The sequence below is a fragment of the Stenotrophomonas ginsengisoli genome, from assembly GCF_001431485.1.
GTDB lineage: Bacteria > Pseudomonadota > Gammaproteobacteria > Xanthomonadales > Xanthomonadaceae > Stenotrophomonas > Stenotrophomonas ginsengisoli.
Genome location: NZ_LDJM01000026.1, coordinates 1 through 56642 on the forward strand (window position 1 = coordinate 1; position 56642 = coordinate 56642).

General features: G+C 66.6%; 52 protein-coding genes and 1 riboswitch (1 of these 53 running past the window's edge). Of the genes, 17 read left to right on the top strand and 35 right to left on the bottom strand.

What is annotated here, in order from left to right; translation table 11 throughout:
• The 8 genes from ABB30_RS10545 to ABB30_RS10580 all read right to left on the bottom strand — a co-directional run.
• On the bottom strand, window positions 1–833 hold an 833-nt coding region (locus ABB30_RS10545), incomplete at its 3' end, for a TPM domain-containing protein (RefSeq protein ID WP_057638355.1).
• On the bottom strand, window positions 833–1435 hold the full coding sequence (locus tag ABB30_RS10550) for a LemA family protein (protein WP_057638273.1): 603 nt from the start codon (window positions 1433–1435) through the stop codon (window positions 833–835). The genes ABB30_RS10545 and ABB30_RS10550, both read right to left, overlap by 1 nt.
• A 119-nt stretch (window positions 1436–1554) precedes the next feature.
• Window positions 1555–2304, bottom strand: coding sequence for a TerC family protein (locus ABB30_RS10555; RefSeq protein ID WP_057638274.1), 750 nt, complete (start codon window positions 2302–2304; stop codon window positions 1555–1557).
• A 42-nt stretch (window positions 2305–2346) separates the two neighbouring features.
• Window positions 2347–2727, bottom strand: a complete 381-nt coding sequence (locus tag ABB30_RS10560) for a diacylglycerol kinase (protein ID WP_057638275.1) — start codon at window positions 2725–2727, stop codon at window positions 2347–2349.
• A 59-nt stretch (window positions 2728–2786) separates the two neighbouring features.
• Window positions 2787–4094, bottom strand: a complete 1308-nt coding sequence (locus ABB30_RS10565; RefSeq protein ID WP_161808854.1) for a sensor histidine kinase — start codon at window positions 4092–4094, stop codon at window positions 2787–2789.
• 141 nt (window positions 4095–4235) lie between these two features.
• A complete protein-coding gene (locus ABB30_RS10570; RefSeq protein ID WP_057638277.1) occupies window positions 4236–4949 on the bottom strand; it encodes a response regulator transcription factor in 714 nt (237 codons plus the stop codon).
• Window positions 4950–5238: 289 nt separating this feature from the next.
• Window positions 5239–5388: a hemin uptake protein HemP gene (hemP, locus tag ABB30_RS10575; RefSeq protein WP_152980707.1), complete on the bottom strand. Its 150-nt coding sequence runs from the start codon at window positions 5386–5388 to the stop codon at window positions 5239–5241.
• Window positions 5389–5521: 133 nt separating this feature from the next.
• On the bottom strand, window positions 5522–6490 hold the full coding sequence (locus ABB30_RS10580; RefSeq protein WP_057638279.1) for an aldo/keto reductase: 969 nt from the start codon (window positions 6488–6490) through the stop codon (window positions 5522–5524).
• A 183-nt stretch (window positions 6491–6673) separates the two neighbouring features.
• Here ABB30_RS10580 and ABB30_RS10585 point away from each other — a divergent pair, with 183 nt between their 5' ends.
• The 4 genes from ABB30_RS10585 to ABB30_RS10600 all read left to right on the top strand — a co-directional run bounded on the left by ABB30_RS10585 (window position 6674) and on the right by ABB30_RS10600 (window position 11078).
• Window positions 6674–7972, top strand: coding sequence for a NupC/NupG family nucleoside CNT transporter (locus ABB30_RS10585; protein ID WP_057638280.1), 1299 nt, complete (start codon window positions 6674–6676; stop codon window positions 7970–7972).
• Between the two features lie 21 nt (window positions 7973–7993).
• On the top strand, window positions 7994–8947 hold the full coding sequence (locus ABB30_RS10590; protein ID WP_057638281.1) for a ribokinase: 954 nt from the start codon (window positions 7994–7996) through the stop codon (window positions 8945–8947).
• 137 nt (window positions 8948–9084) lie between these two features.
• Complete coding sequence (gene dusB, locus ABB30_RS10595; RefSeq protein ID WP_057638356.1) at window positions 9085–10074, top strand: tRNA dihydrouridine synthase DusB; 990 nt, start codon at window positions 9085–9087, stop codon at window positions 10072–10074.
• A gap of 182 nt (window positions 10075–10256) precedes the next feature.
• On the top strand, window positions 10257–11078 hold the full coding sequence (locus ABB30_RS10600; RefSeq protein WP_057638282.1) for a methyltransferase domain-containing protein: 822 nt from the start codon (window positions 10257–10259) through the stop codon (window positions 11076–11078).
• Here the strand turns inward: ABB30_RS10600 and ABB30_RS10605 are convergent.
• Entirely contained in the window at window positions 11072–12109 is a 1038-nt protein-coding gene (locus tag ABB30_RS10605) for a metal-dependent hydrolase (protein ID WP_057638283.1), read from the bottom strand. The two genes, ABB30_RS10600 and ABB30_RS10605, sit on opposite strands and share 7 nt — an antisense overlap.
• A gap of 151 nt (window positions 12110–12260) precedes the next feature.
• Between ABB30_RS10605 and metK the strand changes: the two genes are divergently transcribed.
• Together metK and ABB30_RS10615 are read left to right on the top strand one after the other, a co-directional pair.
• Complete coding sequence (metK, locus tag ABB30_RS10610; RefSeq protein ID WP_057638284.1) at window positions 12261–13496, top strand: methionine adenosyltransferase; 1236 nt, start codon at window positions 12261–12263, stop codon at window positions 13494–13496.
• Between the two features lie 133 nt (window positions 13497–13629).
• A complete protein-coding gene (locus ABB30_RS10615) occupies window positions 13630–14121 on the top strand; it encodes an acyl-CoA thioesterase (protein ID WP_057638285.1) in 492 nt (163 codons plus the stop codon).
• A gap of 47 nt (window positions 14122–14168) precedes the next feature.
• On the opposite strand, the gene ppc is transcribed toward ABB30_RS10615, so the two are convergent.
• A complete protein-coding gene (gene ppc, locus ABB30_RS10620; RefSeq protein ID WP_057638286.1) occupies window positions 14169–16877 on the bottom strand; it encodes a phosphoenolpyruvate carboxylase in 2709 nt (902 codons plus the stop codon).
• 127 nt (window positions 16878–17004) lie between these two features.
• Complete coding sequence (locus tag ABB30_RS10625) at window positions 17005–19500, bottom strand: alpha/beta hydrolase family protein (RefSeq protein WP_057638287.1); 2496 nt, start codon at window positions 19498–19500, stop codon at window positions 17005–17007.
• Window positions 19501–19604: 104 nt separating this feature from the next.
• Window positions 19605–19686: riboswitch (S-adenosyl-L-homocysteine riboswitch) on the top strand.
• Window positions 19687–19719: 33 nt separating this feature from the next.
• Between ABB30_RS10625 and ahcY the strand changes: the two genes are divergently transcribed.
• On the top strand, window positions 19720–21162 hold the full coding sequence (ahcY, locus tag ABB30_RS10630) for an adenosylhomocysteinase (protein WP_057638288.1): 1443 nt from the start codon (window positions 19720–19722) through the stop codon (window positions 21160–21162).
• A gap of 115 nt (window positions 21163–21277) precedes the next feature.
• Here the strand turns inward: ahcY and yecR are convergent, their stop codons facing one another.
• Window positions 21278–21643, bottom strand: coding sequence for a YecR family lipoprotein (gene yecR / locus ABB30_RS10635; protein WP_057638289.1), 366 nt, complete (start codon window positions 21641–21643; stop codon window positions 21278–21280).
• A gap of 574 nt (window positions 21644–22217) precedes the next feature.
• On the opposite strand from yecR, the gene ABB30_RS10640 reads away from it, so the two are divergent.
• A complete protein-coding gene (locus ABB30_RS10640; protein WP_057638290.1) occupies window positions 22218–22835 on the top strand; it encodes a hypothetical protein in 618 nt (205 codons plus the stop codon).
• 142 nt (window positions 22836–22977) lie between these two features.
• On the top strand, window positions 22978–23949 hold the full coding sequence (locus tag ABB30_RS10645) for an XVIPCD domain-containing protein (protein ID WP_152980703.1): 972 nt from the start codon (window positions 22978–22980) through the stop codon (window positions 23947–23949).
• A 76-nt stretch (window positions 23950–24025) separates the two neighbouring features.
• Here the strand turns inward: ABB30_RS10645 and ABB30_RS10650 are convergent, their stop codons facing one another.
• Window positions 24026–24223 (bottom strand): heavy-metal-associated domain-containing protein, encoded by a 198-nt coding sequence (locus ABB30_RS10650; protein ID WP_057638292.1) that lies wholly within the window; start codon window positions 24221–24223, stop codon window positions 24026–24028.
• A 99-nt stretch (window positions 24224–24322) separates the two neighbouring features.
• Here ABB30_RS10650 and ABB30_RS10655 point away from each other — a divergent pair, with 99 nt between their 5' ends.
• On the top strand, window positions 24323–26797 hold the full coding sequence (locus tag ABB30_RS10655) for a heavy metal translocating P-type ATPase (RefSeq protein WP_057638293.1): 2475 nt from the start codon (window positions 24323–24325) through the stop codon (window positions 26795–26797).
• Window positions 26794–27267, top strand: a complete 474-nt coding sequence (ybaK, locus tag ABB30_RS10660) for a Cys-tRNA(Pro) deacylase (RefSeq protein WP_057638294.1) — start codon at window positions 26794–26796, stop codon at window positions 27265–27267. Before ABB30_RS10655 ends, ybaK begins: the two co-directional genes overlap by 4 nt.
• A 6-nt stretch (window positions 27268–27273) precedes the next feature.
• Here the strand turns inward: ybaK and ABB30_RS10665 are convergent, their stop codons facing one another.
• Window positions 27274–27828 carry a DUF3228 family protein gene (locus tag ABB30_RS10665; RefSeq protein WP_057638295.1) on the bottom strand — a complete coding sequence of 185 codons (555 nt, stop codon included), beginning with the start codon at window positions 27826–27828 and terminating at the stop codon, window positions 27274–27276.
• Between the two features lie 128 nt (window positions 27829–27956).
• On the opposite strand from ABB30_RS10665, the gene ABB30_RS10670 reads away from it, so the two are divergent.
• The gene (locus ABB30_RS10670; RefSeq protein WP_057638296.1) at window positions 27957–28586 is read left to right on the top strand and encodes an HD domain-containing protein; all 630 of its coding nucleotides are present in this window, start codon (window positions 27957–27959) and stop codon (window positions 28584–28586) included.
• 10 nt (window positions 28587–28596) lie between these two features.
• Here ABB30_RS10670 and ABB30_RS10675 read toward each other — a convergent pair whose 3' ends face one another.
• From ABB30_RS10675 to ABB30_RS10690, 4 genes are all read right to left on the bottom strand, one after another.
• The gene (locus tag ABB30_RS10675; RefSeq protein ID WP_057638297.1) at window positions 28597–29322 is read right to left on the bottom strand and encodes a LytR/AlgR family response regulator transcription factor; all 726 of its coding nucleotides are present in this window, start codon (window positions 29320–29322) and stop codon (window positions 28597–28599) included.
• Window positions 29319–30344 (bottom strand): sensor histidine kinase, encoded by a 1026-nt coding sequence (locus ABB30_RS10680; protein WP_057638298.1) that lies wholly within the window; start codon window positions 30342–30344, stop codon window positions 29319–29321. Before ABB30_RS10680 ends, ABB30_RS10675 begins: the two co-directional genes overlap by 4 nt.
• Before the next feature lie 22 nt (window positions 30345–30366).
• Window positions 30367–31224: an alpha/beta fold hydrolase gene (locus tag ABB30_RS10685; RefSeq protein ID WP_161808855.1), complete on the bottom strand. Its 858-nt coding sequence runs from the start codon at window positions 31222–31224 to the stop codon at window positions 30367–30369.
• A 143-nt stretch (window positions 31225–31367) separates the two neighbouring features.
• Entirely contained in the window at window positions 31368–32288 is a 921-nt protein-coding gene (locus tag ABB30_RS10690) for an alpha/beta hydrolase (protein WP_083489830.1), read from the bottom strand.
• 173 nt (window positions 32289–32461) lie between these two features.
• Here ABB30_RS10690 and ABB30_RS10695 point away from each other — a divergent pair, with 173 nt between their 5' ends.
• The 3 genes from ABB30_RS10695 (at window position 32462) to ABB30_RS10705 (ending at window position 34545) form a co-directional block, all read left to right on the top strand.
• Window positions 32462–32962: a hypothetical protein gene (locus ABB30_RS10695; protein ID WP_152980704.1), complete on the top strand. Its 501-nt coding sequence runs from the start codon at window positions 32462–32464 to the stop codon at window positions 32960–32962.
• A 63-nt stretch (window positions 32963–33025) separates the two neighbouring features.
• Window positions 33026–33862 (top strand): methylenetetrahydrofolate reductase [NAD(P)H], encoded by an 837-nt coding sequence (gene metF / locus ABB30_RS10700; protein WP_057638301.1) that lies wholly within the window; start codon window positions 33026–33028, stop codon window positions 33860–33862.
• A 38-nt stretch (window positions 33863–33900) separates the two neighbouring features.
• Window positions 33901–34545, top strand: a complete 645-nt coding sequence (locus ABB30_RS10705; RefSeq protein ID WP_057638302.1) for a hypothetical protein — start codon at window positions 33901–33903, stop codon at window positions 34543–34545.
• A 23-nt stretch (window positions 34546–34568) separates the two neighbouring features.
• Here the strand turns inward: ABB30_RS10705 and ABB30_RS10710 are convergent, their stop codons facing one another.
• The 3 genes from ABB30_RS10710 to ABB30_RS10720 form a co-directional block, all read right to left on the bottom strand.
• A complete protein-coding gene (locus ABB30_RS10710) occupies window positions 34569–35531 on the bottom strand; it encodes a Nudix family hydrolase (RefSeq protein ID WP_057638303.1) in 963 nt (320 codons plus the stop codon).
• Window positions 35532–35633: 102 nt separating this feature from the next.
• A complete protein-coding gene (gene secA, locus ABB30_RS10715) occupies window positions 35634–38357 on the bottom strand; it encodes a preprotein translocase subunit SecA (RefSeq protein ID WP_057638304.1) in 2724 nt (907 codons plus the stop codon).
• A 145-nt stretch (window positions 38358–38502) separates the two neighbouring features.
• Window positions 38503–39447, bottom strand: a complete 945-nt coding sequence (locus ABB30_RS10720) for a M23 family metallopeptidase (protein WP_057638305.1) — start codon at window positions 39445–39447, stop codon at window positions 38503–38505.
• A 13-nt stretch (window positions 39448–39460) separates the two neighbouring features.
• Between ABB30_RS10720 and ABB30_RS10725 the strand changes: the two genes are divergently transcribed.
• Entirely contained in the window at window positions 39461–39910 is a 450-nt protein-coding gene (locus ABB30_RS10725; protein WP_057638358.1) for a DciA family protein, read from the top strand.
• 192 nt (window positions 39911–40102) lie between these two features.
• On the opposite strand, the gene lpxC is transcribed toward ABB30_RS10725, so the two are convergent.
• The 14 genes from lpxC to mraZ all read right to left on the bottom strand — a co-directional run bounded on the left by lpxC (window position 40103) and on the right by mraZ (window position 56033).
• Entirely contained in the window at window positions 40103–41017 is a 915-nt protein-coding gene (gene lpxC, locus ABB30_RS10730; RefSeq protein ID WP_057638306.1) for a UDP-3-O-acyl-N-acetylglucosamine deacetylase, read from the bottom strand.
• Between the two features lie 198 nt (window positions 41018–41215).
• Window positions 41216–42436, bottom strand: coding sequence for a cell division protein FtsZ (ftsZ, locus tag ABB30_RS10735; RefSeq protein ID WP_057638307.1), 1221 nt, complete (start codon window positions 42434–42436; stop codon window positions 41216–41218).
• 173 nt (window positions 42437–42609) lie between these two features.
• The gene (ftsA, locus tag ABB30_RS10740; protein WP_057638308.1) at window positions 42610–43842 is read right to left on the bottom strand and encodes a cell division protein FtsA; all 1233 of its coding nucleotides are present in this window, start codon (window positions 43840–43842) and stop codon (window positions 42610–42612) included.
• Window positions 43839–44564: a cell division protein FtsQ/DivIB gene (locus ABB30_RS10745; protein WP_083489829.1), complete on the bottom strand. Its 726-nt coding sequence runs from the start codon at window positions 44562–44564 to the stop codon at window positions 43839–43841. Before ABB30_RS10745 ends, ftsA begins: the two co-directional genes overlap by 4 nt.
• Before the next feature lie 85 nt (window positions 44565–44649).
• Window positions 44650–46086, bottom strand: a complete 1437-nt coding sequence (murC, locus tag ABB30_RS10750) for a UDP-N-acetylmuramate--L-alanine ligase (protein ID WP_057638310.1) — start codon at window positions 46084–46086, stop codon at window positions 44650–44652.
• Complete coding sequence (gene murG, locus ABB30_RS10755) at window positions 46083–47225, bottom strand: undecaprenyldiphospho-muramoylpentapeptide beta-N-acetylglucosaminyltransferase (protein WP_057638311.1); 1143 nt, start codon at window positions 47223–47225, stop codon at window positions 46083–46085. Before murG ends, murC begins: the two co-directional genes overlap by 4 nt.
• The gene (ftsW, locus tag ABB30_RS10760) at window positions 47222–48550 is read right to left on the bottom strand and encodes a putative lipid II flippase FtsW (protein ID WP_057638312.1); all 1329 of its coding nucleotides are present in this window, start codon (window positions 48548–48550) and stop codon (window positions 47222–47224) included. Before ftsW ends, murG begins: the two co-directional genes overlap by 4 nt.
• Window positions 48550–49632 (bottom strand): phospho-N-acetylmuramoyl-pentapeptide-transferase, encoded by a 1083-nt coding sequence (gene mraY / locus ABB30_RS10765; protein ID WP_057638313.1) that lies wholly within the window; start codon window positions 49630–49632, stop codon window positions 48550–48552. Before mraY ends, ftsW begins: the two co-directional genes overlap by 1 nt.
• Window positions 49622–51010, bottom strand: coding sequence for a UDP-N-acetylmuramoyl-tripeptide--D-alanyl-D-alanine ligase (locus tag ABB30_RS10770; RefSeq protein ID WP_057638314.1), 1389 nt, complete (start codon window positions 51008–51010; stop codon window positions 49622–49624). Before ABB30_RS10770 ends, mraY begins: the two co-directional genes overlap by 11 nt.
• Window positions 51007–52515, bottom strand: coding sequence for a UDP-N-acetylmuramoyl-L-alanyl-D-glutamate--2,6-diaminopimelate ligase (locus ABB30_RS10775; RefSeq protein WP_057638315.1), 1509 nt, complete (start codon window positions 52513–52515; stop codon window positions 51007–51009). Before ABB30_RS10775 ends, ABB30_RS10770 begins: the two co-directional genes overlap by 4 nt.
• Window positions 52512–54350, bottom strand: coding sequence for a peptidoglycan D,D-transpeptidase FtsI family protein (locus tag ABB30_RS10780; RefSeq protein ID WP_057638316.1), 1839 nt, complete (start codon window positions 54348–54350; stop codon window positions 52512–52514). Before ABB30_RS10780 ends, ABB30_RS10775 begins: the two co-directional genes overlap by 4 nt.
• Window positions 54347–54610 (bottom strand): cell division protein FtsL, encoded by a 264-nt coding sequence (gene ftsL / locus ABB30_RS10785; RefSeq protein ID WP_057638317.1) that lies wholly within the window; start codon window positions 54608–54610, stop codon window positions 54347–54349. The genes ABB30_RS10780 and ftsL overlap by 4 nt, the downstream gene beginning before the upstream one ends.
• Window positions 54610–55572 carry a 16S rRNA (cytosine(1402)-N(4))-methyltransferase RsmH gene (gene rsmH, locus ABB30_RS10790; protein WP_057638318.1) on the bottom strand — a complete coding sequence of 321 codons (963 nt, stop codon included), beginning with the start codon at window positions 55570–55572 and terminating at the stop codon, window positions 54610–54612. Before rsmH ends, ftsL begins: the two co-directional genes overlap by 1 nt.
• A 14-nt stretch (window positions 55573–55586) precedes the next feature.
• Window positions 55587–56033 carry a division/cell wall cluster transcriptional repressor MraZ gene (mraZ, locus tag ABB30_RS10795; protein ID WP_057638319.1) on the bottom strand — a complete coding sequence of 149 codons (447 nt, stop codon included), beginning with the start codon at window positions 56031–56033 and terminating at the stop codon, window positions 55587–55589.
• 326 nt (window positions 56034–56359) lie between these two features.
• Between mraZ and ABB30_RS10800 the strand changes: the two genes are divergently transcribed.
• Window positions 56360–56642, top strand: partial view of an NRDE family protein gene (locus ABB30_RS10800; RefSeq protein ID WP_057638320.1) — the beginning only. The gene runs 494 nt beyond the window's last position; the window shows 283 of its 777 coding nt (coding positions 1–283); it begins with the start codon at window positions 56360–56362; its stop codon lies beyond the right edge, outside the window.

The following is a 56642-nucleotide window of genomic DNA, read 5'->3' on the forward strand; positions in this document are numbered from 1 at the left end:
CCACCACCACCAAAACCACCACCGCCCATACCGCCTCCCCTGCCCCAACCGCCGCCACCCCAGCCGCCATGGCCGGCAAACAGGGCCGGCGTGGCACCAAGCAACCCCACCAGGCCGGCGACAACGGCCGCGGCCAGCGCGGCGCCCAGCCCACCCACCAGCAACAGGGCCGCCGCACCGCCGCCAATGGCGCCCAGGCCGCCGCGCAGCAGCCGTGGCAAGCGCGAGAACATGCCACCCAGCACACTGCCGGCCATCACCCCGAGAAAAATTCCCAGCATCCAGCCACCCCCACTGTCGGTGGCCGGACGATGGCTGCTGACCGGTGCCGGCAGGGCCTCGCCGTCGATCAGCCCGATCAACGCCGTGCTGGCCGCGGCAATGCCGCCGCTGTAGTCACCGGCACGGAATTGCGGCACCAGATACTCCTGGATGATGCGGTTGGCCAGGGCATCGGGAATTGCCCCTTCCAGCCCGTAACCCGGCTCGATGCGGACCCGGCGGTCATTGATCGCCACCAGCAGCAGCACACCGTCATCCACACCCTGGCGGCCGATCTTCCATTGATCAAACACCCGCCGCGCGTACTGGGCAATATCCTCATCACCGGTGCTGGGCACGATCAGGATCTGCAGCTGGCTGCCCTTGCGCTGCTGCAGGGCCAGCGCCTTGTCCACCAGGATCTGGCGGCTGCCGGCATCCAGGGTGCCGGTGGTGTCCACAACCGGCGAATCCAGCGGCGGTACCGCCACCGTCTGGGCCGCAGCCGGGAGCAGGCCCAGCCACAGCAGCAGGCACAGCGTGAAGCACCAGCGCAGCGGCTGCATGGCCATTACCGCGTTTGCGGCTCGGCACCGGGGAACTGCACCGTCGGCGCGGTGGAAATCTGGTTGACGTTGTCCACGGTGAAGTTGGGCTTGGCCTGGTGGCCGAAGATCTTGGCCGTGATCAGCTGCGGGAAGCTGCGGATGTAGGTGTTGTAGTCCTGCACCAGCTGGATGTAGCGGCCGCGCGCGGTGGTGATGCGGTTCTCGGTGCCTTCCAGCTGGACCTGCAGGTCACGGAAGGCCTGGTCGGACTTCAGGTTGGGATAGTTCTCGGCCACCACCATCAGCCGCGACAGGGCGCTGCCCAGTTCGCCCTGGGCCTGCTGGAACTGCTGCAGCGAGGCCGCATCATCGGCATTGACCTGGATCTGGCCGACCCGCGAACGTGCCTGCGTGACATCGGTGAGCACCTTCTGCTCGTGGCTGGCATAGCCCTGCACGGTGTTGACCAGGTTGGGGATCAAGTCGGCACGGCGCTGGTACTGGTTGATCACTTCCGACCAGCCGGCATTGACCGCCTCGTCCTTCTGCTGGATCGCGTTGTAGCCGCAACCGGTGATCGACACGGCCAGGACGGCCAGCAACAACAGACGGACAATGGCGCGCATGAGGCATCTCCGGGAAGTGACGGCGCCGATCATCACACGGCAAAAGTAAAGCTTCCGCATACAACAAGGGCCGGAAACTCCGGCCCTTGCGTGCATCAAACGGTTGCCGCAGCCGCAGCTTACCAGTCGCCGGCGCCGGCCACCGCATTGGCCTTGGCCCGGCGGCGCATCATCAGGTTCAAGCCTTCCACCAGGATGGAGAAGGCCATGGCCACATAGATGTAGGGCTTGGGCACATGCACATCCACGCCATCGAGCACCAGCACCAGGCCGACCATCAGGATGAAGGCCAGGGCCAGCATCTTCACGGTGGGGTTGGCATCGATGAAACGGCCCAGCGGGTTGGCCGCCAGCAGCATCACCCCGACCGCCAGCAGGATCGCGGCCACCATCACCGGGATCTGGTCGGCGATACCGACGGCGGTGATCACCGAATCCAGCGAGAAGACGATGTCGATCATCGCGATCTGCAGGATCACCAGGGCGAACACGCCGGTGGTGCGCGGGGTCGACGGATCGGCATCCTCGCCACCGGTGACCATCTCGCGGATTTCCATCAGGCCCTTCACCAGCAGGAACAACCCGCCGATGATCAGCACCAGGTCACGTATCGAGATGCCCAGGCCAGCCACATGGAACAGGTCCTTTTCCATGTGCGCCAGGAAAGCCAGCGACACCAGCAGGGCGATACGGGTCAGGCAGGCCACGGCCAGGCCCAGGCGACGGGCGAACGGGCGCCGGTGCTCGGGCAGCTTGCTGACCGCGATGGACAGGAACACCAGGTTGTCGATGCCCAGGACGATCTCCAGGGCGGTCAACATGAACAGCGTCACCCAGGCATTGGGATCTGCCAGCAACTCAAGCAGCATTACAGGCACCAGAAAGGAGTCGAGCCTGCAAGCATACGCCTGTCAGAGTAAACGCGGCCCGAGGACCAGGCCCCAGCAGGCCAGCACATTGACCATCAATACGAACACGGCAGCCGAGCCCATGTCCTTGGCCCGCCCGGCCAGCTCGTGATGCTCGTTGCCGTAACGGGCAATGATCGCCTCCAGGGCCGAATTGGCCAGCTCCATGGCCAGCACCAGCAGCAGCGAGCCCAGCAACAGTGCGCGTTCCACCCCGTTGCCGCCCAGGTACAGGCCCAGCGGCCCGAGCAGCAGCAACAGGATCACTTCCAGGCGGAAGGAGGACTCATGCCGCCAGGCCGCGCACAGCCCCTGCCAGGACCACGTGGCCGCCTTGAGCACGCGGGCCGGACCGCGCGGCAGGTTGCCTATCCCATCACTCATGCCACACCCCTTGAAAAAACAGCACGCATCACGCTGCCAATGTTGATCGAGCGCCGATCTTACACGTGCTGGCCAATCCGGGCCTGGGGCAGGAAGCGCAGGGTGGCCGTGGTGCCGCTTTCCTGCTGGCTTTGCAGCTCCACCGCCCAGCCAAAGCGCTCGCACAAGCGGCGCACGATGGACAGGCCCAGCCCGGCACCACCGCTCAGGGTCTGGTTGACCCGGTAGAACGGCTCGAAGGCCAGTGACAGCTGGTCATCACTCATGCCGATGCCGGTATCGGCAATGACCAGATCGCCGTCCTCCAGACGGATGTTGATTTCTCCCTTGGGGGTGTACTTGCAGGCATTTTCCAGCAGGTGGCCGATCACCACATGCAGGGCGCCGGGAGAAGTCTCCAGCTGCAGTGGCTGGCGGATGTCGATATGCCAGTGCAGGTCGATGGACGGGTTCTTTTCCCTGACCTTGGCCACTTCATCACGCACCACCTGCTCCACATCCACCTGCTGCAGGGCGATGCTGGTTTCAGCCTCGCGTGCCAGCAGCAGCTGCGATTCGATCACCTCTTCCATGTCCGCACCGGCGCGGGCAATCCGCTGCAGGCTGCGCAGCTGACGCGGGCCGAGGTCCGGATCGGCCATGGCCATGTCCGTGGCGACCCGGATCACCGTCAGCGGAGTGCGCAGCTCGTGGCTGGCATCACGGGTGAACTCGTGCTCGCGGCGGATATGGGCACGCACACGTCCGGCCATCGCATCGAGCACCTGGGCCAGCTGGCGCACCTCGCCCTTGAACTCATTGCCCAGATGGGCCGGGTCGAGCACCTGGCGGCCACTGATGCCCGGCTCCCAGTCCGCCGCCCAGCGGGCCAGCGCGTTGATCGGCACGATCAGGTCACGCGAGGCACGGTAGGCATACCAGGCCGCCCAGTAGCCCACCAGCAGGATCAGCAGCAGCGGCCCGGCCGCCACCCACCAGACCAGCCGCCAGGCATGCTCGCGGTCGTAGAGCAGGTACAGGCGCCCACCAGGGCCATCATCCACCCAGGCCAGCCAGCCACTGTGCTCCAGGTCGTGGAATCCCGGCTCCAGGGCGGCCAGCGGCAGCAGGCCGGTGGATCCGGCCTGACCGATCTGCCCGAGCGGCACCAGCACGCCGCGGGTGCGCCGCGTATCGGGCACGGCCACGCCAGGGTCATCCTCGTAACGTTCCCAGAAATAGGCCGCATCCTCGCGCAGCAGCTCACGGAACAGGTCGCGCTGCAGGCCGGTACCGACCAGCCATGCCCCCACCACCACGGCAAGGGTGATCAACACCACCTGCACGATGAAGACAACGCGGAGTTTGCGTGGCAGCCCGTACGACATCATCGACACCAGGTTGGGGCGGACAGTATCGGCATTGCGGCTGTGAGACATCCGTGCAGGACACGCCGGCGGCGTGGATGGAAGCAGACAGGATGGCCGCTGGAAGACCAGCGGCCATCACGGCCCGGCATGATGCATGCCTCAGCTCATCGGCTGGGCGATATCGGCGATGCGGTAGCCGGCACTCTGCACGGTATGCAGCAGCGGGCGTTCGAACGGCTTGTCGATGATCTTGCGCAGGTTGTACAGATGGCTGCGCAGGGTGTCCGAATCGGGCAGGCCATTGCCCCAGATCTCGCGTTCGATTTCCTGGCGGCTGACCACCCGCGGCGATTCGCGCATCAGGATGGTGAGCAGACGCAGGCCGATCGGCGAGAGCTGCAGCTCCGAGCCGGCGCGGGTGGCGCGCATGCTCACCGGGTCCAGCACCAGATCGGCCACCTTCAGCACCTCGGCCCCCACCTGGCGGCGCTCACGACGGATCAGCGCACGCAGGCGGGCTTCCAGTTCCTGGATGGCGAACGGCTTGGTCAGGTAGTCATCGGCGCCGAATCCCAGGCCGGTGAGCTTGTCATCCAGGGTGTCACGTGCGGTCAGCATCACCACCGGGGTGGACTTGCGCGCTTCATTGCGCAGCCGGCGGCAGACCTCGATGCCATCCAGGCGCGGCAGCATCAGGTCCAGCACGATAACGTCATAGCTGTTTTCCGCCGCCAGGCGATAGCCATCAAGGCCATCACAGGCGTAGTCGACCTCGAACCCCTTGCTTTCCAGATACTCGCCAATCATCTCGGAGATGTTGCGGTTGTCTTCGATAACCAGGACCAGTCCAGATGTTTCCTTGCTCTGTCGCATAAGCGCCTCCCAGGCTTCAGCTTTGTGAAACATGCAGGGCCAGCGGTATATATGGCGTGAAGAAACAAAACAGCCGCTGACCGCGTTCGGGCGATGCGCTGAGGCGGCAGACAAAACCCGGCAGGCCGCACTCAACTGCGGGCCCACCCTAACAACGATGGGCCCAGCCGATCCAGTGCCGACCGGGCGCCGCATCTGCCGCGCCATCACCCGGGATGCCCCTGCCCTGAGCGGAACCGGGCACGGGGCGGGCCATGTGGGCGCAGGGACGGCCGCGACGGGCGCCGCCTTATTTGGTCAGGATCAGCTTGCCGTTGCTGGTGTGGCGCAGCCGGTAAACCGACTCGCCGTGCTGGATCAGCACTTCACGTTGACCCTTGAGCAGGGCTTCGCTGGCCACCATCGGCTCTGCCGGCAGGGCGCGCAGCGAACGCTGCATCGGCAGGCTCAGGACCGGACGCAGTACGGCGCGCGTGGCAGTCAGTGCAGTCATGGCGGTGTCCGCTTGATGGAAGGTGATTTGATGATAATGATTCTCATCTTCAAATCAAGCCCGTGCCGCCGGGCGGTCTTCAGGCCAGCGGGAAGATCGCCTCGATCGCCGCCCAGTCCGCTGCCGACACCTGCTCCAGCACCTGCAGTGCGCCCAGGTTCTGCTCCAGCTGGGACACCCGGCTGGCGCCCAGGATCACACTGGACACGTGCGGGTTGCGCAGGCACCAGGCAATGGCCAGCTGCGCCGGGGCGATGCCCAGGCCATCGGCCAGGGCACTGAAGCGGCGCACCTTGTCCAGCCGGGCCGGATCGTCCAGCTGGGCTGCCTGCAACCAGGCCAGGTCCGGCTGGTCCAGGCGCGAACCGGCCGGCACCCCGGCGTTGTACTTGCCGGTCAGCATGCCGCTGGCCAGCGGCGACCAGGTGGTGGTGCCCAGGCCCTGTTCACACAACGGCGCCAGCATCTGTTCCACCCGTGCACGCTCGAGCAGGCTGTAATGCGGCTGCTCCATCGCCGGGCGCTGCCAGCCACGCGCATCGGCAATGGCGATGGCCTGGCCGATCTGCTCGGCCGACCACTGCGAGGTGCCCCAGTACAGTACCTTGCCCTGCTCGATCAGCACGTTCATCGCATGCACGGTCTCGGCAATCGGGGTCGCCTCGTCCGGGCGGTGGCAGTAGTACAGGTCCAGGTAATCCACCCGCAGCCGGCGCAGGGCGGCATGGCAGGCATCGGTGACATGCTTGCGCGACAGGCCACGCTGGGTCGGCCCCGGCTCGTTGGCCGAGCCGAAGAACACCTTGCTGGACACGCAGAAGCCATCGCGCGGCAGGCGCAGGTCGGCAATCACATCGCCCATCACCGCTTCGGCCTGGCCACGGGCATAGCCCTCGGCGTTGTCGAAGAAGTTGATCCCGTTGTCCCAGGCACAGGCGATCAGGTTGCGCGACTCGGTACGCCCGATCTGGGCACCGAAGGTGACCCAGGCGCCGAAGGACAGGGCCGACAACTGCAGGCCGGTGGAACCAAGGCGGCGGTATTGCATGGGGGTCTCCATAAGCGTGTGGCAACTGCGCGATCTGCGCAGTGTGCAGTGTAGCCGGGCAATGGCCCAACCTTGCCGATCGAGGCGGCGTGGCCCTCGCAGGCCCCGCCGGTCGTCAATTTCTTGCCGGCAAAGCCCCGCTGCTCTAGGCTTTCGCCTTTTGTGACGTCCTGGGGACATCTCATGGTCGAAGGATTGGGAAGAATCGGCTTCGGCCTGTTCGGGCTGGCAGTGCTGCTTACCATTGCCTGGCTGTTTTCAAACAACAAGCGCGCGGTGGACTGGCGTCTGATCGGCACCGGCATCGTATTGCAGATCGGCTTTGCCGCACTGGTCATCCTGGTGCCTGGCGGCCGCGACGTGTTCGACTGGCTCGGCCAGGGGTTCGTGAAGCTGCTCAGCTTCGTCAATGAAGGCTCGCGCTTCATTTTCGGCAGCCTGATGAACACCGAGCAGTACGGTTTCATCTTCGCCTTCCAGGTGCTGCCGACGATCATCTTCTTCTCGGCGCTGATGGGGGTGATGTACCACCTGGGCGTGATGCAGGCCATCGTCAAGGCCATGGCCTGGGCGATCACCAAGGTCATGCGCGTGTCCGGTGCGGAAACCACCAGCGTCTGCGCCAGCGTGTTCATCGGCCAGACCGAAGCCCCGCTGACCGTGCGCCCGTACATCTCCAAGATGACCCAGTCCGAGTTGATCACGATGATGATCGGCGGCATGGCGCACATCGCCGGTGGCGTGTTGGCGGCCTATGTGGGCCTGCTCGGTGCCGGTGATCCGGCCCAGGAAGCCTTCTACGCCAAGCACCTGCTGGCCGCCTCGATCATGGCCGCTCCGGCCACCCTGGTGATTGCCAAGCTGCTGGTGCCGGAAACCGGCACCCCGCTGACCAGCGGCAAGATCAAGATGGAAGTGGAAAAGACCGCCTCCAACCTGATCGACGCCGCGGCCGGTGGCGCCGCCGACGGCCTCAAGCTGGCCCTGAACATCGGCGCCATGCTGCTGGCCTTCATCGCCCTGATCGCCCTGATCGATGCCCCGCTGACCTGGATCGGTGACATCACCGGCCTGGCCCAGGCCCTGGGCAAGCCGACCAACCTGTCCACCATCTTCGGTTACATCCTGGCCCCGCTGGCCTGGGTCATCGGTACCCCGTGGGCCGATGCCACCACCGTGGGTTCGCTGATCGGCCAGAAGGTGGTGATCAACGAGTTCGTGGCCTACATGCAGCTGTCGGAAATCATCAAGGGCAATGTCGACGGCATCGCCCTGTCGCCGGAAGGCCGCCTGATTGCCACCTACGCGCTGTGCGGCTTTGCCAACTTCAGCTCGATCGCGATCCAGATCGGCGGCATCGGTGGCCTGGCCCCGGACCGTCGCGGCGACCTGGCCAAGTTCGGCCTGCGCGCCGTGCTCGGCGGTACCATCGCCACCCTGATGACAGCCACCATTGCCGGCGTGTTGACCCACTTCGGCTGAGCCACTTTCGAGTAAATATCAATGACCGCAGTTGTAGTTGCCGGTTCCTTCAATGTCGACCACGTCTGGCGTTGCGACACCCTGCCCGCCGGCGGGGCCACCATTGCCGGGCGTTACAGCACCGGCCCGGGCGGCAAGGGCTTCAACCAGGCCGTGGCCGCCGGCCGTGCCGGTGCCAGCACCACCTTCGTCTGCGCCCTGGGCGATGACGCCGGTGGTGCCCTGGCCCGCCAGCTGGCCGGTGCCGATGGCCTGTCCCTGGTGGCCGAAGCCAGCGCCGAGCCGACCGGCACCGCCGGCATCTATGTCGATGCCCGTGGCCGTAACTCGATCGTGATCGGTGCCGGCGCCAATGCCTCGCTGAGCATCCCCTTCGTCACTGCCAACCAGTCCCTGGTCGGCAGTGCCAAGGTGCTGCTGGCCCAGCTCGAATCGCCGATCGAGACGATCGAGGCGGCACTGGAACTGGCCCGCCAGAACGGGGTCACCACGGTGCTCAACGCAGCGCCGGCCAATGCCCCGTCCACCATCAGCCTGCTCAAGCTGGCCGATGTGCTCACCCCCAACGAAACCGAGTTCGCTGCCCTGCTCAGCCGTCATGTAGGCGAGCGCATCGAAGCCGATGACGTGGCCGCGCTGGACGGCGCAACCCTGCACGAGCTGTGCCGCAAGCTGTCCGGCAACACCGTGGTGGTGACCCTGGGCGCGGTGGGCGTGTTCGTCTCCCACGCCCCGGAACGCCTGCGTGGCGACAGCAGCGCCTATTACCGGGTGGCTGCCGAGACCGTGCAGGCGGTGGACACCACCGGTGCCGGGGACGCCTTCAACGGCGCCCTGGCCGCGTCGCTGGCCACGGTGGCCGATGTGCCGTTTGCCCAGCACGTGCGCTTTGCCAACCGCTACGCCGCCCGTTCCACCGAGAACGAAGGCGCCGCGCTGGCGATGCCCCGCTTCACCCCGGCCGATGCGGTCTGAGACCGCACTGACCCGGTGACCACAAGGCCCGCCACGTGCGGGCCTTGTGCGTTCCAGGCCCTGGTCAGCGGCGCAATCTGAACCGGATCTGCCGGCAGTGCTCGCCCGTGCAGGCCGGCGGCTGCGACAATACGCCGATGCAGATCGGCCCCTACACCATTGCCCCCAACGTCGTCCTCGCGCCCATGGCCGGGGTCACCGACAAGCCCTTCCGCCAGCTGTGCAAGCAGCTCGGCGCTGGCCTGGCCGCCTCGGAGATGACCATCTCCGATCCGCGTTTCTGGAACACCCGCAAGTCCATCCACCGCATGGACCATGCCGGCGAGCCGGCCCCGATCAGCGTGCAGATCGCCGGCACCCAGCCGCAGCAGCTGGCCGAAGCGGCGCGCTACAACGTGGACAACGGCGCCCAGATCATCGACATCAACATGGGCTGCCCGGCCAAGAAGGTCTGCAATGCCTGGGCCGGCTCGGCCCTGATGCGCGATGAGCAGCTGGTGGCGCAGATCCTGGAAGCGGTGGTCGGTGCGGTCGAGGTGCCGGTGACGCTGAAGATCCGTACCGGCTGGTGCGCCGAAGTGCGCAATGCCCCGACCATCGCGCACATCGCCGAGCAGTCCGGCATTGCCGCGCTGGCCATCCACGGCCGCACCCGCAACCAGCACTACACCGGGGAAGCGGAGTACGACACCATCGCCGCGATCAAGGCCCGGCTGTCGATCCCGGTGCTGGCCAACGGCGACATCGACTCCCCGCAGAAGGCGGCCTTTGTGCTCAAGCACACCGGTGCCGATGCGGTGATGGTCGGGCGTGCCGCGCAGGGGCGTCCGTGGATCTTCCGCGAGATCGCCCACTACCTGGCCACCGGCGAGCTGCTGCCGCCGCCGGACCTGACCGAAGTGCGCGACATCCTGACCGGCCACCTGCAGCACCTGCACCAGTTCTACGGCGAGCAGCAGGGCGTGCGCATCGCGCGCAAGCACCTGGGCTGGTATGCCAAGGACCGCCCGGAAAACGCCGCCTTCCGTGCGGTGGTCAACCGCGCCGAGACCCCGGACGAGCAGCTGCGCCTGACCGCCGACTACTTCGATGCCCTGATCGCCGGCCAAACGCTGCCGGCCGCCTGATTCCTTATCGCCAGCGGCGATAAGCACAGCACCAGCGGCCATATGCCGGCGCACCCCGCGCCAGCCCCTGTCCCGGCTGGATTGGCCCGGCCACGGCAACACTGCATCCCGTTGCCGTGCCACCGCCGTAACCGGCCACTGCGCACACTGCCGGTCATCCAAGCCTAGTTGTAGTGCTGTAGATGACCGACAACGATTTCCCCTACCTGCACGGGTTCTCCGACACCGAACAGGCCCGCCTGCGCAAGCAGGCCCGTTTGTTCGAGCCGACCCTGTTTGCCGACATCGACTTCACCGCCAGCCGCCACCTGCTGGAGGTCGGCTGCGGAGTGGCCGCGCAGAGCGAGATCCTGCTGCGGCGCTTCCCGGACCTGCGCATCACCGGGGTGGACCTCAATGCCCGCCAGCTGGAGAGCGCCCGCGCCCACATGGCCGGCCTGCCCTGGCTGGAACAACGCTGGGAAGCCCACCAGGCCGATGCCGCCAACCTGCCGTTCGAGCCGCGCAGCTTCGATGGCGCCTTCCTGTGCTGGATCCTGGAGCACGTGCCCTCCCCGGCCCAGGTGCTGGGCGAAGTACGCCGGGTGCTGACCCCGGGCGCGCCGGTGTACATCAGCGAGGTGATGAACGCTTCCTTCCTGGTGGACCCGTACTCGCCCAACCTGTGGCGTTACTGGATGGCCTTCAACGATTTCCAGATCGACAGCCATGGCGACCCGTTCGTCGGTGCCAAGCTGGGCAACCTGCTGCTGGCCGGTGGCTTCCGTGACGTCACCACCCAGGTCAAGACCATCCACCTGGACAACCGCGACCCGGCCCGACGCAAGGCCATGTTCGCCGACTGGGAAGAGCTGCTGCTCTCGGCCGCCGACCAGCTGATTGCCGCCGGCAAGGTCGATGCGGCCACGGTGGAGGGCATGCGCGCCGAATTTGCCCAGGTCCAGCGCGACCCGGATGCGGTGTTCTTCTACTCCTTCGTCCAGGCCCGGGCGGTGGTCTACTGAGCCACCGCCGGGTGCCAGATCCGGCACCACATCGCCGCCAGCCGGGCCCCGGCCTCGGCGCGGCGTTCGGCACGGGCGTAATCCGGGCGCAGCTGCTCGGTCTGGATTGCCTGCCACTGGCCATCGGCCTGGCGGGCGACGGCAAAGTTGAAGGTGTAATCCGGATCCATGCCCATGCGCAGGTCACTCAGGACCAGCCGCTCGCCCTCCACCCGCGCGCGCATGAAGCCGCCATTGAACCAGGCCAGACGCTGCACCGCCGGCAGCGCGGCATTGGCCGCCAGCGCCGCGTCATCGGAAAGATGGAAGACAAACTGCATCGGGCCCTGATCGGCCACCAGCGAGCGCTCACCCACCCAGTAGCCGCCCTCGCCCACCGCAATCACCCGCCACAGCAGGGTGTTGAACGGCTGCGCAGCGGCCATCAAGCGGTGCGGCGCGGCCCCCAGCGCGACCAGGTCGGTACGGGCCTGCTGCTCCACCCGGTATTTGGCCAGCAGCGACCAGCCCAGGTAGGTCGAGCTCAACGCCAGCCCGGCCAGCAGCGCGCGCTGCGCCACCGGCCTCTGCCGTGCCCACCAGGCCCAGGCACAGGCGATGAGCAGCGGCACGGTATACAGCGGATCGATGATGAATACCCCGCCCCAGACCGAGGGGGGCACGCTCAGTGGCCACCAGACCTGGGTGCCGTACACGGTGAAGGCATCCAGCATCGGGTGGGTGACCAGGGCCAGCACGATGGCCCACCACCAGCGCAGCGGCGCCTGCGCCACCCGGCCGTGGCCCAGGCGCTTGTACAGCCACCAGATCAGGGTGCCGGCCAGCGGCAGGGTGAACAGCGAGTGGCTCCAGCTGCGGTGCTCGGTCATCCGCGCCACCGGGTCATCGGTCAGCGCCATCAGCACGAAGGTGTCCAGGTCCGGCAGGGTGCCCAGCGCGGCACCGGCCAGCAGGGCCGCGCGGCGGTGGCCGGGCGGTGCGATCGCGGCCGCCACGGCGCCGCCAAGAACAATCTGCGAGAGTGAATCCATCGGCCGATGCTAGCAGGCAAAGAAAACATGGTCTTAGCACCGGTCACGCTTAACTGGGGGCAACAACGTCGATTTGCCTATGCACATCCGGGCGTTGCCGTGTATCATTCGCGCCCATCTTTCCATCCGAATCAAGGGATATAGCCAAAAAATGTCCAGCTACCTGTTCACTTCCGAATCGGTGTCCGAAGGCCATCCGGACAAGATTGCCGACCAGATCTCCGATGCGGTGCTGGATGCGATCCTGACCCAGGACAAGCGCGCCCGTGTGGCCTGCGAAACCCTGGTCAAGACCGGTGCTGCCATCGTCGCCGGCGAGGTCACCACCTCGGCCTGGGTCGACATCGAAGAGCTGACCCGCAACGTCATCAATTCGATTGGCTATGACAATTCCAACGTCGGTTTCGACGGCCACACCTGCGCCATCATCAACATGCTGGGCAAGCAGTCTCCGGACATCGCTGCCGGCGTGGACGGTACCGACAAGAAGGCCAAGAAGCCGGAAGAACAGGGCGCTGGTGACCAGGGCCTGATGTTCGGCTATGCCTGCAACGAAGCCCCGGAATACATGCCGGCCCCGATCTACTACTCGCACCGTCTGGTCGAGCAGCAGGCCAAGGTCCGCAAGAAGAAGAACTCGCCGCTGCCGTGGCTGCGTCCGGACGCCAAGAGCCAGGTCACCCTGCGCTACGGCCAGGACGGCAAGATCGAAGGCCTGGACGCTGTCGTCCTGTCCACCCAGCACGACCCGGGTGTGAAGCAGAAGGACCTGATCGAAGCGGTGCGCGAGGAAATCCTCAAGCCGGTCCTGCCCAAGGCATGGCTGGAAAAGCTGCCCAAGAACAAGGTCCACATCAACCCGACCGGCATCTTCGTGATCGGCGGCCCGGTGGGCGACTGCGGCCTGACCGGCCGCAAGATCATCGTCGACACCTACGGCGGCATGGCCCGTCACGGTGGTGGTGCGTTCTCGGGCAAGGATCCGTCCAAGGTGGATCGTTCGGCCGCCTACGCTGCGCGTTACGTGGCCAAGAACGTGGTCGCCGCCGGCCTGGCCGACAAGTGCGAAGTGCAGGTCTCCTACGCCATCGGCGTGGCCGAGCCGACCTCGATCTCGGTCACCACCTTCGGCACCGGCAAGATCGCTGATGCGCAGATCGAGAAGCTGATCCGCGCCCACTTCGACCTGCGTCCGTACGGCATCATCCAGATGCTGGACCTGATCCACCCGATGTACCAGCAGACCGCTGCCTACGGCCACTTCGGCCGCAAGCCGAAGGCCTTCTCGTATGTCGATGGTGAAGGCAACACGGTTGAAGCGACCGCCTTCTCCTGGGAGAAGACCGACCGCGCCGAAGCCCTGCGCAAGGCTGCCAAGCTGAAGTAAGCGTACGCGGTCAGGCAATTCCAACAAGGCCCCGCCCCGTGCGGGGCCTTGTTGTTTGCCGCGCCCTGCGGGTGGACAGGAAAAAAGCGCGCCCACGGTGTAGCCTGAGCCGCCCAGCACACTGATCCAACGCATGAACGAGCCGCAGTCCCACCAGTTGAGCATGACCGTGCTGATGACCCCGGACATGGCCAACTTCTCCGGCAAGGTCCACGGCGGAGCCGTGCTGCGCCTGCTCGACCAGGTGGCCTATGCCTGTGCCAGCCGCTATGCCGGCCGCTATGTGGTGACCCTGTCGGTGGACCAGGTGACCTTCCGCGAGCCGATCGCGGTGGGCGAGCTGGTCACCTTCCTGGCTTCGGTCAACTACACCGGCACCTCGTCAATGGAAGTGGGCATCAAGGTGGTGGCCGAGGACATCATTGGCCAGAGTGTGCGCCACGCCAACAGCTGCTTCTTCACCATGGTGGCGGTGGACGAACACGGCAAGCCGACCCCGGTGCCCGCCCTGCAGCCGGCCAATGCCGATGAACGCCGACGCCATGCCGCCGCGCAGATCCGGCGCCAGCTGCGCCAGGAAATGGAGCAGCGCCACCACCAGCTGCTGGCCGCCAGCATCCCCTGATGCATGACGCCGCAGGCAGCGGCTGGCCATGCTCGGCCAGCGCCGCCTCAACCGGTGTTCTGCAGGCCCTGGGCCACGCCGTTGACGCAGGCCTTCAAGGCCCGCAACAGCGGGTCATCATCGTGGCTGCCGGCTTCGCGCCAGCGCCGCAGCAGGTCCACCTGGAGCACGCTCATCGGGTCGATGTAAGGGTTGCGCAGGCGGATGGACAGCTCCAGCCGCGGGTCCTGGGCCAGCAGGCTGGTGTTGCCGGTGAGCCGGCCCAGCCAGTGCAGGGTCAAGGCGTGCTCGCCGCGCAGCAGCGGGAAGAACACCCCGTGCAGCGGCCCGGACAGGGCCGAGAAGCTCTCGGCGATGGTGATGTCGCCCTTGCTCATCACCATCGCCACGTCATCCAGGAAGGCCTTGAAGAAGGGCCACTGCTGGGCCATCTGGCGCAACGCCGGTTCGTGCCCGGCATTGACCAGCGCCTGCAGGCCACTGCCCACCCCGTACCAGCCGGGAATGCCGGCCCTGGCCTGGCTCCAGGCAAACACCCACGGAATGGCGCGCAGGTTGGACAGCCCGGCATCGCTGCCCAGCCGGCGTGCCGGGCGCGAGCCCAGGGTCATGCGCTCGATCACGTCCACCGGGGTGGCCTGGCGGAACCAGGTCATGAACTCGCGGTGCCCGACCAGCGCGCGGTAGGCCTGGCTGCTGTGGGCCGCCAGCAGGTCCATCACCGGCTTCCACGCCTCCTCGCGCGGGTCGGCCGGGCGCGGGCGCAGGCTGGCCCGCAGCACGGCCCCGGCGGTCTGCTCCAGCGAGCGCAGGGCCAGCGCGCGGATACCGTACTTGCGGTGGATCACCTCGCCCTGCTCGGTGACCCGCAGGTGGCCGTCGATGCTGCCACGCGGCGCGGCCTGCACCGCATGGGTGGTCTTGCCACCACCGCGGCTGACCGAACCACCCCGCCCATGGAAGAAGCCCAGGGCGATGCCGGCCTGGTGCGCGGCCTGCACCATCTCCACCTGGGCGCGCTGCAGGCCCCAGCGCGAGGCGACGATGCCGCCGTCCTTGCCGCTGTCCGAATAGCCCAGCATCACCGTCTGCCGGTTGCCGCGGGCGGCCAGGTGGGCGCGGTACACCGGGCAGGCAAACAGGTCACGCAGGGTGGCCGTGGCATGGGCCAGGTCGTCGATGGTTTCAAACAGCGGCACCACGTCCAGCGCCACCTGCCCCTGCCCGTCCAGCAAGCCGCCGCGACGGGCCAGGGCCAGCACCGCCAGCACATCGGCGCGGCTGTGGGCCATGGAGATGATGTAGTTGCCCAGGGCGCCGTCCCCATGGCTGGCGCGGGCCGCGGCCAGGGTCGCAAACACCGCCTGCAGACGCTGCCCTTCGCCACCGCAGGCCGCCGGCAGCACCTGCTCCCCGGCCGCCAACGGTGCCAGCAGTGCAGCGCGCGCGGTGGCATCTGCAGCCTCGGCCAGGGCCGGCAGATCCTCGGCCAGGGCGGCATCGTGCACCCGGGATTCCTGGCGTACATCCAGCCGGGCCAGATGGAAGCCGAAGGTGCGCACCCGCCACAGCAGGCGGCGCAGGGCGAACGCCCCGGCCTGCTCGCCACGGTTGGCCAGCAGGCTGTCCAGCATCAGCTGCAGGTCATCGATCAGCGCCTGCGGGCCGGCATAGGCCGCCTCGCCACCACTGCCGGTCTGGCGCAGGCGCTGCGCCACCAGGCCCAACAGCTGGCGGTAGGGCATGTCGGCATGACGCGGGCTGGCCTGCACCTGCGGCAGGCGCTGGCGGTAATCGGCCAGACGCTGCAGCACCGCGGCGGCAACGCCGACCCGCTCGCTGGACTGGCTCAGCACACTGCCCAGGCGTTCGATCTCCTCCACATACAGGCCCAGCACCGCATCGCGCTGGGCGGCAAAGGTGGCGGCGATGGTGCCGGCATCCACATTCGGGTTGCCGTCCATGTCGCCCCCTACCCAGGTGCCGAAGCGCAACAGCGCCGGCAGCTCCAGGCTGGCGCCGTAGGTCTGCACGATGGCCTGGTCCAGGGTCTCGTAGAACACCGGCACCACCCGGTACAACACCCGGGTCAGGTAATAGCCCACGTGCTCGCGCTCGCCCTCCACGGTGGGCCGCACCGGGGCACTGTCACTGGTCTGCCAGCTGGAGGTCAGGGCCATGCGCAAGCGCGCATGGTCGGCCGCACGCTCACCCGGGGTACGCCCGCCATCCAGGCCGTTGACCAGCGCCCCGACCATGATCTGTTCCTTGTCCAGCAGCACCCGCCGCACCGATTCGGTGGGATGGGCGGTGAACACCGGCTCGATGTCGATGCGCGGCAGCCAGGCCGCCAGTTCCTCGAGGCCCACGCCCTGTTCCTTGAGCCGGGACAGGGCATCGTGCAGGCCATCGGGTTGCGGCCGGGCACTGCCGGCACGCTGGTAATCACGCCGGCGGCGGATGCGGTGCACCCGCTCGGCAATGTTGACCACCTGGAAATAGGTGGCAAACGCGCGCACCAGGCTCTCGGCCTGTTCCGGTGCCAGCCCGGCCAGTGGCTGGGCCAGCTGGGCCAGCGGCTGGCCGCTTTCGCGGCGCTCGATGGCGTGGGTGCGTACCTGCTCCACCTCGGCCAGGAAATTGTCGCTGACCTGTTCGGCCAGCATCTGCCCGACCAGGCTGCCGAGCTGGCGCACGTCATCGCGCAACGGCAGGTCGGCGGTGGCAAAACGGATGTGGCTGCGTTGCTCGTTCATGGCGGACACTGCGCAGGGAACCTGACCCAAGCCTAGCGCATGCCGGCGTCCGGATTTTGCAGCGCAGCACGAAAAGTATCAGGGCGCCGCCTCAGCGCAGCGCCCTGATGACCGGACAGGGCGCAGCTCAGCGGCCGCGCTTGCCGCCCTGCTCCACCTTGCCCACATGCTGCTCCAGCCAGGTTTCGGTTTCGCTGAGCATGTGCAGGATCGACTCGCGCGCACGGTAGGCATGCGACTCGTTGGGCAACATCACCAGCCGCGACGTGCCGCCCAGGCCCTTGACCGCGGCAAACATGCGCTCGGACTGGATCGGGAAGGTGCCGGAGTTGTTGTCCTGCTCGCCGTGGATGAACAGGATCGGGTCCTTGATGTCCTGCGCGTAATTGAACGGCGACATCTGCAGGTAGGTGTCCTGGGCCTGCCAGTAGTTGCGCTCCTCGGCCTGGAAACCGAACGGGGTCAGGGTGCGGTTGTAGGCCCCGCTGCGGGCGATGCCGGCGGCAAACAGGCGGGTATGGGCCAGCAGGTTGGCAGTCATGAAGGCGCCGTAGGAATGCCCGCCCACCGCGATCTTGCCGCGCTGCCCCACGCCCCGGCGCTCGATCTCGGCCACCGCGGCTTCGGCCGAGGCCACCAGCTGGGCAATGTAGGTGTCATTGGGCTCGGCATCGCCCTCGCCGATGATCGGCATGGACGGGTTGTTGAGCACCACCCAGCCCTTGGCCAGCATCGCCTGCGGGCCCCAGTAGCTGGGCGCATTGAAGCGGTACGGCGAGCCGGTGACCTGGCTGGCCGCTTCGGCCGATTTGAACTCGCCCGGATAGGCCCACAGCAATACCGGGCGCGGCCCGTCCTTCTTGGCGTCATAGCCCGGCGGCAGCAGCAGCTCGGCGGTCAGCTGCACGCCATCGGCGCGTGCGTAACGGATCTGCTCCTTGCGCACCCCGGCCAGGGCCGGCACCGGATGGGCGATGTCGGTGAGCTGGCGCTCGCTGCCGGTGGACAGGTCACGCACGAAGATGTTGCCCGGCCGGTCCGGGGTTTCGCGGCTGATCAGCAGCTGCCCGCCGTTGTCATCGAGCACCGCCATCGGCATCACGTATTCCCCCTCGCCGGACTGGTACAGGCGGGTGGCCTTGGCGCTGGACAGCTCGAAGCGGTCCACGAAGGGGCGGTCGCCGGCTTCCGAGGCGCCGGCACCGACCAGGAAGATGGCGCTGCCGTCAGCGCTGAACTGGAGCAGGCGCTGGCCGTTGGCCGCACTGGTGAGCAGCGGCGTGCCCGGGTCGTTGTAACGGTCCTGCGAGGAGCGGTCACTGAGCAGCTTGGGCGCGACTTGCGGGTTGTCCGGGGCAATCTGCCAGCGCTTGGACCAGCGGGTCTTGAACCAGCGTTCGTTGAGCAGGGCCACCTCGCCATTGCCCCAGCTGATGCCGGCATAGCGGCTGCCCAGCTGGGCCAGGGTGGCCGGCTGCGCATCGAACGGTGCGGCCAGGGTCAGCACGGCATCACGCACGGACGCCTCCACATTGGGGTCGCCACCGTCCTGGGCCTCGGCCCAGACCAGGGTGGCCGGGGCATCGGCGCGCCAGCTGACCATGCGCGGGCCGGTGGCCACCGCGTCGTTGCCGGTGGGCAGGCCCTCCACCAACGGCAGGCTGGCCACCCTGTGGACAAAGTTGCCCTGGCGGTCGAGCACCTCGATCACCCGCGGAAAGGCATTGACCGGCACCACGTAGGAATACGGGCGCTGCACCTTCTGCGTCAGCAGGTAGGCGCCATCCGGCGACAGCCCCAGGCCCAGGTAGATACCGGGTGCGCCGATGGTCTGCAGCTTGCCGCCCAAGGTGATGATGGCCGGCTGCACCTGGGTGTAGTAGTCGAACTGCTCGGCATCGGCCTGGCTGGACAGCAGGTCCTGGTAAGTGCGGATCGCCCGCACCTGGCCGCTGCTGCTGGTGTTCTGGATGGACGGGCCGGTGGGCGTGGCATCAGCCGGCGGCGGCGCCCCCCGCCCGGACGGCTGCAGGCGCAGCAGCAGGCCGCTGCTGTCCGGCAGCCACTGGTAGCCATCGCCGAGCACGGTGTTCAGGCCGGACTGCAGGCGGTGGGCCTGGGCCCGCTCCACATCCACCAGCCACAGCTCGTTGGCCCCGGCCTGGCTGTCGATATGGTTGAAGGCCACGTAGCGCTGGTCCGGCGACCAGCCCAGCGAGGCCACGGCCAGGTTGGCCGGCAGGCCGCTGATGGCCCGCTCGCTGCCATCGGCAATGGACTTCAGGCTCAGGCTGTTGCCGAAGCTGAAACGGCTGTCGGAGAAGGTGCGCGGATGGATGCGCAGGCCGGCCAGCTTCAGTTCCGGCTGGGCCACCACGGCAATGGACGGCAGCGCCGGGCTGCCCATCTGCACGGCCAGGTCGCCCTTGGGCGACAGGCTCAGGCTGGGCGCGCGCGGGGCGTCGACGATGGCCTGCAGGGCGGCGCTGGGCAGCTGGTAGCCGGACGTGGCCTGCTGCGCTGCCGGTTGGGCCTGGGCCAGGGCCAGCGGCGGCACCGACAGCAGCAGGGCCGAAGCCAGCAGGACAAGGGCCGGCAGGCGGCGGAGACGCGGATGGCTCATGGCAAAGGCTCACAAGGAAATGACCTGCCGACCTTAACAAGCGCGCCGCCAGCGCTCACCTGCCGTTGGTTGGGCACCGCCCGGCACGGCTATAATTGGCCACCGCTTCCGAGGGGCGCTGCGACCGGTTAACCAACATCGGCCAGGCTCGGGCGGCCTGTACGGTTCCAACGGCGCCCGGCGAACGCGAGTTTCCTCGCACACACCGGAGCTGTATCCATGACTGACCGCATCTTCTCCCAGGATGGCGACTACAAGATCGCCGACATCTCGCTGGCCGACTGGGGCCGCAAGGAACTGGACATCGCCGAGCACGAAATGCCGGGCCTGATGTCCATCCGCCGCAAGCACGCCACCACCAAGCCGCTCAATGGCGTGCGCGTGACCGGCTCGCTGCACATGACCATCCAGACCGCGGTGCTGATCGAGACCCTGAAGGACATCGGCGCGAACGTGCGCTGGGCCTCGTGCAACATCTTCTCCACCCAGGACCACGCCGCTGCGGCTATTGCCGCCACCGGCACCCCGGTGTTCGCCTGGAAGGGCGAAACCCTGGAAGAGTACTGGGACTGCACCCTGGACGCGCTGACCTTCACCCTGGCCGACGGCACCCTGACCGGCCCGGAGCTGGTGGTGGACGACGGCGGCGACGTCACCCTGCTGATCCACAAGGGTTACGAGCTGGAACAGGGCGATGAGAGCTGGGTCAACTCGGCGTCCGGTTCGCACGAAGAGCAGATCATCAAGAACCTGCTCAAGCGCGTTGCCGTCGAGCGTCCGGGTTACTGGACCCGCGTGGTTTCCGACTGGAAGGGCGTTTCCGAAGAAACCACCACCGGTGTGCACCGCCTGTACCAGATTGCCGAAGCCGGCAAGCTGCTGGTCCCGGCGATCAACGTCAACGACTCGGTCACCAAGAGCAAGTTCGACAACCTGTACGGCTGCCGCGAATCGCTGGCCGATGGCCTGAAGCGCGCGCTGGACGTGATGCTGGCCGGCAAGGTGGCCGTGGTCTGCGGTTACGGCGACGTCGGCAAGGGCTCGGCCGCTTCGCTGCGCGCTTATGGCGCCCGCGTCATCGTCACCGAGATCGACCCGATCTGCGCCCTGCAGGCGGCGATGGAAGGCTATGAAGTGAACACGGTCGAATCGACCCTGGGCACCGCCGACATCTATGTCACCACCACCGGCAACCGCGACATCATCCGCGTCGAGCACCTGACCAAGATGAAGGACCAGGCCATCGTCTGCAACATCGGCCACTTCGACAACGAGATCCAGGTCGATGCGATGAAGGCCCTGCCGGGCCTGGTGCACACCAACATCAAGCCGCAGGTGGACAAGTACACCTTCGCCAACGGCAACAGCATCTTCCTGCTGGCCGAAGGCCGCCTGGTCAACCTGGGCTGCGCCACTGGCCACCCGAGCTTTGTGATGTCCAACTCGTTTGCCAACCAGACCCTGGCGCAGATCGACCTGTGGGCCAACAAGGACACCTACGAGCCGAAGGTCTACATCCTGCCCAAGCAGCTGGACGAAGAAGTCGCCCGCCTGCACCTGGAAAAGATCGGCGTGGTGCTGACCAAGCTGTCCAACGAGCAGGCCGACTACCTCGGCGTGCCGGTGGAAGGCCCGTACAAGCCGGACCACTACCGCTACTGATCGGCCCCGCGCCGTTCACCGCGATGTGATGCACAAAGGGCGCCGCAAGGCGCCCTTTGTTTTTGCAAATCGAGACAGTACAGAGCCATCCAGATTGCAGGCCGCCGCCGCGGACTCAGCCGTTGGGCGCCACCGGTGCCTGCACGGGTTGGTACGGCTGTGCCACGGCATCGCCCATGCACTGATAGGTCTGAGCCTGTTGCCACTGCGTGCACTGTCCATCGGCAGCAGAAGCGGTGCATTGACGCGACACCTGCACCGACGCATCAGTCAGTGCATAACCGAGCTGCTCACAGCGCCGCGTCGCCAGCCGATTGGCATTGTCTCCGACACGCGGTGCTGGCACGTCCTGGCCCACCACTTGGGACAGCGTCACCCGCCCCGAATCGCGATCCTGAGCAACCGTATAACTGGCAGAAGCACTGGCCGAGGCCAAGAGTACGGAGACAGCCAGCAGCACTACCTGTTTGTGCATGTTCATCGTCTACTCCTTCTGGATTGTTTACCGATCATGCGGGCTGCGCAAAGGAAAATTCAAGCTTGGCAGCCCTCCGACGATGCAGCGGCATATCTGACCAACGTACCAGTCACACACCCGCAACCGGATACAAAACCGGCAGCTTCATCAAGCCGTTCATCGCGTTACGGCGCGCAAAAATACGCCGCAAGGCGCCCTTTGTTTTTGCGCGCGTCCCGTGCTGGCGGTCACACAACACCCGCTGGCTGCCTGCCTATACTCGATCTTGTCGCCACCAGGACGTGGCTTGTCCCAGCCATGCTGCCGGCGTCGCACACACGGCAGCCAGTGCATACCGGCGTATATGGCCGGGCACGCAATGGAGCAGCAGCCAATGCAAAGGAAGGCCATCCACATGCAGCAACACAACCACGCAAACGCCGCTGCCTGCATCCTCGGCCCGCTGCCATCGCAGCCTGAGCCGACTTGGCGTGGCCAATCCTGCGGCCAGCGATCATCAGCCTGCTGCCTACCATCACTTCGCAGCACTGCGCCGATTGAGCGCCTCGGCACTCGCCATCATTTCAGGAGCCAGGCAATGAATGCCCTCAAACATCACCTCACCGCTTTCGGTCTGATATTGGCACTGCCCTTGCTGGCCGGCTGCCAGCCCAAGCCTCAAGCAAAGCCCGAGGTATTGCTGTCCAAGCCGATCCGGCTGGATATACCCGACCAGGAAGTGGTGCTTGAGTTCGAGGCATCGCCGCAGAATGTCATTGCATACCAGAGCTACATCATCGCCATTGAGGCCAACAACTCGATCAACAAACCGTTCCCGTTCTACTCCGATACCCCACCGCCCGCCTTGTACGTCAAGGCGGAAAAAAAAATCGATGGACATTGGCAGGTTATCGATGTGCCAGACACATATGTAGTCCTCTCACGCCTACCTGAGACCTACAAGCCCTTTTACAAAAAACTTCCTGCGTGGCATAGCCAGGAAGCTTTCTCGAACTACCTTCGACCCAATGCGGGGGGAACAGAAAACATCCGCATGATACTGGGAAACTTCCCGGAAAACGAATGGACTGAAGGCGGCCGATATAGAATCAATGGCCATTACCGGGTCACCATTAAAACAAAGCAGGAACGGCCGGACTTCGAAGGAATGCAATCCGAAGTCAGCATAAGGCAGCAATACATCAATGGAAAATAACAAGCAAGGAAGATGAAATGGCAAATGACAAGTACACACTATCGATCCACATAGCAGCACCAGGAATCCGGCCATTCAAAACAGACGATCACCCCTTCTAATCGAGGGAACAAAAACACAACAAACATCCTTGTCCGGGCATATGTTCTACAGCCTGCAGAGAAATGACGAGGAACCAGACAGCTTTGGATTCGCACCCGAAACCTCTGGCCAGCTGTGGGGAAAAGGCGAAAGAAAAACTGAAGACATCTATACCTACCTCAATCCCGCCTATACACGGACACTGGAGATAACTGCGGAGCAGTACGCAAAACTGCACGCATTCGGCAGAAATCCCGCGGCATTCGGGTTTGATCTTTATTACCAGGACGTACGCAACAACTGCGTTGATTTCACTTGGGCGGGATTGAACCACGCCGGCCTGCAGCGCACCGCCAGCATTGACCTGGCCAATACCATGGGCCCGTCCTTGGCTGGCATCGTCGCGCAGCATGCACCAGACGTACGCAAGCGCACCGACCAGTTTGTCGATGACAAAGAGAGCTTCCGCCCGATGCGCAATAGAGATGCGGTGGACAGCATTGCGCCCCCTTTCCCCGACAGCCCGCTGAACAAGACCGAGAGAAATCCGACACCCGAGCGCAACCTGGGACAGTGGCTGCTCAGCGAGGCGCAAACCCGCCCGCAGGACGCCCGTGACCCACACCACCGCGATCATGGCCTGGATCAAAACATCCGCACGGCGGTGGCGCGCACTGAAGCCGAACACGGCCGGCCATGGGACAGCAACAGCGAGGCCCTGTGCGGCCTGCTGATGGTCGCCGCCTGCAAGGCCGGCTTCACCGAAAAAGACACCCTGTCAGTACAACTGAGCCAGGCCAACAGCACGCAGGCCGCAGGCGAACTGGCATTTCTAGAGCGCAGCGGCAGCCACGCCTCCCCGGACCCTTATGCCAACCGCATCAGTGTGCCCACCGCTGCGGTGGCCCATGCCGACATCGACACCCTGTATGAGCGTGCCGATCAGCAGCGCGAACAGGCACTTGCCAGCGCGCAGGAACAGCAGACTCAGCAGGTCCAGGCACAGGCGGCATCAGGTCCATCACTGGGTTGAGCCAGCGCTACTCGCGTTGCCCAGCCAAACAACAAGGCGCCTCACGGCGCCTTGTGGGTGATGCATGTAGGCCGGCTCAGCCCTTCAGCGTGGCCGGAAAGCCCGCCTCGTCCAGGGCGGCGATCACCTGTTCGGCGCTGGCCGTGGTCTGCACGCTGGCGGTGCGGCCATCCAGTTCGGCCTGGACCTGGGCAGTGGCATCCAGCGCGGTGATGACGGCAGTGACGCTGCGTACGCAGCCGCCGCAGTGCATGTCGGGAATGTGCAGGTGCATGGAAAACTCCGTTTTGCGATGGTCAAGCGCCGCGGCGGCCCCGGGCGGGCAGCGGCGCGGTAAGGTGTGGCCATTGTCTCACCCTGTCTCTGCCTTGCCATGGTTGCCCCTGCCCCCGCTCAAGCCCGTTTCACCCTGCCCATTGCCGGCATGACCTGTGCTTCCTGCGTGGCCCGCCTGGAGCGGGTGCTGGGCAAGGTCGCCGGGGTGCAGCAGGCCAGCGTCAACCTGGCCACCGGCCAGGCCAGCCTGCACACCGATGGCAGCACCGCCATCGCCAGCCTGGTGCAGGCCGTGGAAAAGGCCGGTTTCCAGGTGCCCGACAGCCAGGTCGAACTGGCGGTGGAGGGCATGACCTGCGCGTCCTGCGTGGGCCGGGTCGAGCGCGTGCTGGGCAAGCAGCCGGGGGTGGCGAAGGCCAGCGTCAACCTGGCCACCGGCCGCGCCACGGTCAGCGGCCATGGCCTGGATGCCGGCGCCCTGGCCCAGGCCCTGAGCCGGGCCAGTTTCCCCGCCCAGCCCCTGAGTGATGCCGAACAACAGCGCGAGCAGCGCCAGGCCAGCCAGCAGCAGGAACTGCACGATCTGCGCCGCGATGTGCTGATCGCCGCAGTGCTGGCCGTGCCGGTGTTTGTACTGGAAATGGGCGGACACCTGTTCCCGCCCCTGCACCACTGGCTGCATGTGACAGTTGGCCAGCAACCGTTGTGGTGGCTGCAGGCACTGCTGACCACCGCGGTGCTGGCCGGGCCGGGGCGGCGTTTCTACGTCCACGGCCTGCCGGCGCTGCTGCGTGGCGGTCCTGACATGAATTCGCTGGTCGCCGTCGGCACCCTGGCCGCTTGGGGCTATTCGCTGGTCGCCCTGATCGCTCCGGCGGCGCTGCCGGCCGGCAGCGTGCATGTGTATTTCGAATCGGCCGCGGTGATCGTGGCCCTGGTGCTGGCCGGGCGCTGGCTGGAGGCGCGCGCTCGCGGCCAGACCTCGGCCGCCATCGCCCGCTTGGTCAAACTGCAGCCCGAGCAGGCCCGGGTACGCCGCGCAGACGGCAGCGAGCAGTGCATCAGCGTGGCCCAGCTGCAACCCGGCGACATCCTGCTGCTGCGCCCGGGAGAGCGCATCGCCGCCGATGGCACGGTGATCGAAGGCCACAGCGCGGTGGATGAATCCATGCTCAGTGGCGAGCCGCTGCCGGTGGACAAGCAGCCGGGCGATGCGGTCAGCGCCGGCACCATCAACACCACCGGCGCGCTGGCGGTACAGGTGCAGGCAGTGGCCGGCGATACCAGCCTGGCGCGGATCATCCGCCTGGTCGAACAGGCCCAGGGCGGCAAGCTGCCGATCCAGGCGCGGGTGGACCAGGTGACCCGCTGGTTCGTGCCGGCGGTGATGCTGCTGGCCGTGCTGGCCTTTGCCGCCTGGTGGCTGCTGGCCGGGCGCCTGGACCTGGCCGTGGTCAATGCGATTGCGGTGCTGATCATTGCCTGCCCCTGCGCCATGGGCCTGGCCACGCCCACTTCGATCCTGGTGGCCACCGGCCGCGGCGCCGAACTGGGCATCCTGCTGCGCCGTGGCCAGGCGCTGCAGCAACTGGCCCAGGTCCGCATGGTGGCCATGGACAAGACCGGCACCCTGACCATCGGCGAGCCGGTGCTGACCGACTTCCACCCGCGCCCGGGTTTTGATCCGGAATACGTGGCCGCGATGGTGGCCGCTGCCGAAAGTGTTTCCGAACACCCCAGCGCGCAGGCCATCGTGGCTGCCGCGCGTGCCCAGGGCCTGCGCCTGCCGGCCGCCACGCAATTCAGCGCCGCGCCCGGCCTGGGCATCAGCGCGCGGGTGGATGACAGCAGCGTACTTGTGGGCTCGGCCGATCATCTGGCTGCGGCCGGCATCGATACCCAGCCGCTGGCTGCGGTGGCCGCGCGCCTGGCCGAGCAGGGCCGCAGCCCCCTGTATGCGGCCATCGACGGCGAGCTGGCCGCCATCCTGGCCGTGGCCGACAGCATCAAGCCCAGCACCCCGGACGCGCTGGCCGCATTGCACCGGCTGGGCCTGCCGCTGGCCATGGTCTCCGGCGACAACACCATCACGGCCAGGGCCATTGCCGCCGAACTGGGCATCGACGTGGTCCACGCCCAGGTACTGCCGGCGCAGAAGGTGGACGTGGTCAAGGCCCTGCAGGCCAGCCACGGTGCGGTGGCCTTCGTCGGTGACGGCATCAACGATGCCCCGGCCCTGGCCGCGGCCGATGTCGGCATTGCCGTGGGCACCGGCACCGACATTGCGATCGAGGCCGGCGACGTGGTGCTGGTCGGCGGCAGCCTGCAGGGCGTGGCCAGCGCCATTGCCCTGGGCCGGGCCACCCTGCGCAACATCGGCCAGAACCTGTTCTGGGCCTTTGCCTACAACGCGGCCTTGATCCCGGTGGCCGCCGGCGTGCTGGTGCCTTTCGGCGGCCCGGCGCTGTCACCGATGCTGGCCGCCGCTGCGATGGCACTGTCCTCGGTATTTGTGGTGTCCAACGCGCTGCGCCTTCGCCGCTTCCAGCCTCCCCGCGGAGAGGCCGCATGACCCCGGCAATCAACCTGCTGCGCAAGGCCGGCATCGCCCACCAGGTGCTCAGCTACAGCCACGAACCCGGCGCGGCCTCCTATGGGCTGGAAGCAGTGGACAAGCTCGGCCTGGATGCGCACAGCGTGTTCAAGACCCTGCTCGCGGCCAGCGAGAAGAACGAACTGCTGGTGGCCATCGTGCCGGTGGCCGGGCAACTGGATCTCAAGGCGCTGGCGGCGGCGGCCGGCTGCAAGAAATGCGAGATGGCCGGCATCGATGCCGCCCAGCGCGCCACCGGTTACCTGGTCGGCGGGATCAGCCCGCTGGGGCAGAAAAAGCGCCTGCGCAGCTTCATCGACAGCAGCGCTCAGGCCTTGCCGGCCATCCATGTCAGTGCCGGCCGGCGCGGGCTGGAAGTCTCGCTGGCCGGCGTTGATCTGGCCGGGCTGATAAATGCCAGCTGGGCCGCAATCGGCAAGCCGGCCTGAAGCGCCTCAGCGCCAGTTGGCGTTGTGCTCCCAGAAATCCACCGCACGCGCATAGGCATCGCGGTCGATGGCCACGCCCGAGCCCCCCTCTTCCACCCCCAGCGCATTGCGCAGCATGGTGATCGGTGCCATCGGCACTTCCTCGGGTTCGGCCGTATAGATGCAGCCGACCACGCCCCAGTCCGCGTCAATCGGCGAGCCTTCCTTGGCCAATTGCTGCGCGCTGTACAGGATCACCACCAGGTAGTTGGCCACCGGCGGCTGCACCCCTTCAAACCAGCGCACCAGCACCGGCAGCTCGGCCTTGTTGCGTGCCTCGTAAGCACTGCGCAGCAGGTGACGGTTGTCCTCGGTGATCGGCACGGTCAGGCAGCGGGTGCTGGTCCAGTTTTCAACGATATGCAGCTTGCAGAACGGCGCATAGCCATCGAGCACCTTGTACGGCGCGTTGGCATTGAGATGGGCGATGAACTGCGCCGCGCTCACGTCCTGGATGGTGTTCGGCCGCGGCGTGCGCGGGAACAGGCGTGGGCGGGCGAATTCGGTCATCACAATCGACATGGCAGGCACTTGGGTACGTCAGGGGCCGCCAGCCTACCCGATTGGCCGCAGCCAGCCATCACTCGTATCTCATCGCCTGCGACGCCGATCCCCCACAATGGGCGCAACACAACGACAAGGAGACAGCCATGGGGGCTGTAAGCGCACGTTTCCCGGCGGCGGTGGAATATGCCCGCCAGGCCCACGACGGCCAGACCCGCAAGGGCACCACGATTGCCTATCTTTCCCACCTGCTGGCCGTGGCTGCCCTCGTGCTGGAACACGGCGGCGACGAGGACCAGGCCATCGCCGGCCTGTTGCATGACGCGGTGGAAGACGGTGGTGAGCACCATCAGGCACAGATCGCCGAACAGTTCGGCCCACGGGTGGCGCGCATCGTGGCCAGCTGCACCGACGGCACGGCCGAGAGCAAGGCGGCGGTCCCGGTGCAGGCCGAGCAGCGCCTGGCCAGCTGGCGCGCACGCAAACAGGCCTATCTGCAGCACCTGGGCGATGCCGATGCCGACGTGCTGCTGGTCAGCGGCTGCGACAAGCTGCACAACGCCCGCGCCATCGTCAGCGACCAGGAAAACCCGGCGGTGGGCAATGCCGTGTTCGCCCGCTTCAACGCCGGCCGCGACGACACGCTGGCCTATTACCACAGCCTGGCCGGGGTCTTCGCTGCCCGGCAAAGCCCCGTGGCCGCAGCACTGGCCGCAACCGTGGCCCGCATGCATGCACTGGCCGGGCAGGACACGGCACGCCCCTTGGGCCATTGAGGCCGCGACGTTACAACGCGAGCCGCTCGCGCAGCTCGCGAGCCTGCCGGCGTGATACCTCCACCGTACTGCCATCGGCCAGACCCAACGCGTAACCCTCGGCGATGCCCAGCTCGACGCTGCGCACCTGGCCCAGGTTGACCAGGGTGTTGCGGTTGACGCGGAAAAACAGCGCCTGCGGCAGGCGCGCTTCCAGTGCACTCAGGCTGCGCGCCAGCAGCAGGCTCTGGCCATCGAACCAGACCCGGGCGTAATTGCCATCCACCACCACCCGGCTGATCCGCCGCACTTCGACAAAACAGCAGCGCTCGCCCTCACGCAGGAACACCCGCGCATCCGGTGCCAGGCGCTCTTCGCCGCACGCTGGCAACAACATCGCACGGGCGTGCTCCACCTTGGCCAGCGCCTGGGCCAGGCGCTGTGGCTGCACCGGCTTGAGCAGGTAATCCAGCGCATTGGCGGCAAAGGCCTGCACCGCGTACTGGTCATAGGCCGTGGTGAACACCACCGCCGGCACCGGGGCCAGCCCGTCGAGGACCTCAAACCCACTGCCCGAGGGCAGCTGGATGTCCAGCAGCACCAGATCCGGCTGGGTCTGGGCAATGAGCGTGCGCGCGGCCGGCACGTCATCGGCTAGGCCCACGCATTCCACACCGGGATGGGCGGAGAGCAGGTGCTGCAGCTCGTGCCGGGCCAGGCGGGCGTCATCCACAATCACCACCCGCAAACCACTCATGCCGGCAACTCCAGCCAGGCCAGTACACCATCATCGGTCTGCTGCAAGCCGTGCCTGCCGCCCAACGGAGCCAGCGCATGGGCCAGATAGGCGGTGCCGACACCGTAGCCGGACGACCCCTGACCGATACGCCCCGGGCTGCTCACTGCAACCCGCATGCCACCTGTTTCCAGCGGCATGGCCTGCAGCACGAGCCGTCCACCACCGGGCGTGACGGCAATACCGTGCTTGATCGCATTTTCCAGCAGCAGCTGCACCGCCATCGGCGGCACCGGTGTCTCCAGCACGTCCGGTTCGATCTGCCGCTGGACCTGCAAGCGTGCCTCGTGATGGATGCCCTCCATGGCCAGATACGCATCCACCACCGCCAGTTCCTCGCGCAGCGGTACCGTGCCGCGATCACCATGATCCAATGCGTGGCGTAGCAGCAGCGACAGGTCATCGACCTGCTGGCGGGCACGCTCCGGGTCCAGCAGGATCAGCGCGCGCAGGTTGTTCAGGGCATTGAACAGGAAATGCGGATTGAGCCGGGCCCGCAGGGCATCGTGCTGCAGCTGGGCCGCCTGCGCCTCGGCCTGCAACTGCGCCAGGCGGCTGCGCCGGGCCTGGACGATGGCCTGCCAGCCAAACCAGCCGGCACACCACAGGCCCAGCACGATGGCGGTATTGGCCCAGTACACCAGCAGGTAGGCCGGTGCACTGCCGCCTGCCGGCAGATCCAGCCATGTGGCGGCCAGCCGCAGCAGCCCATGCATCACCAGCTGCGCCAGCGCGGCACCGCCGAGCACGGCCACCATCACCCGGGCAAACAGCCGGCCGGCAGGCAGTGACAGCCATTGATGCCTGCGGGCGCGCCAGCGGATCGCGCTGCTGATGGCATACAGCACCAGCGGCAAGCCCACGCTCAGCAGCAACGCCAGCGCATTGGACTGCCAGGCCAGGCTGGCCAGCAGCAGGTTGAGCAGCCCGTAGACGCCCCAGGGCAGCAGGTTCAACAGGGCAAAGCGGGGATCAACGCGCATGCGGGCACCGGCAGCCAGGGTCTCAAGGATGCGCGATCAGGAACTGGCGGATTTCCCCTTGCAGCCAGGCCTGCGCATCCCACATCAGGAAATGGTAGCCGTGCCCGGCCATGGCGATGCGCTTGTCGGGCAAGCCGGCATACTGGGCCTGGAAGATCGCCTCGGTGCTGGCCTGGGTGGCGCCATATTGCCCATAGGCCTCCCAGGCCCCCAGCACCAGCACCGGCGGCGTCACCTGCGCCAGCTGCGGGCGCAGGTCGGTGGTCATCAGTGCATGCATGGCCGCTGCCGTGGTCTGGCGGTCACTGTCAGCCGACCATTGGCGCAGCAGCGCGTTTCGCTCTTCCCCCTTGCTCATGCCGTTCAGTGCCATCACGGACTGTTGGCGGTAGGCGGCCTCGTCCAGGGAAAGCATCTGCTGGCGCATGGCATCGGCCATCGGCCGGCTGGACTCCACCGTCGCGGCAGGATTGGCGGCGGCCGGGAAGAACGGCAGTGAATCGACCACGATCACCGCGGCAACCTTGTCCGGGCGCGCAGCGGCCAGCTTCAAGGCGAAAAAACCGCCCAGACTGTGCCCGGCCAGCACCGGCGCCGGGGCCATGCGCTGGTCAATGTAATCGGTCAGCCGCTGCTCGATGGCCGCAACAAAATCAGCCTGTACCTCCGCCTGCGCCGGCTGCCCGGCAAAGCCCGGCAACTGCACCAGATGACACTGCAGCGGCACGTCCTGCAGGGCCAGGCAGGTGTCACGCCAGCTCTCGATGCCGCTGTTCAAGCCGGGCACCATCAACACCTGACGCCCCTGGCCGATCACCTCCACCTGCAGCCCCTGGAAGGTATCGGCCACCGCCAATGGCCCTGCCAGCAGCATTCCCATCCCGATCAAACGGCCCGCCAATTGCCTTCCCATGCCATCACCCATCTGTTGTTGAGAACAGCCAGCATCGCCGCAACGCGCGTGTCCGTGGCCAACAACATGAGCAACGGCGGCGCGGGGCGGCCAGCGGTCGCCGCTGAGGCTCAAACGGCAAGCAGGGGCGCCAACACCGCCGCCGTACCCTGCGGGTCGTCCTGCATGTAGCAATGGTCACCGGCAATGTGGTGCACACGGACACACCGGTTGCGACGCTGCCAACGTGCGGCGGCCTTCAATGCGAAGGGATAGGTCTGCCGCCCCATCAGCACATCCACCGGCACATCAATACTTTCGAGCAATGGCCACAGCCGCCGCGGCAGGCTGCCGAAGATGTTGCCCTCGATCGCCGGTGGGCATTTGAGCTGCACCGAGCCATCGGCCTGCAGCGCCAGCGCATGCTGCACATAGGCCCACAGGGAGGCTTCGCTCCAGCCCTGGAAGATGCCGCGGTTGCGCAGGTAATCGGCTGCGGCCTCGGCGCTGGGCCACGACTGGCGGCGGGCAGCCACCCGCCGCGCCATCGGGTGGCGCTGGTACAGGCCCAGGGTTTCGCCCAGGCGGCCGGTGGCATGCATCAAGGGCGGCATCACCACCGGGTCCAGCAACAGCCCGCGCTGGAACACCGGCATATCGGCCTGTGCCTGCATTCCCAGCATCATCGCGCTGATCACCCCACCCAGGCTGTGGCCGCCAGCGATCACCGGTACCCCGGGGTAATCGGCGGCATGGGCCTGCCAGGCGGCCCGGGCCAGCTCGGCACTGCGGTTCCAGCCGACAAACGGCCAGACACCATCGCTGTCGCCATGGCCGTGCAGGTCACTGATGAACAGGTCGACCTGGCCACGCAGCTGTTGCAGCAGTGGCCAGTAGGTCAGGCCGCACATGCCGGTGCCATGGATGAAATGCAGCATCGGCCGGCCGCTGGGCCGGCTGCGCCAACCACGCAGGGTAAAGCCTTCCGGGGCTTGCCAGGACCAGGGCTGCAGCGCAGCGCAGACACCCACATCATCAAGCAGAAGCGTCATCTGGCCCACTTTACACAGCCCATTGGCTTGCGGCGACGCTGCAGGGAAATACGGACTTCCATCACACTTGTCAATGCATTAACGCGCATTTCATTGATGCCAGACATTACCCCCTTCTATAGTCGGCCAATCCCCTGCCGGGGTGGCAGGACACATTGATCACGGAGGCTCACATGCGTCATTTCATCCTCGTCCCCCTGCTGGGTATTGCCAGCACCCTCAGCGTCCTGCCGGCACAGGCAGACGACGGCCCCAGCCGCCGCGAGCAGGCCGCTCAGGCCAGGGCCGAGCTGGATAGCAAGTTCACCAACGAATTCGTCCGCAGCAATATTGTCGTAGGCAGAACGACAATGGATCAGGTGCGCAGCCTGTACGGTGAGGCAACCAGCTCATCCATCTCTTCCGGTCACGAGAGCTGGCACTATGACAAGGATCAGATGCAGCACGCTGGCAAGCGTGGCTTCGGCAAGCTGGCTGACCGCGTATGGAGTGCTGGGCGCTTGGTGGGCATGGTCCCCGGCATGGGGGCTGCAGATCGTGTCGGTGACGCCGGCTTAGCCGGCTCCGTCGCCGCTGACCATGCGGAGACACTGACCTCGAGCGACAAGAAATACCAGCACTTCGCCGTCGTCTTCGACAATAACGGCAAGGTGATGGAGTACTCACTGAATTAAGAACACAACCATCGCGATAAAGCGATATAGTCAGCACATCTTTTCGATGTGCTGACTGCCGCGATGACCGCCCTGAGCTTTGAGTTCTACCCACCCAAGACCGACGACCAACGTGCGCAGCTGGACCGGGCGGTGCGCAAGCTCAAGGGCTTTGCGCCGACCCATGCCTCGTGCACCTTCGGCGCCGGTGGCTCGACGCTGAGCTATACCTCCGAGACGGTGCGCCGGCTGCGCCAGGACCATGGCCTGGATGCCGCACCGCATCTGTCCTGCGTGGGCGGCACGCGTGAGGAAATCCGCGAGCTGCTCAAGCTCTACCGCGCCCTGGGCTGCACCCGCATTGTCACCCTGCGCGGCGACCTGCCCTCGGGCATGGGCCATGCCGGCGACCTGCGCCATGCCATCGAGCTGGTGGAATTCATCCGCGCCGAGCACGACGACCATTTCCGCATCGAGGTGGCCGCCTATCCGGAAACCCACCCGCAGGCCAGCTGCGCCCTGGCCGACCTGCGCCACTTCCGCGACAAGGTCGCTGCCGGTGCCGATGCGGCGATTACCCAGTACTTCTACAACGCCGACGCCTACTTCCACTTTGTTGACCAGGTGCGGGCGCTGGGGGTGCAAGTACCGATCATTCCCGGGATCATGCCGATCAGCAATTTCAGCCAGCTGCGGCGTTTTTCCGAGCAGTGCGGGGCCGAGATCCCGCGCTGGATTGCCCGCCGCATGGCCGCCTATGGCGATGACGCCGAATCGATCCGCAGCTTCGGTGCCGATGTGGTGGCTGCCCTGTGCCAGCGCCTGATCGAGGCCGGGGTGCCGGGCATGCATTTCTACACCCTCAACCTGGCCAAGCCGACCTCGGCGGTGTTGTCGCGCATCAATCCAAGTGCCGGTTGAGACTGTCGCGTTCACGGCAGCGGCGCTACCCTTGGCCGATGTCGATGCGCCCGTTCCTGCTGTGCTGCCTGACCCTGCCGTTGCTGTCCGGCGGCAGTGGTGAAGCCCGGGCGCAGAGCATCCAGCGCTGCAGCAATGCCGATGGGGTGAGCGTGTTCACCGACAAGCCCTGCGAGCTGCTGCAGGCCCGGCCACGCATCCAGCCCGGTGCCAGCGTCCAGTCCGCCGGCAACACCGGCATTGATGCCCAGCGGCAATGTCCGCAGCGCTTGAGCCAGCTGGTGGACCAGATCCAGCAGGCCATCAGCAGCGGCGACAGCAACCGCCTGGCCGCGGTGTACTGGTGGGGCAACCTGGGCAACCAGGCCGCTTCGCGCCAGCTCGAACGGCTCGAGGCGATGGTGCAGCGGCCACTGGTGGACATCGCCCCGGTGTATCCGGCCTCGCGTGCGCTGGCGGTCACCGTGGCTCCGGCCGAGGTCGCCGTCGCTCCCACCAGCCTGCCCGCCGGCACCTCCGCCCCATCCACCGCCGAGCCGGTACTGATCAGCAGCCCGCCGCCAACGCTGCGGCCACGCCCGTATGCGCTGCGCATCGTGCAGACCCTGGGCAATGGCAGTACCCCGGCCAGCAATGTGCTGCAGCTGCGCCGTCAGTACGGCTGCTTCTGGGTCAACTTCTAAGCACGCCCCGCGCCGCGAACGGCTTACTGGTGCACCACCCGCCCCGGCCACAGCCCGGCCATGGCGGCGATGCCCTGGGCGCCGTGGTCACGCGCGATGCCCAGGTCGGCACGGCCCAGGCCACCGCGGGCGTAGATGGGCAGGCTGCACTGCGCCCGCAGCGCGGCAAAGCCATCCCAGCCCAGCAGCGGGCTGCCCGGGCGGCTGGCAGTCGGCCGTAGCGGCCCGAGCACGGCAAAATCACAGCCCAGCGCCTGCGCCGCCTGCAGCTGCTCCAGGCTGTAGCACGACGCTGCCAACGGCCCGGCCAGTTGCGGGCGTTGGCCCAGCTCGGCGAGCTGGCCGCTGCCCAGGTGCAGGCCCACCCCCAGCTCGCTGGCCAGGGCCAGATCACGATGGATCAGCAGTTCGGCGCGCTGGCCGAAACGGGCGACGGCCTGGCGCAGGGCATCCTCGCGCCGCGGGTCGGCCGCCGGCAGACGCAGCTGCACCCGCTGCACGCCGCCCTCGATGGCCTGCTCCAGTGCCGCCAACCAGGCCGGCACGTCATCGCCCAGCGCCGGGGTGACCAGGTAGTGATCGGCTTGCGACAGGGCGGCCACCACCGGCAGGTCGGCCGGTGGCATCGAGTAGCGGTGCAGCTTTTCCGGAGCCACCCAGGTGATGGCCTGGCCTTCGTGGCCACGCGGGCGGCCCTGCACCGCGGTGATGTGGCGCACTTCCAGCACCAGGGTCTTGTCCGGGTAACGCTGCGGCACCTGGATGATGCACTCACCGACGCTGACCTGGACCCCCAGCTCCTCGCGCAGTTCGCGCACCAACGCCTGCTCGGAGGTTTCCCCGGCTTCACGCTTGCCGCCGGGAAACTCCCACAGGCCGACCAGGTCACGGTTGCCTTCACGGCGGTTGAGCAGATAGCGGCCACGGCTGTCGGTAATGACGCCGGCCACCACGTGGATGTGGCGCAAGGCAGGTTGATCAGGCATGTGGCCAGCTTGCCGCAGCCGTTGATGCAGCGCAATAACGCAGCCACGCCATGCGCCAATGAAAAACCCCGCCGGAAGGCGGGGTTTTTCAGCGCGCCGGGCTCAGCTCAGCTGGCCGTGGCAGTGCTTGAACTTCTTGCCACTGCCGCAGGGGCAGGGATCGTTGCGGCCAACCTGCGGGTCCTCGCCGGCAGCCAGTGCGGCCTGGGCCACTTCGGCCGCTTCCACGTCGGCGCCCATGCCGCCGTTGTCGGCGTGCTGGAACTGCGACAGCTGCATGCGCGCTTCGGCCTGCTGGCGCTCCAGCGCTTCCATCGCCGCCACTTCTTCCTCGGTGCGCACGCGGATGCGGCCCACCATGCTGATGACGTCGGTCTTGACCCGCTCCAGCATCTGGCTGAACAGCTCGAAGGCTTCCTTCTTGTACTCCTGCTTGGGCTGCTTCTGCGCATAACCGCGCAGGTAGATGCCCTGGCGCAGGTAGTCCATGCGGGCCAGATGTTCCTTCCAGGCCTGGTCGACCACGGTCAGCATGATGTGCTTTTCCAGCGCGCGCATGGTCTCGGCACCCACCGCCGCTTCCTTGGCTGCAAAGTGCTCGGCCACGGCCTTCTGCACCGCATCGGCAATACCTTCGCCATCGATCTCGGCGGTGTTGGCCACCAGTGCGGCCACGTCCATCTGCACGCCCATTTCCGCTTCCAGCGCGGCGCTCAGGCCGGCCAGGTCCCACTGCTCGTCCACCGACTCGGGCGGCACGAAGCGTTCGACCAGGCCATAGACCACATCCGAACGGATGCCTTCCAGGGTGTCGGCAATGGATTCGGCTTCCAGCAGCTCATCGCGCTGGCCGTAGATCACCTTGCGCTGGTCGTTGTTGACGTCGTCAAAGTCCAGCAGGTTCTTGCGGATGTCGAAGTTGTGCGACTCGACCTTGCGCTGGGCCTTTTCGATCTGCTTGGAGACCATCGCGCTTTCGATGACCTCGTCTTCCTTCATGCCCATCATGCGCATGGCCTTCTGCACCCAGTCAGAGGCGAAGATGCGCATCAGGTTGTCTTCCAGCGACAGGTAGAAGCGCGAGGAACCCGGGTCACCCTGACGGCCGGAACGGCCACGCAGCTGGTTGTCGATACGGCGGCTTTCGTGACGCTCGGTACCGATGATGTGCAGGCCACCGGCGGCCTTTACCGCTTCATGGCGCTCGCGCCAGGCAGCCTTGGCGGCGGCCTTCTGCTCGTCACTGGCCTCTTCGCCCAGTGCGTGCAGCTCGGCTTCCAGCGAGCCACCGAGCACGATGTCGGTACCACGGCCGGCCATGTTGGTGGCGATGGTCACCGCCGACGGCAGGCCGGCGTTGGCCACGATCTGGGCCTCGCGCTCGTGCTGCTTGGCGTTGAGCACCTCATGGGCAACACCGGCCTCGGTCAGGTGCTGGGACAGCATTTCCGACACTTCGATCGAGGTGGTACCCACCAGCACCGGCTGCTGGCGGCTGGCACAGTCCTTGATGTCTTCCAGCACCGCATTGAACTTGCCCTTGCGGTTGAGGAAGACCTGGTCGGGATGGTCCTTGCGCAGGGTCGGGCGGTTGGTCGGGATCACCGTCACTTCCAGGCCGTAGATGCTCTGGAATTCATAGGCTTCGGTGTCGGCGGTACCGGTCATGCCGGCCAGCTTGCCGTACATGCGGAACAGGTTCTGGAAGGTCACCGAGGCCAGGGTCTGGTTCTCGCGCTGGACCGGTACCCCTTCCTTGGCTTCCACCGCCTGGTGCAGGCCATCGGACCAGCGGCGGCCGGCCAGGGTACGGCCGGTGAATTCGTCAACGATGATCACTTCGCCATCGCGCACGATGTAATCCACGTCGCGCTGGTAGATGGCATGCGCGCGCAGGGCGGCATTGAGGTGGTGGACCACGGTCAGGTTCTGCGCCGCGTACAGGCCACCGTCGGCGTCATCGGCAATGATGCCGGCTTCGCGCAGCAGCTCTTCGGCATGCTCCATGCCCTCTTCGGACAGGTAGACCTGCTTGCCCTTCTCATCCACCCAGAAGTCACCCTCGCCGTCCTCGGTCTCCTGACGGGTCAGGCTGGGGACGATGCGGTTGACGCGGATGTACAGCTCCGGCGATTCATCAGCCGGGCCGGAGATGATCAGCGGGGTACGTGCCTCGTCGATCAGGATCGAGTCGACTTCGTCGACGATGGCGTAATGCAGGCCCTTCTGGTGACGGTCACGCAGGGCCAGCGCCATGTTGTCGCGCAAGTAGTCAAAACCGAATTCGTTGTTGGTGCCGTAGGTGATGTCGGCGCCATAGGCCTGCGCCTTGTCGGCATGGGCCATGCCCGGATACACCACGCCCACGCTCAGGCCCAGCCAGTTGTACAGCTTGCCCATCTGGGCGGCGTCGCGGCGGGCCAGGTAGTCATTGACGGTGACCACATGCACGCCCTTGCCTTCCAGCGCGTTGAGGTAGACCGGCAGCGTGGCCACCAGGGTCTTGCCTTCACCGGTGCGCATTTCGGCGATCTTGCCCATGTGCAGGACCATGCCGCCGATCAGCTGCACGTCGTAGTGGCGCATGCCCATCACGCGGCGGCTGGCCTCGCGGCAGACCGCGAAGGCTTCCGGCAGCAGCTTGTCCAGCGACTCGCCGGCAGCAATGCGCTCACGCAGTGCGGGGGTCTTGGCCTGGAGTTCGGTATCGGAAAGCTTTTCCAGCTCCGGCTCCAAGGCATTGATCTTGGCGACGATACGGTTGAGCTGGCGCAACAGGCGGTCGTTACGGCTGCCAAAAACGCGGGTGAGCAGACTGTTGATCATTGAAGGAACCGGTTGGAAAAAGGTGCCGGGAGATGGCGGCCGCAAAACTGGCCACCACCATAAACGAAACAGGGCGCAATGCGCCCCGTTCGTGGCAAGGCCCCATTGTAACTGGGGCCGGGCCAAAGATTTTCAAGCCGGGCAATCAGCCGCGGCGCACCGGGGTGTTGCCACCGCTGCCCAGGAACTTGCGCGGATTGACCGCCACGCCATTTTCCCAGACCTCGAAATGGACATGGGCACCGGTGGAACGACCGGTCGAACCGGCCTTGGCCACTTCCTGGCCCGCACGCACTAGGTCACCCACCCGCACGCTCAGGCGCGAGTTGTGCGCATAGCGGGTGATGTAGCCGTTGCCATGGTCGATGTCCACGACATTGCCGTAGGCACCGTTGACCCCGGAAAACTTGACCACGCCGTCGGCCACGCTCAGTACCGGGTCGCCGACGCGGGCACTGAAGTCCAGGCCCTTGTGGTTGCCACGGCCACGGCCGAACGGGTCGTTGCGGCCGCCGAAACCGGAAGTCACATAGCTGTTGTGGATGGGCAGGCGCGAGGGAATCGCATCGCGCTGCAGCTGCTGGTCAAACAGCAGCGATTCGAGCACGCCCAGCTGCTTGCCGGCCTGGTCGAAGCTGCCCGACAGGGTCTGTAACTCGGCATTGACCTCGTCAATGCGCACGTCCTGGACCGGGCCGGTTTCTTCATCACCACCGACGCCGGGCGTTTCCTGGAAGTCGAACTCGCCATCGGCCAGTTCGCCCATCTGGGTCAGACGCTCACCCAGGGCATTGAGGCGGGTGGCCTGGGCCTGCAATTCGGCCATGCGCGCGGCCAGGGCATTGACCTCGGACTGGGCCTGGCTGCGGGCCTGCTCCAGTTCCTGCTCCTGCGAGGCCAGGCGCGACTGCAGTACGGCATCGCCGGCCACGCCGGTAGCCGCACCGACACCCAGGCCGACCAGCGCACCCAGCGCCAGGGTGGCCCCCAGCACGATGGCCGGGCGCTCATCGAACAGTCCCAGCACACGCGTTAATACGCCGCTGTGCTTGCCTGCCCGAGTTTTGATTACGATCTTTGGTGACGTCATTGAGTACTTCTTCATGTCTGAGCCGAAATCCGATGCCCGCCCCGCTGCAGCGCCCGTCAGGGCCCTGGATGCGGCGATGTCGAGCAGAACCGGAAATCCGTTGCGTCGCGCCTTGTGGCTGGACGAACTGGACAACACCCTGCGTCAACACCTGCCCCAGACGCTGGCCAGCCAATGCAGGCTTGCCAATGTGGACGGCGAACACCTCGTTTTTCTCGTCCAATCCCCGTTGTGGCATGCCCGTTTGCGGCTTGCCGAAACTACGCTGATCGACGCGGCCCGCTCCATCGGGCTGAAGGTCACCAAGGTGACCATCAAGACAGCAAGCATTGCCCTGCGCCCCCCGGCGCAAACACAACACAATGGTCCAGCTGCCGTAACCAGCACCACACACAACGGCCTGCGTGATGCTCTGGCTGCACTTTCCGATGTCCTGACCCCGACATCCGGCAAAGGCAGCTGAAGGAACCGGATGCTGCCGGGTTCCACAGCGGCTGATGTGAAGAAAACATCCACAACAACCGGGCCGAACGCATCCTAGCGGTCGGTCCGGGGGCAAATGTTAGGTATTTGTTATTTTTCGGGCAAGTTCAGGTCACGATCCGGGCGATATTCACCAAATCGTGACGTATGTACACACATGCCCAATACAGGTTCAGGCGTACGCCGGTGCCCCGTAGACCACCACCGGCTGCTGGTCGGCCGACTGCGGGAAGCTGGCCCATTCCCAGGCCGTGGCATCGGCCATCAGGGCACGTGCCAACTTGTTGTTGAGCGCATGACCGGACTTGTAGCCCTCGTAGGCACCCAGGATCTGGCCACCGGACAGGTACAGGTCGCCGATCGCATCGAGGATCTTGTGACGGACGAACTCGTCGGCAAAACGCAGGCCGTCCTCGTTGAGGACGCGGAATTCGTCCAGCACGATCGCATTGTCCATCGAGCCACCCAGGCCGAGGTTGCGCTCACGCATGTATTCCAGGTCACGCATGAAACCAAAGGTCCGCGCGCGCGCGATTTCCTTGATGTAGGCCGCGGTGGAGAACTCCAGCTCGGCGCGTGACTGCTTGGCCGGAATGGCCGGGTGGTCAAAAGCAATGGTGAAACCCAGCTTGAAACCGTCATACGGGCTGAAACGGGCAACCTTGTCGCCTTCGGTCACTTCCACGGTCTTGAGCACGCGGATGAAACGCTTGGGCGCGGCCTGTTCGCTGATCCCGGCCGACTGCAGCAGGAACACGAACGGGCCGGAGGAACCGTCCATGATCGGCAGCTCGGCCGAGGACAGTTCAATGATGCAGTTGTCCACGCCCAGGCCAGCCAGAGCGGACATCAGGTGTTCTACGGTCTGGATCTTGGCGTTTTCACAGGTCAGGCCGGTGCACAGGGTGACCTCGGTGACCAACTCGGCCTTGGCCGGCACTTCCACCACCGGATCCAGGTCCACGCGACGGAACACGATGCCACTGTCCACGGGGGCCGGGCGCAGGGTCATGTAGACCTTGTCACCGCTGTGCAGGCCCACACCGGTGGCGCGGATCGTATTGGTCAAGGTGCGTTGGGGGATCATCGGGACGGGGTCCGTGCTTGCAGGGGGCGAAATGGCAAGGCCGTAGCCTGGCGACCGCCAAGAATAACATGCACCCCCACCCCACTCTTGCTGAACGGGAAACGCAGGGGCAGCCCGTCACCACGCCGATCCTGGCGTGATGACGGGACGCTGGACATGGCTTGCAGACCGGGGAGGACAAGCCCCGGCTCAGGCCACTCAGTCTGCCTGACGGCGCAGGAAGGCCGGGATGTCCAGGTAGTCCGGCGGCAGGTCGGCAGCACCGCTGGCAGCCGGTGCGCTGGCACTGGCGGTATCGGTGCTGGCACGACGCAGGCCGGTGGCCAGCGAATTGGCATTGCTGCGGCCGTTGTTGGCATCGGCATCGATGTCACCGTATTCAGGTGCACCGGTGGTGGCGTTGCGCACCAGCTTGATCTGGCCACGCTCGCTGCCACGCGGCACGCTCTTGGCCACGACCTGGTTCAGGCCGGTGGCCACCACGGTGACGCGCACTTCGTCCTGCATGTCCGGGTCGAGCACGGTGCCCAGCACCACGGTCGCATCTTCGGAAGCAAAGCCGTCGATGGTGCGGCCGATCTCGTCGAACTCGCTCATGGTGAAGTCCGGGCCGGCGGTGATGTTGACCAGGATGCCGTTGGCACCGGCCAGGTTCACATCGTCCAGCAGCGGGTTCTGGATGGCGGCTTCGGCAGCGGCCTGGGCGCGGTCATCGCCACGGGCGGTACCGGTGCCCATCATGGCCAGGCCCATTTCGCTCATCACGGTGCGCACGTCGGCAAAGTCGACGTTGATCAGGCCCGGACGCACGATCAGGTCGGCGATGCCCTGCACCGCGCCCTGCAGCACGTCATTGGCGGCGCGGAAGGCCTGGATCATGGTGGCGTTGCGGCCCAGCACGGTGATCAGCTTTTCGTTGGGAATGGTGATCAGCGAATCGACGTGCTGGCTCAGTTCCTCGATGCCCTTCAGCGCGACCTGCATGCGGCGACGGCCTTCGAACGGGAACGGCTTGGTCACCACGGCCACGGTCAGGATGCCCATTTCCTTGGCCAGCTGGGCCACCACCGGCGCAGCACCGGTACCGGTACCACCGCCCATGCCGGCGGTGATGAACACCATGTCCGCACCCTGCAGGGCGTCCATGATGCGCTCGCGGTCTTCCAGCGCGGCCTGGCGGCCGACTTCCGGGTTGGCACCGGCGCCCAGGCCCTTGGTCACGTTCTCACCCAGCTTCAGCTGGGTCTTGGCACCGCACTTGCTGATGGCCTGGGAATCGGTGTTGGCGATGATGAACTCCACGCCTTCCACGCTGCCGTTGACCATGTGCGCCACGGCATTGCCGCCGCCGCCGCCCACGCCAACCACCTTGATCACCGCATTGGGTGCCATCTTTTCGATCAGTTCGAAATGCGCCATGTCTTTGTCCTCGATATGAAGCCTTGGTCGGTGTCATTGCTTGCAGACTTCCTGTCTGCCGGCAATGGCCTCACCGCGGCCATGTTCAGTTGTATTTGGTCGCCCGGATGGGCGGACCGTGCACTGCCTGGGTATTGCAGGTACTGCCTTTGCCTTGCCTACCGCGGGCCTGATCAGAAGTTCTCCAACCAGGATTTCAATTTCTTCAGCACCGAGCCGGCACGCCCGGCCGGCAACGACGGCCGGCGCGGGTGTTCGAGCTGGCTGCCCATCAGCAGCAGGCCGACCGCGGTGGAATACACCGGGTTGCCGACCACCTCGCCCAGCCCGGTGACGTGCTGCGGGATGCCGATGCGCACCGGCATCTGCAGCATTTCCTCGGCCAGCTCGACCACGCCTTCCATCTTCGAGGCGCCGCCGGTCAGCACCACGCCGGCGCGCACCAGTTCCTCGAAGCCGGAACGGCGCAGCTCGGCCTGGACCATTTCAAAGATTTCCTCGTAACGCCCCTGCACCGCCTGGGCCAGCGAATGGCGCGGCATGCGGCGCGGCGGGCGATCGCCGACGCTGGGCACCTGGATGCTTTCCTCGGCGGTGGCCAGCTGGGCCAGCGCACAGGCATAACGCACCTTGATCTGCTCCGCTTCCGGGGTCGGCGTGCGCAGCATGTGGGCAATGTCGTTGGTGACATGGTCACCGGCAATCGGCAGCGAGGCCGAGTGGCACAGCGCCCCCTGCACATACACCGAGATGTCGGTGGTGCCGGCGCCCATGTCCACCAGCACCACGCCCAGCTCGCGCTCGTCAGCGGTGAGCACGGCCACGCTGGAGGCCAGCGAGGACAGCACCAGGTCATCGACCTGCAGGCCGCAGCGCTGCACGCACTTGGTGATGTTCTGCGCCGCCGACTGCGCGCAGGTGACCAGATGGGCATGCACTTCCAGTCGCACGCCGGTCATGCCGACCGGGTTGCGGATGCCTTCCTGCGAATCATCCAGCACGTATTCGCGCGGGATCGCATGCAGGATCTTCTGGTCAGCCGGGATGGCCACCGCCTTGGCCGCATCCAGCACCCGGTCCAGGTCAGCCCAGGTGACCTCGCCATCGCGGATCGGCTGCAGGCCCTGCGAATTGCGGCACTGCACGTGGTTGCCGGATATGGAGGCATACACCGAGCGGATCTCGCAGCCGGCCATCAGGTCGGCTTCCTCGACCGCACGCTTGATCGACTCCACGGTCGATTCGATGTCCACCACCACGCCGCGCTTGAGGCCGCGCGATTCATGCGAGCCGATGCCGATCACCTCGATCGGATTGCCCGGCGAGTACTCACCCACCAGGGCCACCACCTTGGAGGTGCCGATATCCAGGCCGACGATCAGCGATTTGTCACCCTTGCGATTCATGTCCTGTCCTGCTTCACGGAGGCTTTGGCCTCACCCCAGCTCAGGGTGAAACCATTGGTGTAACGAAGGTCGGCGCGCACGATCGGCGCCTTCTGCGCGGCCACCAGCTGGGGCAGCACGCGGGCAAAACGTTGCAGGCGGCTGCGCGCATCGTGCCGGCCCAGGACCACGTCGATGTCGCCGGCCAGGCGCAGCTCCCAGCTGCCACGGGCATCCATGCGCACCCGCTGCAGCGGCTGCCCGCTGCGTGCAAACAGCTCGCTGGCAAAGGCATGCAGTTCCAGCACCTGCTCGGTCTGGGCATCCGGGCCGCCCAGATCCGGCAGCGCGCTCACATCCAGCCCTTCGGGAATGGCAATCAGCTTGCCCTGCACCGAGAGCAGGCGGTCATCGCCCCAGCGGGCCAGCGGCTGGTGTTCGACCAGGGTCACTTCCAGCACGTCCGGCCACAGCTTGTGGACCTTGGCCGATTCGACCCAGGGCAAGGCTTCCAATTCGTCCTGGGCCGCCTGCAGGTCAACGGCGAAATAGCCGACCTGGGCATACGGCATGAGGATGGTCTGCACCTGCTCGGCGCTGACCTGGGCCATCGGCGCATGCACGCGCAGGCGGGCCAGCGGCCAACGGTCGGCACCGATCCAGCCACCGAGCACGCCCACCACCGGCAGGGCCACCATGGCCAGGGCGATCAACCACAGCATCAGGCGCAACACCACGTTCATCGCCCACCCTCCGGCGCGCGCGCGCACACGCTGGCCGCAGCGCAGGGCGGCGGGCAGCGATACGGGAAGCGGGACGATGCGCAGGTCACGGCGTGCCGGCCTCGCTGAAGCCTTCGCTGATGATCAACGGGGCAATACCGCCGATGTCGCCGGCCCCCATCAACAGCAGCAGGTCATCGTCCTGGAGGACATCAGGCAGCACCGACAGCAGGTCGGCGGTATGGCCAACCACGACCGGCTCGCTGCGGCCACGGGCACGGATGGCACGGGCCAGCGACTTGGCATCGGCACCGGGAATCGGCGCCTCACCGGCCGGATAGACCTCGCACAGCACCAGTGCATCCACATCGGACAGCACCGCGGCGAAGGCATCGAACTGGTCACGGGTACGGCTGTAACGGTGCGGCTGGAAGGCCACGACCAGACGCTTGTCCGGCCAGCCACCACGGGCGGCGGCAAACACGGCGGCAAGCTCGCGCGGATGGTGGCCGTAGTCATCGACCACGCGCACGCTGGCGCCCTTGGCCGTGCTGACCTGGCCCAGATCGTTGAAGCGGCGGCCCACGCCCTGGAACTTCTCCAGCGCCGCGCCGATCGCCGCAGGGCTCACGCCCAGCTGCCAGCCCACGGCCGCAGCGGCCAGGGCATTGAGCACGTTGTGGCGGCCCGGCAGGGCCAGGGTCACCGCAGTGCGGCTGCCTTCGGGCAGGCACAGGGTGAAATGCATGCGCCCGCCGTCCTGGACGATGTCCTCGGCGCGCACGTCGGCATGGTCCACGGTGCCGTAGCTCATCACATGACGCGGGGTCTGCGCGGCCAGCGCGGCCACTTCCGGGTCATCCAGGCAGAGCACGGCCAGGCCGTAGAACGGCAGGCGCTGCAGGAATTCGGCGAATGCCGCCTGCACCCGGGAGAAGTCGTTGCCGTAGTTTTCCAGGTGGTCGGCATCGATGTTGGTGATGATGGCCACCAGCGGATTCAGGCGCAGGAAGCTGCCATCGCTTTCATCGGCCTCGGCCACCAGCCACTGGCCCGAACCGAGCTTGGCATTGGCACCGGCAGCCAGCAGCTGGCCACCGATGACGAAGGTCGGGTCCAGCTCGCCTTCGCTCAGCACCGCCGCGGTCAGCGAGGTGGTGGTGGTCTTGCCGTGGGTACCGGCCACGGCGATGCCGCGGCGGAAGCGCATCAGCTCGGCCAGCATCGCCGCACGCGGCATGATTGGAATGCGCTGGCTGCGCGCCTCCATCAGCTCCGGGTTGTCCGGCTTGATCGCACTGGAGACCACCACGCAGTCGGTGCCCAGCACGTTGGCAGCGGAGTGCCCACGCATGATGCGCGCGCCCAGGCCAGCCAGACGGCGGGTCGCCGCGTTGTCACTGTTGTCCGAACCGGACACTTCATAGCCCAGGGTCAGCATGACTTCGGCAATGCCGCTCATGCCGGTACCGCCGATGCCGACGAAGTGCACGCGCGGGAAGGCGCGGACCAGGTCCTGGGTGTCGTGGAGGCGGCGGCTCATGCCTGCACCCCGGAGTTCGGCGCGCGGTTGCCCTTGGCCGTTTGCATGGTTGATTCCTCGAGAATGATGTCGGCGATACGCGCGGCGGCATCGACGCGGGCCAGGCCTCGGGCGGCCTGTGCCATCGCCAGACGGCGCGGTGCATCGTCATGGAGTTGCTGCAGCAACGGCTGCAGCGTGGCCGCCAGGCGCTCGTCCTGCTTCAACAGGACGGCCGCCTGGTGCTCGACCAGGTATTGGGCATTGCGGGTCTGGTGGTCATCCACCGCTGCGGCAAACGGCACCAGCACCGAGGGCACGCCGACGGCGCACAGCTCGGCCAGGGTCGAAGCACCGGCACGGCAGACCACCAGGTCGGCCCAGGCAAAGGCTTCGGCCATATCGGCAATGAACGGGCTGACTTGAGCTTGCACACCGGCCTGGGCATAGGCCGCCACGGCCTCGGCATGCAGCTTGTCCCCGCTCTGGTGGCGGATGTCGAAGCTGGCCTGGCCGGCCAGGGCGGCCACTGCCTGCGGCACGGCCTGGTTCAGGGCACGCGCGCCCTGGCTGCCACCCACCACCAGCACCCGCAGCGGGCCGCTGCGTCCGGCCAGACGCTGGGCCGGCTCGGCAATGGCGGCGATCTGCTCACGCACCGGGTTGCCGACCAGCTCTTCGCCAGCCGGGAAGCTGCCCGGGAAGCCGACCAGCAGGCGGCGGCAGAAGCGCGACAGGATCCGGTTGGTCATGCCCGGGGCACGGTTCTGTTCGTGCACGATCAGCGGCACCCCGAGCAGACGCCCGGCCAGGCCACCGGGGCCGGAAGCAAAGCCACCAAAGGCCACCACCGCACGCGGGTTGCGCTTGCGCAGGGCAAAGCCAGCCGCCCGCACCGCACGCATGATCCGGAACGGTGCGGCCAGCAGGGCCAGCTTGCCCTTGCCACGCACACCGGCGATGGGCAGGGTGTCGATGGCAATGTCGTGCGGCGGCACCAGACGGGTTTCCATCGCGCCTTCGGCACCGAGCCAGGTCACCGGCACGCCACGCGCACGCAGTTCGCTGGCCACGGCCAGGCCCGGGAAGATATGTCCGCCGGTGCCCCCGGCCATGATCACCACCGGACGTGCGGTGGCCTGTACTACCGGCTCGGTCATCGCAGGTCTCCAAAGGTGGGTTCAACACGGGATTGCAGGCGGCTGGTACCGCGCACGGCAGCATGCTGCTGGGCACGGGCGGCCACTTCGGTGGCACGCAGCGGCGCGGCGGCCGGCACCGGCTCCTCGTCCTCGTCTGCGGCAGCGGGCGCGGCATCATCCAGGCCACCGGCGATGCGCCAGGACTGGCGGCGCACCGCACGCTGGTACTCCCAGGACACGCGCAACAGCACGCCCACGGCCACGCAGGTCATCATCACACTGGAGCCGCCGGCCGAAATCAGCGGCAGGGTCAGGCCCTTGGTCGGCAACATGCCCAGATTGACCCCGATCGAAATGAAGGCCTGCATGCCCAGCCACAGGGCCACGCCGTAGGCGACATAGCCGGAGAAGTGGCGACGCTGCTCCACGCACTGCATGCCCAGCCACAGGGCGCGACCGATCAGCAGCGACAGCAGCGCGATCACCACGCAGACGCCGGCAAAGCCGGTCTCCTCGGCCAGTACCGAGAAGATGAAGTCGGTGTGGGCCTCGGGCAGGTAGTTCAATTTCTGGATCGATGCGCCCAGCCCCACCCCGGTCCACTCGCCGCGACCGATGGCCATCAGCGCATTGGTCAGTTGGTAGCCGGAGCCGAGCTGATCGGCCCACGGATCGACGAAGGAAGTGATGCGGCGCAGGCGGTAGGGTTCAAACACCGCCACCCCGACCAGCAGCGCACCGCCGAACAGGGCCGGCATGGCCATCTTGGGCAGGTTGCCGCCGCCCAGCACCAGCAGGGCCACGGTGATGCCACACAGCAGCACCGAGGAACCGAAGTCCGGCTGCAGCAGCAGCATGGCCACCAGGGCCACAACCACGCCCAGCGGCTTGAACAGCGCCGTCCAGGTGGCATTGACCTCGTCGGAAAAACGCACCAGGTAGCTGGACAGCCAGATGATGTAGAGCACCTTGACCGCTTCCACCGCCTGGAAGTTCAGCAGGCCCAGGCGCAACCAGCGGCGTGCACCGTTCACGCTGTGGCCCAGCCCCGGCAGCATCACCAGGGCCAGCAGCACGAAGCAGCCGATCAGCAGCCACTTGTTGTATTCCTCGACCTTGCGCAGCTCCAGCTGCATCACGCCCAGCGCCAGCACCGTACCCAGCGCCAGGTGGAACAGGTGGCGCTTGAGGTAGTAGGTCGGATCACCGGCCAGGGCCACCGAGGCCGAGGCCACCATGATCACACCGATCGTCGCCAACGCCAGGGCAGCACCGAGCAACCAGCGGTCATATGCACCGCCGATGGCTTCCAGCCGGGTTGCCTGGGGCGACATGTCGTTCATCAACGCACCTTCAGCGTCGCCAGGCCGATCAACACCAGCACCACCGAGATGATCCAGAAGCGCACGATCACGCGCGGCTCGGGCCAGCCCTTCAGTTCGAAGTGGTGGTGGATCGGGGCCATGCGGAACACGCGCTTGCCGGTCAGCTTGAAGCTGGCGACCTGGATCATCACCGACAGGGTCTCGATGACGAAGATGCCGCCCATCACCACCAGCACCAGCTCCTGGCGCACGATCACCGCCATGGTGCCCAGCACCGCACCCAGGGCCAGGGCGCCGACATCGCCCATGAACACCATGGCCGGATAGGTGTTGAACCACAGAAAGCCCAGGCCCGCGCCGGCAATGGCCGCGCAGATGATCACCAGTTCACCGGCACCGGGAATGGCCGGAATCTGCAGGTAACGGGCAAATTCGGCATGGCCGGAGGCATAGGCGAACACGCCCAGGGCGCCGGCCACCAGCACGGTGGGCATGATCGCCAGGCCATCCAGGCCATCGGTCAGGTTGACCGCATTGGAGAAGCCGACGATCCAGAAGTAGGCAATCACCACGAAGGCGATGCCGGCCATCGGCAAGGCGATGGACTTGAACATCGGGATGTAGAAATTCAGCGTGGCCGGGGCATCGGCGGTCTGCCACAGGACCAGGCCGGCGGCCAGGCCGAAGATGGACTGCAGCAGGTACTTCCAGCGCGACTTCAGGCCATTGGGGTCACGTTTGGCGATCTTGATCCAGTCGTCGTACCAACCGATGCCGCCAAAGCACACCATCACCGCCAGCACAATCCAGATGTAGCGGTTGCCCAGGTCCGCCCAGAGCAAGGTGGCCACGGCGATGGCCAGCAGGATCAGGCCGCCGCCCATGGTCGGGGTGCCGGCCTTGGAGAAGTGGGTCTTGGGGCCATCGGTACGGATCGGCTGGCCCTTGAACTGGGCCAGGCGGGCAATCGCCCACGGGCCCAGCCACAGGCACAGGCCCAGCGCGGTCAGCGCCGCCAGGATGCCGCGGAAGGTGATGTAGTTGAACAACCGGAACAGGTCGTTGAACTGCTGCAGCCATTGGGCCAACTCAAACAACATGATGCTTTTCCTCGCCGCGCTGGAGCAGCGCGGTCACAATCTTGTCCATGGCGCTGCCGCGTGAGCCCTTGACCAGGCAACGCGCCGCAGCGGGAAGTTCGTCGGCCAGTGCCGCGGCCAGTTCGGCGTGGCTGGCAAAGTGGCGGCCACCCTCACCGAAGGCGGCAGAGGCCGCATCGGCCAGCTCGCCCAGGGTCCAGACCCGGGCCAGGCCGGCACTGCGCGCCTGCTCGCCGGCAGCGGCGTGCAGGGCACGCGCCTGCGGGCCCAGCTCACGCATGTCACCGAGCACCAGCCAGCCCTGGCCATCGGCCGCGGCCAGCGCGGCAATGGCGGCGGCCAGCGAACCGGGGTTGGCGTTGTAGCTGTCATCGATCAGGGTGGCGCCATTGCCCAGGGTGTGGGCGACCTGGCGGCCGGCCACCGGCCGGGCCAGGGCCAGGCCGTCAGCGACCTGGGCCAGCTCGATGCCGGCAGCCAGGGCCAGCGCGGCCGCGGCCAGCGCATTGCCGACGTTGTGGCGGCCGGCCAGGGCCAGCTGCACAGCGGCCACGCCCTGCGGGGTCACCAGTTCAAAGCGCGAGCCGTCCGCGTCCAGCACGATGCCGCGGGCGCTGACCTCGGCCGGCAGGTCCAGGCCGAAGCGCAGCACGCGGCAACCGGCCGGCACGCAGGCCTGTTCAAACCACGCACCGAAGGCATCGTCGGCATTGATCACCGCCACCCCGTTGGCCGGCAGGGCGCGGTAGATCGCGCCCTTGGTCTGGGCCACACCGAGCAGGCTGCCCATGCGTTCCAGATGGGCGGCGGCAATGTTGTTGACCAGCGCGTAGGTCGGCCGGGCGATATCGGTCAGGTAGGCAATGTCGCCCGGCTTGCCGGCGCCCATTTCGTAGACGGCCCAATGCGCATCTTCCGGCGCATCGAGCACGGCCAGCGGCAGGCCGATCTCGTTGTTGCGGTTGCCCGGGGTGGCATACACGCTCTTGCCCTGCACCTGCGCGGCATGGGCGAGCACGGCGCTGAGCAGGGTCTTGACCGAGGTCTTGCCGTTGGAACCGGTGATGGCGAACACCTCGGTGTCGCGCCCGGCCTGGATGCCGGCGGCAATCCGAGCCAAGGCCAGTTCGCTGTTGTCCACCACCAGTTGCGGCAGGTCGATGTCCAGCACGCGCTCGACCAACAGCGCCGCCGCACCGGCCGCCTGCGCGGCCTGGGCAAAGTCGTGGCCATCAAAACGTTCGCCACGCAGGGCGACATACAGGCTGCCCGGGACAATGGCACGGGTGTCGTTGGACAGGCCATCGATGGCCACATCCTCACCGTGCAGGGTGCCCTGCGCCCAGTGGCCCAGCATCGACAGCGGCGTACGCCTCATTGCCCTTCTCCGTCGTTGTTGGATCCATCGTTGTTGCCAAAGTGCAGGTCCAGGCACTGCTGGGCGACCTGGCTGTCATCAAAGGGATGCTTGACCCCGTTGATGTCCTGATAGGGTTCGTGGCCCTTGCCGGCAATCAGCACCACATCACCGGCAGCCGCGCCGGCAATCGCGCCGTCGATGGCCAAGGCACGGTCGCGCTGCACGCTCACCGCCTCGCGGCGGGCAAAGCCGGCCAGGATGTCGGCAACGATGGCGTCCCCATCCTCGGTGCGCGGGTTGTCGTCGGTGACGATCACCTTGTCGGCATGTTCCTCGGCAATGGCCGCCATCTGCGGACGCTTGCCGGTATCGCGGTCACCGCCGCAGCCGAACACGCAGGCCAGCAGGCCATCGACATGGTCTTCCAGCGAACTGAGCGCCTGCAGCAGGGCATCCGGGGTGTGGGCGTAATCGACCACCACGGTCGGCTGGCCGCTCTGGCCACCGAGCTTGTTCATGCGCCCGGCAATCGGGCGCAGCTTGCCGAGCAGGGCGGCGATGTCGGTCACACCGTTGCCCTGGGCCAGCAGCACACCGGCCACGGCCAGCAGGTTGTCGACATTGAAGCGGCCCAGCAGCGGCGAATCGACCTGTGCCTGCTCGCCATCGGCGGCCAGGGTGAAATGCAGGCCGGCGCCATCCAGTTCGATCGCACTGGCCTGCAGCCGGGCAGCAGCCACACCACGCGAGCTGACCCCGATCACCGCCACGGCCGGATCAATCACCGCCAGCAGGGCCGGGGCGTAGGCATCGTCCAGGTTGACCACGGCAGCCTTCAGCCCGGCGCGCTGGAACAGGCGGGCCTTGGCCGCGCCATAGGCTTCCATGGTGCCGTGGTAATCCAGATGGTCGCGGGTGAGGTTGGTGAACACCGCAATGTCGTAGTGCACCGCGTCCACCCGGCCCTGGTCCAGCGCATGCGAGCTGACCTCCATGGCCGTGGCCATGGCACCGTCATCGCGCAACCGGGCCAGCACCTGGTGCATCTGCAGCACCAGCGGGGTGGTGAAACCGGTCGGTACCACCTGCCCGTACAGGCCGACACCCAGGGTGCCGATCGAGCCGGAGCGGATGCCCTGCAGCTGCCAGGCCTGGCCCAGCAACTGCACGGTGGAGGTTTTGCCGTTGGTGCCGGTGACCCCGACCATGGTCATCGCGCGCGAGGGCTGACCATGGAACTGGTCGGCCATCTGGCCCATGCGGGCACGCAGGCCAGGCACGGCAATGGCATCGGCCGGCACGTCAATGCCGTCAGGCGCCGGGGAGTCATACAGGATCGCCGCGGCACCGTTGGCCCGCGCCTGTTCAACAAAGTTCAACCCGTGCGCACCGAAGCCGGCGACACAGACAAAGCCATCGCCCGGGCGTACGTCACGGCTGTCCAGCACCAGGCCGGAAACCTCGTGCCCGGCGGCAGCGGCAATGTCCGGCAGCAGGGTCGACAGCGGCAGGCGGCGGCTCACAGCACACCTCCGGCCGGCAGTGCCTGCGGCATGGCCGCGTCCAGCTCGGCGCCGGCATCGGGAATCAGGGTCGGATCGGGCGCAGCCGGCAGCACGCTGGCGCTGTGGCCAAGCTTGCCGCTGGCCTGTGCGGCCAGCCAGGCATCGATGTTGTCCGGCGGCACGTCCATCAGACGCAGCGCCCCTTCCATCACGTGGTGGAACACCGGCGCTGCCACCAGTCCGCCGTAATAGGCGCTGCCCTGGGGATCATTGATCACAATCACGGTTGCAAATCGGGGGTTGGTCGCCGGCACCAGGCCGGCAAACAGGGAATTGTAATGGCCGCGCACGTATCCGCCCGGACCGGCTTTACGTGCCGTTCCGGTTTTGCCGGCCACGTGGTAACCGAGGATGCCGGCCTGCTTGGCACCGCCCTGGGTGACCACGGTCTGCATCATTTCCACCACCTGGTCGGCCACCTGCTCGTCCACCACCTGGCGCACGGTGCGCTCGTCCGCACTCTGGCCACGGATGAAGGTCGGGCTGACCAGCTGGCCGCCATTGCCCAGGGTGGCAAAGGCCTGGGCGATCTGCAGCGGGGTCACACTCAGGCCGTAGCCGTAGGACATGGTGCTCTTGGTGCTGCCAGACCAGTTGGGCGAACCCGGGGTGGGCACCACGCCGGCCGACTCACCGGGAAAACCACTGCCCGGGGCCTGGCCGTAACCGAAGCTGCGCACGGTGTCGTAGAAGGTACGGTCCGGCATCAGCGCGGCCATCTTGGCCGAGCCGATGTTGGAGGAACGGGTGATCACCCCGGTGGTGGTCAGCACGCCGTTGTTGCGCGGCACGTCGCGGATCGTATAGCGGCCCAGCGACATGTAGCCCGGGTTGGTGTCGAACACGCTGTTGGCGGTGACCACACCGGACTGCAGGGCCGAGGCCACGGTCAGCGGCTTCATCGTCGAGCCCGGCTCGACCAGGTCGGTCACCGCCCGGTTGCGACGGGTGTCCGGGCTGGAGCTGCCCACCGCATTGGGGTTGTAGGTGGGCAGGTTGGCCATGGCCAGCACTTCGCCGGTGGCCACGTCCATCACCACCACCGAACCGCCGGCGGCCTTGTGCTGGTTGACCGCATTGCGCAGCTCGCGCATGGCCAAAAACTGGATGCGGCGGTCGATGCTCAGGGTCAGGTCACGGCCAGGCTCGGCCGCACGCACCAGGTCGATGCTCTCCACGATCGCGCCCTTGCGGTCGCGGATCACCTTCTTGGCACCGGGCTGGCCGCTGAGCCATTCGTCAAAGGCCAGTTCCAGCCCTTCCTGGCCCTGGTCATCGATGTTGGTGTAGCCCAGCACGTGGGCCAGCGCCTCGCCCTGCGGGTAGTAACGGCGGAACTCGCGCTGGGAGAACACACCGGGAATCTTCAGGTCCAGCACGCGCTGCGCCTCGTCCGGGTTGATCCGGCGGCGCACGTACATGAATTCCTTGTCAGCCTTCTGCGCCAGGCGCTGGGTCAGCTCCTCGTGGGAGACGGCCAGGGCCTGGGACAGCTCACCGATGCGATCGGGATGGGCCAGCAGCTCCTTCGGGTTGACCCAGATCGAGGCCACCGGGGTGGACACCGCCACCGGCTCGCCATTGCGGTCTGTGATCATCCCGCGCGAGGTCGGGATCGGCACCTCACGCAGGAAGCGCGCCTCGCCCTGGCGCTGGTAGAAGGCGTTGTTGACCAGCTGCACATAGGCCGCACGCGCGACCAGGCTGAATGCGCACAGGCCCAAAACCGAACCAACCAGCAGCAGTCGCCCGCGCTGGTTGAAGACCCGCCCCTTGTGCTTGCGCATGTTCATTGGCGCACCACCACGATGTCGGCCGGCTCGGGAAATTTCATCCCGATCCGGCTGCGCGCCAGTTGATCCACCCGCCCGGCCTGGGTCAGGGTCGCCTGCTCCAGCTGCAGGCGGCCGAACTCGATGTTCAGCTCGTCGCGCTGGTGTTCCAGCCGCGACAGCTCGACAAACAACTGGCGGTGCTGGTGACGCTTGTGCACAACCGCCACCGCCGAAGCGATGGTGGCCACCAGCAGGATCACCAGCAACAGACGGGCCATCAGCGTGCCCCCACCTTCTGCGCCACGCGCAGCACGGCGCTGCGCGCACGCGGGTTCACGTTCAACTCGTCATCATCGGCCTTGATCGCACCGCCCACCAGCTCCAGGGTCGGGCTGAAGCTGACCTCGGTCGGCATGCGGCGGTTGCCCGGCGGGGCCTTGGCCAGCTTGTTGAAGTACTGCTTGACGATGCGGTCTTCCAGCGAATGGAAGCTGATGATGGCCAGGCGGCCTTCCGGCTTGAGCAGCGACACCGCCGCATCCAGCGCCAGCTCCAGATCGGCCAGCTCACGGTTGATGTGGATGCGGATGGCCTGGAAGCTGCGGGTGGCCGGGTTGGACTTGTCCTTGCCGCGCGGCACCACCTTGTTGATCAGTTCGGCCAGCTGCGCGGTGCGGGTCAGCGGGGTCTTCTCGCGCTCGGCCACGATCGCCCGGGCAATCTTGCGGCTGGCGCGTTCCTCGCCATAGGTCCACAGCACGTCGGCAATTTCACGCTCATCGGCGATGGCCAGCCACTGCGCCGCACTGAGCCCGGAATCCGGGTCCATGCGCATGTCCAGCGGGCCATCCTTGCCGAAGGAGAAACCACGTTCGGCCACATCCAGCTGCGGCGAGGACACGCCCAGATCCAGCAGGATGCCGTCCACACCGTCGCCGGTTGCCGACCACTGCGCCATCTGCGCGAACGAGCCACGGAAGATCGCCACCCGGCCATCGGGGGCGAAGTCGCGCTGCGCCACGGCAATGGCTTCCGGATCCTTGTCCATCACCAACAAACGCCCGTCCGGACCGAGCTGTTCGAGCACGCCACGGGAATGCCCGCCGCGTCCGAACGTGCCGTCCAGATAGGTTCCGTTTTCGATCACCCTCAGGCCATTGAGGACCTGGGCGTAGAGCACCGGCAGATGTTGCGCCGGCGGCTGCGCCGAAGGGTGACCGGTGTGCGGCTGCTCACGCATCCCGGCCCCCTGGTTCACAGTCTCAGGTCGAGCAGGTCATCGCCCAGGTCGCCGTCATCCAGCGTCTGGTCGATCAGCGCGCGATGCGCCTGCTCGCTCCACAGTTCAAATTTGTCGCCCATTCCCATCAGCACCGCTTTCTTCTCGATGCCCACCGCACTGCGGTGGCTGGGGGGCAGCGTGATACGACCATTGCCGTCCAGCTCCAGGTGGGCCGCCGAACCCACCAGCTTCTGCTGCAGGGTGCGCACGGTCTTGCTCATGTTGGGGCGGGCCAGCAGGTCATCGCGCACCTTCTCCCACGCATCGGGGCGGTACAGCCACAGGCAGCCGCGCTCGAAGGGGTTGTAGGTCAGGACCAGACGGTTGCCACACGCCGACGCCACAAGCTCACGCTGGACGGTGGGAACCGTCATGCGCCCCTTGTCGTCAACAGTGATGGCGGTCTCACCCTGGAACACGATTGCTCTGCCTGCCTGTGTTTTTTCAATGAATTATTGAACCACGAAAACCCACAAAAAACCCGGAATTCCCGCTGTTGCCCACCTTAGCAGCGCCCCTCCCCTTGTCAACAACTTTTCCAAGGGCAAATCACTTTCCCGATCAATGGTTTGCAACAATCTTTAGAGACTTGTTCAAGGCTTATCCACAAGTTGCTGTTTCCGCAGCCCTTTCCAAATTTCACAGAAGTTCAGGCCCATGCACGGCGCGTGAAGACCAACCTGCGCCAGCCACTTCGGCCCGGACGCCTCTGGCCGGGCCATGCGCAAACGGCGACACTGCCGCGATGTGCGTACTGGCAATGGCCTGGCAGGCCCACCCGCGATGGCGCTTGCTGTTGATCGGCAACCGCGATGAATTCCACCCACGCCCCACCGCGGCAGCCGCGTCGTGGACAGATGCCCCGTTGCTGGGCGGGCGCGACCTGCGCGCCGGCGGCAGCTGGCTGGCCACCGATGGCCACGGCCGGCTGGCGGTGCTGACCAATGTGCGCGACCCGCAGGCCGCCCAGACCGGGCCCTCGCGTGGCGCCCTGGTGGCCGGCTTCCTGCAGCAGGGCGCCAGCGCGG

Coding starts and splice junctions, on each gene's coding strand:
- ABB30_RS10590 (WP_057638281.1), top strand. CDS start 7,994: ATGACCGCAGTTGTAGTTGCCGGTTCCTTCAATGTCGACCACGTCTGG.
- hemP (WP_152980707.1), bottom strand. CDS start 5,388: ATGCAGCGTTCGCTGCGCGCCCTGCCGGCAGAGCCGATGGTGGCCAGC.
- ABB30_RS10720 (WP_057638305.1), bottom strand. CDS start 39,447: ATGACGTCACCAAAGATCGTAATCAAAACTCGGGCAGGCAAGCACAGC.
- ABB30_RS10560 (WP_057638275.1), bottom strand. CDS start 2,727: ATGAGTGATGGGATAGGCAACCTGCCGCGCGGTCCGGCCCGCGTGCTC.
- ABB30_RS10665 (WP_057638295.1), bottom strand. CDS start 27,828: ATGTCGATTGTGATGACCGAATTCGCCCGCCCACGCCTGTTCCCGCGC.
- yecR (WP_057638289.1), bottom strand. CDS start 21,643: ATGAACATGCACAAACAGGTAGTGCTGCTGGCTGTCTCCGTACTCTTG.
- ABB30_RS10645 (WP_152980703.1), top strand. CDS start 22,978: ATGTTCTACAGCCTGCAGAGAAATGACGAGGAACCAGACAGCTTTGGA.
- ABB30_RS10705 (WP_057638302.1), top strand. CDS start 33,901: ATGTCGATGCGCCCGTTCCTGCTGTGCTGCCTGACCCTGCCGTTGCTG.
- ftsL (WP_057638317.1), bottom strand. CDS start 54,610: ATGGCCCGTCTGTTGCTGGTGATCCTGCTGGTGGCCACCATCGCTTCG.
- ABB30_RS10675 (WP_057638297.1), bottom strand. CDS start 29,322: ATGAGTGGTTTGCGGGTGGTGATTGTGGATGACGCCCGCCTGGCCCGG.
- ABB30_RS10770 (WP_057638314.1), bottom strand. CDS start 51,010: ATGAGGCGTACGCCGCTGTCGATGCTGGGCCACTGGGCGCAGGGCACC.
- ABB30_RS10690 (WP_083489830.1), bottom strand. CDS start 32,288: ATGACGCTTCTGCTTGATGATGTGGGTGTCTGCGCTGCGCTGCAGCCC.
- ABB30_RS10780 (WP_057638316.1), bottom strand. CDS start 54,350: ATGAACATGCGCAAGCACAAGGGGCGGGTCTTCAACCAGCGCGGGCGA.
- metF (WP_057638301.1), top strand. CDS start 33,026: ATGACCGCCCTGAGCTTTGAGTTCTACCCACCCAAGACCGACGACCAA.
- dusB (WP_057638356.1), top strand. CDS start 9,085: ATGCAGATCGGCCCCTACACCATTGCCCCCAACGTCGTCCTCGCGCCC.
- ABB30_RS10725 (WP_057638358.1), top strand. CDS start 39,461: ATGTCTGAGCCGAAATCCGATGCCCGCCCCGCTGCAGCGCCCGTCAGG.
- ABB30_RS10710 (WP_057638303.1), bottom strand. CDS start 35,531: ATGCCTGATCAACCTGCCTTGCGCCACATCCACGTGGTGGCCGGCGTC.
- ftsA (WP_057638308.1), bottom strand. CDS start 43,842: ATGAATCGCAAGGGTGACAAATCGCTGATCGTCGGCCTGGATATCGGC.
- ABB30_RS10605 (WP_057638283.1), bottom strand. CDS start 12,109: ATGGATTCACTCTCGCAGATTGTTCTTGGCGGCGCCGTGGCGGCCGCG.
- ABB30_RS10600 (WP_057638282.1), top strand. CDS start 10,257: ATGACCGACAACGATTTCCCCTACCTGCACGGGTTCTCCGACACCGAA.
- ybaK (WP_057638294.1), top strand. CDS start 26,794: ATGACCCCGGCAATCAACCTGCTGCGCAAGGCCGGCATCGCCCACCAG.
- ABB30_RS10550 (WP_057638273.1), bottom strand. CDS start 1,435: ATGCGCGCCATTGTCCGTCTGTTGTTGCTGGCCGTCCTGGCCGTGTCG.
- ppc (WP_057638286.1), bottom strand. CDS start 16,877: ATGAACGAGCAACGCAGCCACATCCGTTTTGCCACCGCCGACCTGCCG.
- ABB30_RS10695 (WP_152980704.1), top strand. CDS start 32,462: ATGCGTCATTTCATCCTCGTCCCCCTGCTGGGTATTGCCAGCACCCTC.
- ABB30_RS10625 (WP_057638287.1), bottom strand. CDS start 19,500: ATGAGCCATCCGCGTCTCCGCCGCCTGCCGGCCCTTGTCCTGCTGGCT.
- ABB30_RS10670 (WP_057638296.1), top strand. CDS start 27,957: ATGGGGGCTGTAAGCGCACGTTTCCCGGCGGCGGTGGAATATGCCCGC.
- ABB30_RS10685 (WP_161808855.1), bottom strand. CDS start 31,224: ATGGGAATGCTGCTGGCAGGGCCATTGGCGGTGGCCGATACCTTCCAG.
- murC (WP_057638310.1), bottom strand. CDS start 46,086: ATGAGCCGCCGCCTCCACGACACCCAGGACCTGGTCCGCGCCTTCCCG.
- ABB30_RS10640 (WP_057638290.1), top strand. CDS start 22,218: ATGAATGCCCTCAAACATCACCTCACCGCTTTCGGTCTGATATTGGCA.
- ABB30_RS10680 (WP_057638298.1), bottom strand. CDS start 30,344: ATGCGCGTTGATCCCCGCTTTGCCCTGTTGAACCTGCTGCCCTGGGGC.
- ABB30_RS10650 (WP_057638292.1), bottom strand. CDS start 24,223: ATGCACCTGCACATTCCCGACATGCACTGCGGCGGCTGCGTACGCAGC.
- ABB30_RS10580 (WP_057638279.1), bottom strand. CDS start 6,490: ATGCAATACCGCCGCCTTGGTTCCACCGGCCTGCAGTTGTCGGCCCTG.
- ABB30_RS10555 (WP_057638274.1), bottom strand. CDS start 2,304: ATGCTGCTTGAGTTGCTGGCAGATCCCAATGCCTGGGTGACGCTGTTC.
- ABB30_RS10615 (WP_057638285.1), top strand. CDS start 13,630: ATGAACGAGCCGCAGTCCCACCAGTTGAGCATGACCGTGCTGATGACC.
- murG (WP_057638311.1), bottom strand. CDS start 47,225: ATGACCGAGCCGGTAGTACAGGCCACCGCACGTCCGGTGGTGATCATG.
- ABB30_RS10565 (WP_161808854.1), bottom strand. CDS start 4,094: ATGTCGTACGGGCTGCCACGCAAACTCCGCGTTGTCTTCATCGTGCAG.
- ftsW (WP_057638312.1), bottom strand. CDS start 48,550: ATGAACGACATGTCGCCCCAGGCAACCCGGCTGGAAGCCATCGGCGGT.
- ABB30_RS10655 (WP_057638293.1), top strand. CDS start 24,323: ATGGTTGCCCCTGCCCCCGCTCAAGCCCGTTTCACCCTGCCCATTGCC.
- secA (WP_057638304.1), bottom strand. CDS start 38,357: ATGATCAACAGTCTGCTCACCCGCGTTTTTGGCAGCCGTAACGACCGC.
- rsmH (WP_057638318.1), bottom strand. CDS start 55,572: ATGCGTGAGCAGCCGCACACCGGTCACCCTTCGGCGCAGCCGCCGGCG.
- ABB30_RS10570 (WP_057638277.1), bottom strand. CDS start 4,949: ATGCGACAGAGCAAGGAAACATCTGGACTGGTCCTGGTTATCGAAGAC.
- ahcY (WP_057638288.1), top strand. CDS start 19,720: ATGACTGACCGCATCTTCTCCCAGGATGGCGACTACAAGATCGCCGAC.
- mraY (WP_057638313.1), bottom strand. CDS start 49,632: ATGTTGTTTGAGTTGGCCCAATGGCTGCAGCAGTTCAACGACCTGTTC.
- ABB30_RS10745 (WP_083489829.1), bottom strand. CDS start 44,564: ATGAACGTGGTGTTGCGCCTGATGCTGTGGTTGATCGCCCTGGCCATG.
- ftsZ (WP_057638307.1), bottom strand. CDS start 42,436: ATGGCGCATTTCGAACTGATCGAAAAGATGGCACCCAATGCGGTGATC.
- lpxC (WP_057638306.1), bottom strand. CDS start 41,017: ATGATCCCCCAACGCACCTTGACCAATACGATCCGCGCCACCGGTGTG.
- metK (WP_057638284.1), top strand. CDS start 12,261: ATGTCCAGCTACCTGTTCACTTCCGAATCGGTGTCCGAAGGCCATCCG.
- ABB30_RS10585 (WP_057638280.1), top strand. CDS start 6,674: ATGGTCGAAGGATTGGGAAGAATCGGCTTCGGCCTGTTCGGGCTGGCA.